A 57,671-nucleotide genomic window follows, 5' to 3' on the forward strand; every position below is an offset into this window, starting at 1 on the left:
TCCCTCCTCCTCCTGGTGCCCCCCCCCCCCCCCACATTCCCCCCCCCCCCCCCCCCCCCCCCCCCCCCCCCCCCCCCCCCCCCCGCCCCCGTCAGCCGAGGCGGCGCAGGGCGGCGTCGGTGATCGCACCGATCCGCCCGGCCGCCTCCCTGTTCAGCATCTCCTCGTGGTCGCAGGGCACCCGGTGCACCGTCAGCGGCCCGCCGAGGTGCGGCTGCCAGCGCTCGACCGCCGGACCGTCCCCGGTGCCGTCCCCGGCACTGTCCCCGGTGCCGTCCCCGGAGCCGTCCGCGACGAAGAGCAGCAACTCCCCGTCGAACCGCCCGGGGGTGAACTCCCGCGCGATGTCGGTGTGGTGACGCATCACGGTCATCAGGCGGGACAGCTCCGCCTCGTCCACACCCGCCCCGGCGGCGTGGTGGTCCAGGAACGCGGACCGGATCTGCTGGTCGGTGGGGTCCGGGTCGCCCGGGTGCACCGGCTGGACGTCCAGCGCCGCCAGGAAGGCCACCGGCTCGCCGGCCGACCGGAGTTGGACGGCCATCTCGTGGGCGACCAGCCCGCCGAAGGACCAGCCCAGCAGGTGGTACGGGCCGTGCGGCTGCACCCGTCGGATCCGGGCCAGGTACTCGGTGGCCAGCTCCCGCACCCCGACCGGCTTGCGCCACTGCCCCGCCGGCGCCGCGATGCCGTCGGACTGGAGGGCGTACACCGGCCGGTCCGGGTCCAGGTGCGCGGCCAGTTCGGCGTACGGCAGGCCGAAGCCGACGCCGCCGTGCACGCAGAACAGCGGCTCGGCGCCGCCGCCGGGCCGGATCGCCAGCAGCGGCTCCAGCAGCGCCGACGGGAGCGGCCCCCGCTCGGTGGGCCGGGCGGCCGCGGCCAGGGCCGCCACCGTCTTGTGGGTGAACACGTCGGCCAGCGAGAGGGTGAGCCCGGCCTTGGCCGCCCGGCCGACGATCTGCACCGAGCGCAGGCTGTCGCCGCCGAGCGCGAAGAAGTCCCCGTCGGCGTCGACCCGGTCCAGCCCGAGGACCTCCGCGAAGACCGCCGCGATCGCCTCCTCGGCCGGGGTGCGCGGCGGGCGCACCCGGTCCGCGGCCCGTTCCGGCGCCGCCGGCTCGGCCCCCGGCTCCGGCAGCGCCCGGACGTCCAGCTTGCCGTTGGCGGTCAGCGGCAGCGCGGGCAGCGTCACCAGGGCGGCCGGCACCATGTGCGCGGGCAGCGACTCGCCGAGGAAGGCCCGCAGCACCGGGACGTCGACGGCGGCCACCCCGGGCAGCGGAACCACGTACCCGACCAGTCGCTGACCCCCGGTCGGCGTGCTGCGCACCCGTACCGCGGCCTGGACCACCACCGGGTGCCTGGTCAGCGCCGCCTCGATCTCGCCGGGCTCGATCCGGAAGCCGCGCAGCTTGATCTGGTGGTCCGCCCGGCCGACGTGCTCCAGGGTGCCGTCGGCCCGCCAGCGGACCAGGTCCCCGGTGCGGTACATCCGGGTGCCGGGCTCGCCGTACGGGTCGGCGACGAAGCGCTCGGCGGTGGTCACCGGACGGCCCGGGTAGCCCCGGGCGAGCCCGGCCCCGGCGAGGTACAGCTCGCCGGTGACGCCGACCGGCACCGGGGCCAGCGCCGCGTCCAGCACGTACGCCCGGTGGCCGCCCAGCGGACGGCCGATCGGCGGGCGGCCGGTGGGCAGCGGGCCGGTGCCCGGGAGCAGCCGGTCGCTCCAGGTGGCGCAGACCGAGGCCTCGGTCGGGCCGTAGGCGTTGCGCAGGTCGAGCCGCCCGGCGAGGCGGTCCACCAGGGCGGGCGGGCAGGCCTCGCCGCCGACGGCGAGCAGCAGTCCGTCCGGCAGCGGCGCGTCCTCCGGCAGCCCGGCCGCGACGGGGGGCGGCAGGATGGCGTGGTCGACCCGGTGCTCGGCCAGCAGCGCGGCCAACCGGTCCCCGTCGAACCGGCTCTCCTCGGTGGCGAACACCAGGGTGCCGCCCACGCACAGCGAGGCGCCCAGCTCCCAGACGCTGGCGTCGAAGCTGAAGGACGCGAACTGCAGCACCCGCCGGCCCGGGCCCAGCAGCCCGTGCAGGCCGGCCACCAGGTTGACCGCTCCGGCGTGCGGCACGGCGACGCCCTTGGGCAGGCCGGTGGAGCCGGAGGTGTAGATGACGTACGCGGTGTCCTGCGGGGTGAGCGGCCGGGTGCGGTCGGCGTCGCCGGGGTCGGTGTCCGGCTGCCCGGCCAGTTCGGCGAGCGTACCGGGGGCGTCCAGCAGCAGCGGGACGGCGGCCGTCGGGGGCAGCTCCACCCCGTCGACGGCCAGTACCTGGACGGGCGCCGCGTCGCCGAGCAGGTGGGCGATCCGCTCGGCCGGGTAGCGCGGGTCCACCGGCAGGTAGGCGGCGCCGGTCTTGAGCACCGCCAGCAGGGCGACCACCAGCTGCGGGGAGCGCGGCAGGGCCAGCGCCACGACGTCCCCGGGGCCGGCCCCTCGGGCCAGCAGCAGGTGGGCGAGCCGGTTGGCGCGGGCGTTCAGCTCGCGGTGGTCCAGGCGTACGGTGCCGGGCCCGGCCGGGACGGTGTCGGGGGCGATCAGCGCCGGGCGGTCCGGGTGCTCGGACGCGGCCCGCTCCAGCAGCGCGGGCAGGGTGGCGGCGCCGGACCACCCGGCGGCCGGCGGCGGGGCCGGCGGGCCGCTCCACTCGGTCAGCAGGACGCGCCGCTCCTCGGCGGTGAGCAGCTCCAGGGCGCTGAGCGGGGCGTCGGGGGTGCGGGCGGCGGAGTCCAGCAGGGTGGCCAGCGAGCGGGCCAGCCGGGTGGCGGTGGCGGCGGTGAAGAGGTCCTCGCGGTACTCCAGCAGGATCTCCAGCCCGGCCGGACCGCCGTCCGCCGCGGTGCGCTCGCGGACCTGGAAGGACAGGTCGAACTTGGCCGCGGTGGTGTCGACGGGCAGCACCTCGGCGGTCAGGCCCGGCATCGACGGCAGCGCCGCGTTCCCGGCGGCGGCGTTCCCCGAGTCGGCGTTCCCGAAGGTGGCGTTCCCGAAGGTGGCGTTCCCGAAGGTGGCGTTCTCGAAGGCCAGCACCACCTGGAAGAGCGGCTGGCGGCCGGTCGAGCGGACCGGGTTGAGCCCCTCGACCAGCTGCTCGAAGGGCAGTTCGGCGTGGGCGTAGGCGGTCAGGTCGGTCTCCCGGACGCGGCCGAGGAGTTCGCGGAAGGCCGGGTCGCCGGAGGTGTCGGTGCGCAGCACCAGGGTGTTGACGAAGAAGCCGACCAGCTCCCGGACGGCCTCCTCGGTGCGCCCGGCCACCGGGCTGCCGAGCGGGATGTCGGTGCCGGCTCCGAGCCGGGTGAGCAGGGCGGCCAGCCCGGCCTGGACGGCCATGAACAGACTGGCGCCGCCGTCCCGGGCGAGGGCGGCGAGCCGGGCGTGCGCCTCGGCGGGCAGTGCGCAGCGGACCTCCGCGCCGCGCTGCCCGGCCCGGGCCGGGCGCGGGAAGTCGGCGGGCAGCTCCAGCTCCTCCGGGATGCCGGCCAACACCTCGCGCCAGTGGGCGAGTTCGGCGGCGGCCAGGCTGTCCGGGTCGTCCTTGGCGCCGAGCAGGGCGCGCTGCCAGAGCGCGTGGTCGGCGTACTGCACCGGCAGCGGCAGCCAGTCGGGCGCCCGGCCCTCGGCCCGGCACCGGTAGGCGGTGGCGAGGTCGCGCACCAGCGGGCCGAGCGACCAGCCGTCGGCGGCGATGTGGTGCACCGTGATCACCAGTGCGTGGTCGGTCGGACCGAGGACGAACAGCCTTGCGCGCAGGGGCACTTGGGCGGACAGCGCGAAGGGGTGGGCGGCCTCGGCGGCCAGCGTGCCGGGCAGTTCGGCCGCCCGCAGCTCCACCGACTCCAGTGCGCCGCCCGCGAGTTCGGCCTCGGCGACGGTGAGCACCAGCTGCGAGGGCAGGCCGTCCGCCTCGGCGAAGACGGTGCGCAGGCTCTCGTGCCGCTCCAGCACGTCCCGGACGGCGGCGGTCAGCGCGGCCCGGTCCAGCGGACCGGTCAGCCGGACGGCCAGCGGGATGTTGTAGGCCCCGGTCGGGCCGTCCATCCGGTCCAGGAACCAGAGCCGCTCCTGGGCGTGCGACAGCGGCACGGTCGCGGGCCGCTCGACGGCGCCCAGCACCGGCCGGGCGCGCCCCCCGGCCGCGGTGGGCACCGGCGCCCGGTCGGCCCGCCCGTCGCCGGGCCGCCCCTCGCCCGCCGGTCCGTGATCGGCCGGTCCGCCGCCGGCCGGTCCGCCGCCGGACAGCGTCCGGGCCAGCCCCTCGGCCGTCCGGGCGTCGAACAGCGCCCGCAGCGGGACGTCCCCGCCCAGCTCGGAGCGCAGCCGGTTGACCACCCGGGTCGCCGAGAGCGAGTGGCCGCCCAGCGCGAAGAAGTCGTCGTCCGCACCGACCCGCTCCAGCCCGAGGGCCTCGGCGAACACCGCGCAGAGCAGTTCCTCGCGCTCCCCCACCGGCGCCCGCCCGGTGCCCGCGCGCTCCTCCGCCGGGGCGGGCAGCGCCTTGCGGTCGACCTTGCCGTTGGGGGTCAGCGGCAGTTCGTCCAGCGGCACGTACACCGCCGGCCGCATCGACCCGGGCAGCACCGCCGCCGCCCGCTCCCGCAGTCGGTCGAGGTCGAGGCCGGCCGGCACCACGTGGGCGACCAGCCGGACGTCCCCGGCCCGGTCGGCGCCGGCCGTGACGACGGCCTGCCGGACGCCGGGCTGCGCGGCCAGCACCGACTCGATCTCGCCCAGCTCGATCCGGTGGCCGCGGATCTTCACCTGGAAGTCACTGCGCCCGGCGTACTCCAGCACCCGGCCGCCGGTGTCCCAGCGGGCGATGTCGCCGGTGCGGTACATCCGGCTGCCGGGCGGGCCGTACGGGTCGGCGGTGAAGCGCTCGGCGGTCAGGCCGGGTCGGCCCAGGTAGCCCCGGGCGAGGCCGGCGCCGGCCAGGTAGAGGTCCCCGTAGGTGCCGTCCGGGACCGGCCGCAGCGCGCCGTCCAGCACGTAGGCCCGGGTGTTGGCGATCGGGGCGCCGATCGGCGGCGGACCGGACCGCTCCCCGTCCAGGACGGCGGCCGTGGACCAGACGGTGGTCTCGGTCGGGCCGTAGACGTTGGTCACCGAGGCGCAGTGCGCGGTGAGGGTGCGGGCCAGCGGCTCGGGCAGCGCCTCGCCGCCGACCAGGGCGCGCAGACCGGCCAGCCGAGGGGCGTGGTCGGCCGCGAGCGACTGCCACAGGCTGGGGGTGGCCTGCAGCACCGTCGCGCCGAGACCGGTGACGGCCCCGGCCAGCGCGGCCGGGTCGCGGACGGTCTCCCGGTCGGCGAGCAGCAGTTCGGCGCCGGTGACCAGCGGGACGAACAGCTCCAGGTTGGCGATGTCGAAGCCGAAGGTGGTGACGGCGAGCAGCCGGTCGGCCGGGGTGACGGCGAAGCGCTCGGCCATGTCCCGGACCAGGTTGACCAGGGCGGCGTGCGGCACCACCACGCCCTTGGGGCGCCCGGTGGAGCCCGAGGTGTGGATGACGTACGCCGGGTGGTCGCCGGACGGCTCGCGCGGGGTGCCGGGCGCGGCCGCCGGCGGCAGGCCGTCCGGATCGTCGAGGATCCACGACTCACCGGCGAACGGGAGCAGTTCGCGCACCCGGCGGTGGGTGAGGGTGACCACCGGGGCGGCGTCCTCGATCATGAGCCGCAGCCGCTCCACCGGGTGGTCCGGGTCCAGCGGCAGGTAGGCGGCGCCGGACTTGAGAACGGCCAGCGCGGCCACCACGAGGTCCGTCGAGCGGTCGAGGGCGATCGCCACCACCCGCTCCGGGCCGGCCCCGGCGGCGACCAGTCGATCGGCCAACTCGTCGGCGCGGCGGTGCAGTTCGCGGTAGCTCAGGCGCTGTCCGGCACACCGCACGGCGGGCGCGTCCGGGGTGCGGGCGGCCTGGGCGGCCAGCAGCGGGGCGAGCCAGGGGCCCGGCGGCGGGGTCGCGGTGGCGTTGCGGTCCTCGAGGATCCGGGCCCGTTCGGTCGCGTCCAGGACGTCGAGGCGGCCGCAGGGCCGGTCGGGCGCGACCACGGCGGCGGCCAGCAGCCGGGCGAAGCGCCGTCCGATCAGCTCCGCCTCGGCGGCGTCGACCAGGGTGGGCAGGTGGTTCACCGCGAGGCCGAAGGGCGTGCCGGGGAAGACGGTGAGGGTGACCGGGAAGTCGGTGGCCGAACGGATGTCGACGCCGGTCACCCTGGAGTCGCCGGCGACCCCCAGACTGCCCATCGGGTAGTTCTGGAACATCAGTGCGGTGTCGAAGAGTTCGCCGCGCACGGGGGTGAGCTGCTGCACCTCGGCCAGGGTGAGGTGCTCGTGCGCCAGCAGCCCGGTCTGGGCCCGCTGGACGGCGGCGAACAGCTCGGCGGGGGTGCGCTCCGGGTCGACGTCCACCCGGACCGGCAGGGTGTTGGCGAACAGCCCGACCATCCGCTCGACGTCCGCGAGCCCGGCCGGGCGGCCGGAGCTGACCGCGCCGAACACCACGGTGGACTGGCCGGTCAGCCGGGACAGCAGCAGCGCCCAGCAGCCCTGCACCACCGCGTTGACGGTCAGACCGCGCGCCCGGGCGAAGGCGGTCAGCCGCTCCGCCACCGCCGGGTCGAGGTCCAGCGGGACGGAGCGCGGCAGGGCGTCCGCGGCCTCGCCCCGGCTGCGGCCGGCCGGCACCAGCCGGGTCGGCTCGGTCACCCCGGCCAGCGCCGCGCCCCACGCGGTCCGGGCGGCCGCACGGTCCTGGGCGCCGAGCCAGGCGAGGTGGGACTGGTAGCGGGTCGGCGGCTCGGACGCCCCGGATCCGCCGGCCAGTTCGGCGAGTTCACCGAGCAGGGTGACCATGGACCAGCCGTCCAGCAGGATGTGGTGGACGGTCCACAGCAGTCGGCAGCGCCCGTCCCCGGCGCGGGCCAGGGTGAGCCGGTGCAGCGGCGGGCGGGCCAGGTCGAATCGGCGCAGCCGGTCCTCCTCGGCCAGACGCTCGAACCCGGCGTCGGCCTCCGCCCCGGCGCCCGGCACCCCGACCTCCCGCCAGGGCAGCGCGACCGCGGTCGGCACCACCTGCACCACCTCGCCGTTGCGGCGCGGCCGGAAGCAGGCCTTGAGGTTGGGGTGCCGCTCCAGCAGCTCGCCAGCGGCGGTGCGCAGGGCGGCGGCCCCCGCTTCGGTCAGCTCCTCGAAGTCGAGCACCAGCTGAATGGTGTAGACGTCCGTTCCGGCGCGGTCGTACTCCGAGAGAAAGAGCAGTCCCTGTTGCAGCGGCGAGAGTGGAAGGACTTCACTGATGGCGGACGGCCGATTCAAACCGGGCTCCTCACGTAAGGCCCGCACGAGTGCGGTGAAGGTGCGGTGCACGTACGGATTAACAAACGTTTTCCGATGGCGCTGACGGGCAACTGACCGGCAACTGACGGACGGCTGACGCACGACCTCCACCTGCGTGGTCGAACGCCGCACGGGGCCCGTCAGCAATCCGTCAGCCCTCCGTCAGCTCCTCGTCAGCGATCGGCGGGAGGCTTGCCGTCGAGGCTAATTCCTTACCGAAGGCCAGGAGTTCTCCGTGCCGGTCATTTCCGCGTCACACGAATTCGAGGTCAGTGACCTCTTCGTGAATCTTCAGCCGATCTTCGGGCACCGCCTCTTCCTGAAAGTGGAGGGATTCAACTTCGCCGGGTCCATCAAGCTGAAGGCGGCCCGGGAAATGGTCGCCCGGGCCGAGGAGTCCGGCGCGCTGCGGCCCGGTTCGACACTGGTGGAGTCCTCCTCCGGGAACATGGGCGTGGCGCTGAGCGTGCTCGCCGCGGCGCGCGGCTACCGGTTCGTCTGCGTCACCGACTCCCGCTGCAACGAGGCCACCCGGCGGATCATGGAGTCCTACGGCACCGAGGTGCACGTGATCACCGAGCCGCACCCGGAGGAGGGCTTCCTCGGGGCGCGGATCCGGCACGTCCGGGCGCTGCTGGCCGAGGACGAGCGGCGGGTCTGGCTCAACCAGTACCTCAGTCCGGGCAACTGGATGGCCCACTACCGCACCACCGCGCCCGCCATCGCCCGCCAGTTCCCGGACCTCAGCGTGCTGTTCGTCGGCGCCGGCACCACCGGCACCCTGATGGGCTGCGCCCGGTACTTCCGGGAGCGGCGCCCCTCGGTGCGGGTCGTCCCGGTGGACAGCGTCGGCTCGGTCACCTTCGGCACCCCGCCGGCCCCCCGGCACATCCCGGGCCTGGGCACCAGCGTCCGCCCGCCGCTGCTGGACGACTCGCTGGTGGATCCCGCGATCCACGTCGAGGAGCGCGACACCGTGCGCACCTGCCGGGAACTGATGCGCGAGGGCTTCCTGTTCGGCGGCTCCACCGGCACCGCGGTGAGCGGGGCGGTGCGCTGGCTGGACGAGCACCACGGCGACGGCGTGGGCGGCGTGCGGACGCGGGTGACGGCCGTGACCATCGCACCGGACCTCGGCGAGCGCTACCTGGACACCGTCTACCACGACGAATGGGTGGCCCGCTCGATCGGTCCGGAGGGCCTGCTGCCGGGCGTCGCCCGCGGCGGCCTCGGCCTCGGGGCCGGGCTGCACGCCGTGACGGGCTGAGCCGGGCGGACCGGGTCCGGAGGGTCACCACGGATCCGGTGGAGCGAGAGTTGCCAGATTCTTCGAAGCGGGCTGGGGCAGGGATGACGGAGCACGAAGCAACGACGACGAACCGGGGCGCGGTCCTGCCGCTCACCGCGGCGCAGGCCGAGATCTGGTTCGACGAACAGTTCGCCGCCGGGCCGCTGGCCTACAACATGGCGGACTACATCGACCTGCGCGGGCCGCTCGACCCCGAGCTGCTCGGCCGGGCCCTGGGGCAGCTGGGTCACGAGGCCGAGGCGCTGCGGGTGCAGTTCGTCGAGGAGGACGGCGGGCCCGGCCAGATCATCCGCCCGCTCGCCCAACTCCCGCTGAAGCGGATGGACTTCACCGGCGAGCCGGAACCGCTGGCGGCCGCCGAACGGTGGATGCGGGCGGACCACGCCGACCCGATCAAGATCAACGACTTCCCGCTGTTCCGCGGCGCGCTGATCCGGCTCGGCCCCGAACACCACCTGCTCTACCTGTGCATGCACCACATCCTCGCGGACGGCTTCAGCCGCGGGCTGCTCTACCCCAAGCTCGCCCGGCTCTACTCCCGACTGGGCGCCGGGGCCGGGGTGACGGAGCCGGCGGACGGGGTGACGGAGCCGGAGGACGGGGCGGCGCGGGAGCCGGAGGACGGGGCGATACCGCCCTTCCACCAGCTGCTGGAGGCCGAACGCCGCTACCTCGACTCCAAGATGGTCGGCAAGGACCGCGACCACTGGACCGACCGGCTCACCTCCGAGCGGTACGGCCCCCGGCCCGAGCTGGTCTCGCTCTCCGAGCAGGAGCCGGCCCCCGCCCGGGTCGCGCTGCGGGAGAGCGTCCGGCTCTCCCCGGAGACCACCACCGCGCTGCACGCCCTGGCCCAGGACGGCAAGGTCACCCTGCCGGTGCTGATGGTCGCCGCGATGGCCGCCTACACCCAGCGGGTCACCGGCGTCGCCGCGCCGCTGCTCACCCTGCCGGTCACCGGCCGGGTCGGCGCGGTCAGCCGGGCGATCCCCGGGATGCTCGCCAACTACCTGCCGCTGGCCGTCCGGATCCGGCCGGAGCTGACCCGCACCGAACTGCTGCGCGCGGCCTGGCGGGAGGTCGCCGGGGCGCTCCAGCACCAGCGCTACCGCGGTGACCGGATCCGCCGCGACATCGGCCTGCGGATCGACGACCAGCGCTCCTTCGGGCCGTTCATCAACGTGCTCGCCCAGGACCCGGAACTGGCCTTCGGCCCGGACTGCCGGGGCCTGGTGGTCAACCTCTCCACCGGCATCGTCAAGGACCTCATCCTGACCGTCCTCAACGCCGACGACGGCACGGTGGAACTGCACCTCGACGGCAACCCCGCCCTCTACACCGCCGCCGAACTCGCCACCCACCTGGCCCGGTTCGCGGCCTTCCTGGGCGCCCTCGCCACGATGCCCGGAGACCTCCCGCTCGGCCGGATCGGCCTGGGCGCGGACGGCGAGCCGCTCGGACTGCTCGGCGACTGGGACCGCACGGCCGCCCCCGACCAGGACCTGGTGGAGCGGGTGCGCGCGGTCGCGGCCGAGCGGCCCGACGCGCCGGCCGTACGGGACGGACGTGAACAGGTCTCCTACCGCCGACTGCTGGCCCGTGCCGCCGGATCGGCCGCCCGGCTGACCGCGGCGGGCGCCGGCCGGGGATCGGTGGTCGCGCTGCTCGCCGAGCCCGGCGTGCCCTTCGTCACCGGGGTGCTGGCCGTCCAGGCGGTCGGTGCCGCCTACCTCCCGCTGGACCCGGCCGCCCCCGCCGCCCGCAACGCCGCCCTGCTGGCCGACAGCGGCGCCTCCCACCTGCTGCTCGGCGCCGGCTGCACCGCGCCGGACGGCGCCTCGGCCGCCGTCCTGCCGCTGACCGAGCCCTCGGACGCCGACTGCACGGCCGAACTCCCCTCGCTGGGCTGTGGATCCGACCTCGCGTACGTGATGTTCACCTCCGGTTCGACCGGCCGCCCCAAGGGTGCGATGGTCCAGCGCTCCGGGATGATGAACCACCTCTGGGCCAAGGTCCACGACCTGGAGCTGGTCGCCGGCGAGGCGGTCGTCCAGAACGCTCCGCTGACCTTCGACGTCTCGGTCTGGCAGATGCTGGCGCCGCTGGTCGTCGGCGGCAGCGTCCGGGTCACCGGCACGGAGACCGCTGCCGACCCGCACGCCCTGTTCGCGCTGGTCCAGGACGAGGCCATCGCCGTCCTGGAGGTCGTCCCCTCGCTGCTGCGGGCCGCCCTCGACTCCTGGGACCTCGACGGCGACGCGCCCGAACTCCCGGAACTGCAATGGCTGGTGGTCACCGGCGAGGCGCTGCCCGCCGACCTCTGCCGCCGCTGGCACGACCGCTACCCGGACGTGCCGATGATGAACGCCTACGGCCCGACCGAGTGCTCCGACGACGTCACCCACGCCGTCATCGCCGTCGACGACGAACTCGACGCCCGGGTGCCGATCGGCGGCGCGGTCCGCAACACCCGGCTGTACGTGCTCAGCGACGAGCTCCAGCCGGTACCCGTCGGCGTGCCCGGCGAACTCTACGTCGGCGGCGCCGGCGTCGGTCGCGGCTACCTCCACGACCCGGCCCGCACCGCCGCCACCTTCATCGCCGACCCGTTCGCCGGCCAGGGCGGCCGGATGTACCGCACCGGCGACCGTGTCGTCCAACGCCCCGACGGACAGCTGGAGTTCATCGAGCGCCGGGACCACCAGGTCAAGATCCGCGGCCGCCGGGTGGAGACCGGAGAGATCGAGGCCGTGCTCCGCGGCCTGGACACCGTCACCGACGCCGCCGTCGCCGTCCTGCCCGACGTCTCCGGCAACCCCCGGCTGGTCGGCTACCTCACCGGTCCGGGCGTCCGGCCCGACCAGGTGCGGGCCGAACTCGCCCAGCTGCTGCCCGCGTACATGATCCCGGCCTCCTGGCTGGTCCTGGACGCCCTGCCGCTCACCCCGAACGGCAAGCTCGACCGCAAGGCCCTGCCCCAGCCCGACCCCACCCAGCAGGCCGAGCACCGCGGCCCGCGCACCGAGCGCGAGCGGATCCTCTGCGAAGTCCTCGCCGAGGTGCTCGGCACCACCACCGTCGGCATCGACGAGGACTTCTTCGCCCTCGGCGGGGACAGCATCCGCTCCATCCAGGTGGTCAGCCGCGCCCGCAAGGCCGGCCTCGCCCTCACCACCCGGGACATGTTCACCCACAAGACGGCTGCCGCCCTGGCCCGGATCGCGGGCGGCGGCACCGCCGACGAGCCCGCCGCGGAGGACCGCGAGGACGGCACCGGCCCGTACGACCTCACCCCGATCAGCGCCCAGTTGAACCAGGACACCGGCAGCTTGGACGGGCCGGTGTCCTCGTACGGCCAGTACGTGGTGGTCAAGGTCCCCGTCGATCTGGACGTCGAGCGGCTGGACGCCGCCCTGCACGCCCTGGTCGACCACCACGACGCGCTGCGCACCCGGGCCACCGAGCCCTCCCCCGGACTCTGGCAGCTGGAGGTGCTGCCGACCGGAGCCCTGGCCGGCACCCGGCTGGCGACCACCGCGGAGCCCGCCGTACAGCCCGACCGGCCGGAGCAGTCCGACCGGCCGGAGCAGTCCGACCCCGGCCAGCCCGACCAGCCCGACCAGTCCGGCCCCGACCGGCCCGGCCGGCCCGATGTGCTCGCCTTCGCCGAGCGGCAGGCCACCGCCGCCCTCGCCCGGCTCTCGCCCGCCGACGCGGTGATGCTCCAGGCCGTCCTGATCCCCGCCGCGCCCGGCGCCGACAGCGCCCACCTGGTGCTCGGCGCCCACCACCTGGTCGTCGACGGCGTCTCCTGGCGGATCCTGCTGCCCGACCTGGCCGACGCCTGCACCGCGCTCGCCGAAGGCCGCGCTCCGGCCCCGGACCCGGTCGGGACCTCCTACCGGGCCTGGTCCCGGCTGCTCGCCGAGCAGGCCCGCACCCAGGTCCGCGGCGCCGAACTCGCCCTCTGGCAGGGCATCCTGGACGGGCCGGACCCGCTGATCGGCAGCCGCCGGCTCGACCCGGCCACCGATGTGTACGGCACCCGGCGCACCCTGCGCCTGGAACTCGGCCCCGAGATCACCGGCCCGCTGCTCACCGATGTCCCGGCGGCCTTCCACGCCGAGGTCAACGACGTGCTGCTGACCGGCCTCGCGATCGCCGTCGCCGACTGGCGCCGCCGCCACGGCCACTCCGACCGCACCGGCACCCTGATCGAGCTGGAGGGCCACGGCCGCGAGCAGCTCAGCGACCGCCTGGACCTCTCCCGCACCGTCGGCTGGTTCACCGCCGCCTTCCCCGTCCGGCTCGACCCCGGCGCGCCCGACTGGGACGAACTGTGGTCCGGCGGGCCGGCGTTGGCCACCGCCCTGAAGCGGATCAAGGAACAGCTGCGCGCCCTGCCCGACCGGGGCGTCGGCTACGGCCTGCTGCGCCACCTCAACCCGCACTCCGCCCGGCTGCTGGCCGACCGGCCCGGGCCGCAGCTCGGCTTCAACTACATGGGCCGCTTCGACGCCCGGCGCAGCGGCCACTGGGAGCCGGCCGGCGGGGACGGCGTGGTCGGCACCGGCGCCCACCCGGACCTGCCGCTCCCGCACCTGCTGGACGTCACCCCGGCCACCGAGGACCGGCCGGACGGCCCGCACCTGGTCGCCAACTGGTCCTGGGCCGGCCGCACCGTCAGCGAGGAGACCGCCCGGGACATCGCCCGGACCTGGTTCCGCGCCCTGGAGCTGCTCGCCCGCCACCCCGGCCCCGGCGGCCACACCCCCTCCGACCTGCCGCTGGTCCGGCTCGACCAGTCCGAGATCGACGAGTACGAGGCCGAACTCGGCGCCGCCGGGAACGCGTTGGCCGATGTCCTGCCGCTCACCCCGCTCCAGCAGGGCATGCTCTTCCACGCCGACCACGACGCCACGACCGAGCAGGACGTCGACGTCTACACCCTGCAGATCGTCGCCGACCTCGAGGGCGAACTCGACCCGGCCGCCCTGCGCGCCGCCGGCCAGGCCCTGCTCGACCGCCACCCCAACCTGCGCGCCGCCTTCCGTGCCCGGGCCGCCGGCGAACCCGTCCAGGTCATCCCCCGGCACGCCCGGCTGCCCTGGCTGGCCACCGACCTGACCGAACTCCCGGAGCCCGTCCGGGCCGCCGAGCTGGCCCGGCTCACCGAGGCCGAACGCACCCGCCGCTTCGACCTCGCCGACCCGCCGCTGCTGCGCTTCGCCCTGCTCACCCACGGCGAGAACCGGCACCGCTTCGTCTGGACCAGCCACCACATCCTGGTCGACGGATGGTCGATGCCGCTGCTGGTCCGCGAACTGTTCGCGCTCAGCGCTCCCGTCTCCCCGGCCGCGCCCGGCCCGGACGGCGCGCCCGTCGCCCCGGTCCCCGCCGCGCTGCCCGACCCGGCCCCCTACCGCGACTACCTCGCCTGGCTCACCGCCCAGGACCGCGAGGCCGCCCGTACGGCCTGGCGCGGGGCACTGGCCGAGCTCGACGGCCCGACCCTGGTGGTCCCCGCGGACCCGTCCCGGGTCCCCGCGCTGCCGGAGTCGGTCCGCACCGAGCTGCCGCCCGAGCACACCGCCGCGCTGGCCGCCTGGGCCCGCGGCCGGGGCCTGACCCTGAACACCGTGGTCCAGGGCTGCTGGGCGCTGCTGCTCGGCCGGCTCACCGGCCGCCAGGACGTGCTGTTCGGTGCCGTCACCTCCGGCCGCCCGGCCGAGGTGCCGGAGGTCGAGTCGATGATCGGCATGTTCCTCACCACCGTGCCGGTCCGGGCCCGGCTGGACCCCGGCACCACCCTCGCCGAGCTGCTGCACGCCCTCCAGGAGCAGCAGAGCGCGCTGCTGCCGCACGAGCACCTCGGACTCGCCGCCATCCACCAGGCCGCCGGGCTCACCGGCGAGGCCTTCGACACCGTGGTGCTGTTCGAGAACTTCCCGCTGGACGAACGCCACCTGGCCGCCGGCGACGGGGGCCCCCGGGTGGTCCGCGCCGAGGCCCTGGACGCCCGGCACCACCCGCTCAGCCTGGTGGTGCACCCCGGCGAGGCGCTCAGCCTGCGACTGGACCACCACCCGGAGCTGTTCGACCGGGCCGGGGTCGAGCGGATCGCGACCGTGCTGCTGCACCTGCTGCGCACCGTCGCCGAACGGCCGGACCTGCCGCTGGCCCGGATCGACGTCACCGCCCCGACCGACCTCACCGGCACCGCCACCCCCGGCGAGCTCGGCGGACTGCTCGGCGACTGGGACCCTTCGCTCCCCGAGGAGAGCCTCGGCGTGGTCGAGCGGGTCCGGGCGGTGGCCGGGCGCATCCCGGAGGCCGTCGCGGTCACGGACGACAGCGGCGCGCTGAGCTACCGGGAGCTGGTCGAGGCAGCCGGCGGCCTCTCCGCGGCCCTGACCGGGGCCGGGGCCGGCACCGGCTCGGTGGTCGCGATGCTCGCCGAACCCGGCGCGCCGTTCATCACCGGGGTGCTCGGCGTCCTCGGCGCCGGTGCCGCCTACCTCCCGCTGGACCCGGCCGCCCCCGCCGCCCGCAACGCCGCCCTGCTGGCCGACAGCGGCGCCTCCCACCTGCTGCTCGGCGCCGGCTGCACCGCGCCGGACGGCAGCTCGGCGACCGTCCTCGGCCTGGAGGGGGCCCTGCCCGCCCCGGCCCTGCCCGAGCCGGTCGGCACCGGGGCGGACCTCGCGTACGTGATGTTCACCTCCGGCTCGACCGGCCGCCCCAAGGGTGCGATGGTCCAGCGCTCCGGAATGATGAACCACCTCTGGGCCAAGGTCGGGGACCTCGACCTGGCCGCCGGCGAGGCGGTCGTCCAGAACGCCCCGCTGACCTTCGACGTCTCGGTCTGGCAGATGCTGGCGCCACTGGTCGTCGGCGGCAGCGTGCGGGTCGCCGGGACGGGTGCGGCCGCCGACCCGAACGCGCTGTTCGCCCTGGTCCAGGACGAGGGCGTGGCCGTCCTGGAGGTCGTCCCCTCACTGCTGCGGGCCGCCCTGGACGCCTGGGACCTCGACGGCGACGCGCCCCGGCTGCCCTCGCTGCGCTGGCTGATGGTCACCGGCGAGGCGCTGCCCGCCGACCTCTGCCGCCGCTGGCACGACCGCTACCCGGACGTCCCGCTGATGAACGCCTACGGCCCGACCGAGTGCTCCGACGACGTCACCCACGCCGTGCTGCGCGCGGGCGACCGGCCCGGCACCCGGGTCCCGATCGGCGGCGCGGTCCGCAACACCCGGCTGTACGTGCTCGGCGACGAGCTCCAGCCGGTACCCGTCGGCGTGCCCGGCGAGCTGTACGTCGGCGGCGCCGGCGTCGGTCGCGGCTACCTCCACGACCCGGTCCGCACCGCCGCCACCTTCATCGCCGACCCGTTCGCGGGCCCGGGCTGCCGGATGTACCGCACCGGCGACCTGGTCGTCCAACGCCCGGACGGACAGCTGGAGTTCATCGAGCGCCGGGACCACCAGGTCAAGATCCGCGGCCGCCGGGTGGAGACCGGCGAGATCGAGGCCGTGCTGCGCACCCTCGACCCGGTCACCGACGCCGCCGTCACCGTCCTGCCCGACGCCTCCGGCAACCCCCGGCTGGTCGGCTACCTCACCGGCCCGGGCGTCGACCCCGAGCGGATCCGCGACCGGCTGGCCGAACTGCTGCCCGGCTACATGGTCCCGGCCTCCTGGCTGGTCCTGGACGCCCTGCCGCTCACCCCGAACGGCAAGCTCGACCGCAAGGCCCTGCCCCTGCCCGACGCGACCGCCGACCAGACCGCCGGCCGGGGCCCGCGCACCGAACCGGAGCGGATCCTCTGCGCCATCCTCGCCGAGGTGCTGGGAACGGCCACCGTCGGCATCGACGAGGACTTCTTCACCCTCGGCGGGGACAGCATCCGCTCCATCCAGGTGGTCAGCCGCGCCCGCAAGGCCGGCCTCGCCCTCACCACCCGGGACGTCTTCACCCACAAGACCGCCGCCGCCCTGGCCCGGATCGCCGAAGAGGCCGGAGCGGAGGCCGCCGAGTCCGTCCCGGCGGAGCCGGCGGGCAGCCTGATCGAGCTCTCGGACGACGAACTGGCCGATCTGGAAATCGAGTTGAACGAGGAGCTGTCGTGACGACCGGCCTGAGAACGAGCCCATCCGGCACCCCCGCCCCGGCCGCCCCCGACACCAAGGGGAAGATCAGCGAGGTCCTGCCCCTCTCCCCGCTCCAGCAGGGCCTGCTGTTCCTCTCCTCCTACGACCGGACCGCGCCCGACCTGTACACCCTCCAGCTGGTCGCCGAACTGGACGGCCCGGGCGCGGCCGACGGCGAGCGGCTCGCCGCCCGGCTGCGCACCGCCTCCGCCGCCCTGCTGCACCGCCACCCCAACCTGCGGGCCTGCTTCCGCCACCGCAAGAACGGCGAACCGGTGCAGGTCGTGCTCAAGGACACCGAGCCGCAGTGGGAGCTGCGGGACCTCACCCACCTGCCCGAGGCCGAGCGGGAGGCCGAGGCCCGGCGAATGACCGAGGAGGACCGGCTGCGCCGGTTCGACCTGGCCCGGCCACCGCTGATGCGGTTCACCCTGATCCGGCTCGGCGAGGGGCGCCACCGCTTCCTCTGGTCGGTGCACCACATCGTCCTGGACGGCTGGTCCTTCCCGCTCGCCGTGCGGGAGCTGGGCCTGCTGGGCGATCCGGCCGGCGCCGCCGCGCTGCCCGCGCCCGCGCCGTACCGGTCCTTCCTGACCTGGCTCAACGGCCGCGACCACACCGCCGCCAGGGCCGCCTGGGCGGAGCTGCTGGGCGACCTGGACGGGCCGGTCCGGGTGCTGCCGCCGAGCGGACCGTCGGCCGAACTCCCCGCCACCGCCAGGCGGTTGCTGAGCGAGCGGCACACCGCCGCGCTGGCCGGCTGGGCCCGCGGCCAGGGACTCACCCTGAACACCGTGGTCCAGGGCTGCTGGGCGCTGCTCCTCGGCGGGCTCACCGGCCGCCAGGACGTGGTGTTCGGCTCGGTGACCTCCGGCCGCCCGGCCGAGGTGCCGGAGGTCGAGTCGATGATCGGACTGTTCGCCAACACCCTGCCGGTGCGCGCCGAACTGCGCCCGGACCGCCGGGCCAGCGAGCTGTTCGCGGCGCTGGCCGCGCAGCAGCTGGCGATGATGCCGCACGAGCACCTGCCGCTGGCCGAGGTGCAGGCCGCCTCCGGGGTGCGCGGCGAGCTGTTCGACACCGTGCTCGCCTTCCAGAGCTTCCCGATGGACGAGGCGGCGCTGTACCGGGAGTCCGGCGGCACCGTCAGTGCGGCCCGCATCCTCTCCGCCACCCACTACCCGCTGAGCCTCACGGTCTTCCCGGGCGACCGGCTGGACCTCCAACTCGGCCACCGGGTATCGGTCTTCGGAGCGGACGAGGCCGAGCGGCTGCTCGACCGGCTGGTGGACGTCCTGGCGACGGTCGCCGAGGACCCGGACACCCTGCTCGCCCACCTCGGCGCACCCGAAGGCGCACCCGAAGGCGCACCCGACGGCGCCCCCGACGCGGCCGCCCCGCAGGGCACCCCCGCCGAGCGCACCCCGCCGGTCCGCCACACCACCGTCCCCGCGCTGTTCGCCGAGCAGGCCGCCCGCACTCCGGAGGCCGTCGCGGTCACCGCGCCGGACGGCGAACTCAGCTACCGCGACCTGGACGAGCGCGCCAACCGGCTGGCCCACCTGCTGATCGCGCACGGCGCCGGCCCGGAGTCCTTCGTCGCCGTCGCCCTGCCGCGCGGCACCGACCTGGTCGTCGCCGTCCTCGCCGTGCTCAAGGCGGGCGCCGGCTACCTGCCGCTGGAGCCTGCCCACCCGGCCGAACGGACCGGCCACGCCCTGGCCGACGCCCGCCCCGCCCTGCTGCTCACCGCCACCGGCCTGCTGCCCGACACCCCCGGCCTCCCCAGGATCGACCTCGACGCCCCGCGGACCGCCGCGGCCCTCGCCGTCGCCCCGACCGGCGCCCCCGCCACCTCCGTCGGCCCCGACCACCCGGCGTACGTGATCTTCACCTCCGGCTCCACCGGGCGCCCCAAGGGCGTGGTCGTCCCGCACCGCAACGTGGTCCGGCTGCTCGACGCCACCGAGCGGCGCTTCGGCTTCGGCCCGCGGGACGTCTGGACGCTGTTCCACTCGATCGCCTTCGACTTCACGGTCTGGGAGCTGTGGGGCGCCCTGCTGTACGGCGGCCGGCTGGTCGTGGTCCCGTACGACGTCTCGCGCTCCCCCGAGGCCTTCCTGGAGCTGCTCGCCGCCGAGCGGGTGACCGTCCTCAACCAGACCCCGTCCGCCTTCTACCAGCTGATCCGCGCCGACGCCGAACGCCCGCGCGAACTCGCCCTGCGCACCGTGGTGTTCGGCGGCGAGGCACTGGACCACGACAAGCTGGCCGACTGGTACGCCCGGCACCCCGAGGACGCGCCGCGGCTGGTCAACATGTACGGCATCACCGAGACCACCGTGCACGTCACCGCGCACGAGCTGACCGCCGCGCCCACCGGGAGCGGCAGCGCGATCGGCCGCGCCGTCCCCGACCTGCGGACGTACCTGCTGGACGGCGCCCTGCGACCGGTCCCGGCCGGGGTGCCCGGCGAGCTGTACGTGGCCGGGCCGGGCCTGGCCCGAGGCTACCTCGACCGGCCCGCACTGACCGCCGAGCGCTTCGTCGCCTGCCCGTTCGAAGGCGGCGGCGCCCGGATGTACCGCACCGGCGACCTCGGCCGGTGGCGGCCGGACGGCACCCTGGAGTACCTGGGCCGGATCGACGATCAGGTCCAACTGCGCGGCTTCCGCATCGAGTTGGGTGAGATCGCGAGCGTCCTCGGTCGGCACCCGCTGGTCGCCGAGGCCACCGTCCTGGCCCGGGAGGACCGTCCGGGGGACCAGCGACTGGTCGCCTATGTCGTGCCGGCCGCCGCCGACCACGCCGAACCGCCCGCCGGCCACGCCGAACTGTCCGCCGAGCTGCGGGCGTTCGCCGCCGAACGACTGCCCGAGCACATGGTGCCCGCCGCCGTGGTCACCCTCCCCGCGCTGCCGCTGACCGGCAACGGCAAGCTCGACCGGCGCGCCCTGCCCGCCCCCGTCTACGCCACCTCCGCCCGGGCCCCGCACGGCCCCGGGGAACGGCTGCTCTGCGCGGTCTTCGCCGAGGTGCTCGGGCTGCCCGAGGTCGGTGCCGACGACGAGTTCTTCGCCCTCGGCGGCCACTCGCTGCTCGCCGCCCGGATCGTCAACCGGGTCCGGGCCGAACTCGGCGCCGAACTCCAGGTCCGGGACCTCTTCGAGGCCCCCACCCCGGCCCGGCTCGCCCGGCGGCTGCCCGGCGCCGCCGGCCCGCGCCGCACCCCGCTCACCGCCGGCCCCCGCCCGGCCGTCCTCCCGCTCTCCCCCGCGCAGCAGCGGCTCTGGTTCGTCGAGCAACTGGGCGCCCCCGCCGGGCTGTACCACATCCCGCTGGCCGTCCGGCTCTCCGGCCGCCTCGATACCCCCGCCCTGACCGCCGCCCTCCAGGACGTGGTGGCCCGGCACGAGGCGCTGCGCACCGTCTTCCCGCGCCGGAGCGCCGAACCCACCGCCGAACAGCGGGTGCTCACGCCCGCCGAGGCCACCGTCGCCCTTCCGGTCAGCCGCAGCACCGAGGCCGACCTGCCCGCCGCGCTCGCCGACGAGGCCGCCCGGAGCTTCCGGCTGGACCGCGAACTTCCGCTGCGCGCCCGGCTCTTCACCCTCGGCCCGGATCAGCACGTGCTCTCCCTGGTGCTGCACCACATCGCCGCCGACGGCTGGTCGCTCGCCCCGCTCACCCGGGACCTCACCGCCTGCTACCTGGCCCGCCGCGACGGCCGGCCCGCCGAACTCCCCCCGCTGCCCGTCCAGTACGCCGACCACACCCTCTGGCAGCAGGCACTGCTCGGCACCGAGGACGACCCGGAGAGCCGCACCTCCCGCCAACTCCACTACTGGACGGAGCGGCTGCGCGACCTCCCGGCGGAGCTGGCCCTGCCCTTCGATCACCCGCGCGGCCCCCGGACCGACCACCGCGGCGCGGCCCACCGCGCCGTCGTCCCCCCGGAGCTGGCCGAACGGCTGCGCCGCACCGCCGCCGACTGGTCGCTCAGCCCCTTCATGCTGCTGCGCACCGCCCTCGCCGCGCTGCTCACCCGGCTCGGCGCGGGCACCGACATCCCGCTCGGCAGCCCGATCGCCGGCCGTACCGACGAGCAGCTCGACGACCTGGTCGGCATGTTCGTCAACACCCTGGTGCTGCGCACCGACACCTCCGGCGACCCGGCCTTCCGCGAACTCGCCGAGCGGGTGCGGGAGTCCGACCTGGCCGCGCACCAGCACCAGGAGCTGCCGTTCGAGAAACTGGTCGAGGTGCTCAACCCGGAGCGCTCCACGGCCCGGCACCCCCTGTTCCAGGTGATGATCGGCCACCACCGCCCCGGCCCGGCCCCCGCCCCGGATCCGGAACTCACCGTCAGCGCGGAACCCGTCCCGACCGGCACCGCCAAGTGGGACCTCTTCCTCCAGGTCACCGAGGAGCCGGACGACCCGGGTTTCGGGCTCACCCTGGAGTACCGCACCGACCTCTTCGAGGCCGCCACCGCCCGGCGGATCACCGAGTGCTACCTGCGGCTGCTCGCCGCCGCCCTCGCCGCCCCCGCCACCCCGCTCTCCCGGCTGCCCCTGATCGCCCCCGAGGAGCGGGCCGAACTGCTCGCCCTCGGCACCGGCCGGCTCGGCGAGACCGGGCCTCCCGGCACCGTCACCGCCCTGGTCGACCGCCGGATCGCCGCCGCCCCGCAGGCCGTCGCACTGGTCCACGCCGGGCCGGACGGGCTCCGGCACACCAGCTACGCCGAACTGGACGCCCAGGCCAACCGCCTCGCCCGGCTGCTCACCGCCCACGGCGCCGGCCGCGGCGAGCTGATCGCCCTGCGCCTGGAGCGCGGCCCGGCCGTGGTGCGCACCCTGCTGGCGATCGCCCGCACCGGTGCGGCCTACCTGCCGATCGACCCCTCGTACCCCGCCGAGCGGGTCCACCACATGCTCGCCGACAGCGGCGCCCGGCTGCTGCTCACCGAGCGCTCCCTGACCGGCCTCGACCTGCCCCCGCAGGTGCGCCCGCTGGTCCTGGACGACCCGGCGACAGTGGCCGACCTGGCCGCCGGGCCGGCCACCGCCCCCGAGGTCACCGTCCACCCCGACGACCTGCTGTACGTCATCCACACCTCGGGCTCCACCGGCCGCCCCAAGGGCGTCGCGGTCACCCACCGCGCCGCCGTCCGCCTGGTGCTGGGTCTGCCGGAACTCGCCCCCACCGCCGAGGACACCTTCCTGTACTTCGCGCCGGTGGCCTTCGACGCCTCCACCTTCGAGATCTGGGGCCCGCTCGCCCACGGCGCCCGGCTGGCCGTCCAGCCGCCCGGCCCCGCCGACCCCGGGGCCCTGGAGGACTTCCTGGCCCGGGCCGGGGTGACGGTCGCCTTCCTCACCACCCAGCTGGTCAACACCCTGGCCGACACCCGCCCGCGCGCCCTGGCCCCGCTCCGCGCCCTGCTCACCGGCGGCGAGGCCCACTCCCGGGACCACCTGGACCGGCTGCGCGCCGCCCTGCCCGGCACCACCGTCCTCCACGTCTACGGCCCCACCGAGACCACCACCTTCGCCACCGGCCAGGACCTCGGCCGCGCCGACGGCACCGTCCCGATCGGCCTGCCGATCGGCGACACCGGCGCGTACGTCCTGGACGAGGCGCTCGAACCGGTGCCGCGCGGCGTGGTCGGTGAGCTGTACCTGTCCGGCCCGGGCCTGGCCCGCGGCTACCTCAACCGGCCGGGGGCCACCGCCGAACGCTTCACCGCCGACCCGTACGGCCCGCCCGGCACCCGGATGTACCGCACCGGGGACCTGGTCCGCTGGGACCGGCACGGCCGGATCGAGTACGTCGGCCGGGCCGACCAGCAGGTCAAGATCCGCGGCCACCGGGTCGAACTCGGCGAGGTGGAACGCCTGCTGGCCGCCCACCCGGCCGTCGCCCGGGCCGCCGTGCTGGCCCCCGCCGACGCCGCCGGCCAGCGCCGGCTGGTCGCCTACCTGGTGCCCGCCGCGGGCCGCCCGGCGCCCGGGCCGGCCGAACTGCGGCGCCACCTGGCCCGCTCGCTGCCCGCCCACCTCGTCCCGGAGGCCTACGCCGCGCTGCCCGAGCTGCCGCTGAACGCCAACGGCAAGCTGGACGTCCGCGCCCTGCCCGCGCCGGCCGCCGCCCCCGCCTCGTCCCGCCCGCCCCGGACGGTCGCCGAACGCCTGCTCTGCGCGGCCGTCCAGGAGGTGCTGGGGCTGCCGGCCGCCGGACCGGACGACTCCTTCTTCGCCCTCGGCGGGGACAGCCTCAAGGCCATCCGACTGGTCAACGCGACCACCCGGGCCGGCCTGCCGCTCACCCTCGGCGCGGTCTTCGAACACCGCACCCTGGAGGCCCTCGCCGCCACCGCCGAACCCGCCTCCGGCTCCGCGACCGGCCTGGACCCGCTCGCCCCCGTCCTGCCGATTCGTCCCACCGGCGACCGCCCCCCGCTGTTCTGCGTGCACGGCGGCCTCGGCTTCGCCCTGCCCTTCGCCGCCCTCGCCGAGCACCTCGACCCCGCCCGCCCGGTGTACGGCCTCCAGGCCGACGGGCTGTCCGGCGACGGCCCGCTACCCACCGACCTCGGCGGGGTCGCCGAGGAGTACCTGGCCCGGATCCGGGCGATCCAGCCGCACGGCCCCTACCACCTGCTCGGCTGGTCCTACGGCGGGGTGGTCGCCCACGAGATGGCCGTCCGGCTGCGCGCCGCCGGCGAACCGGTGGCCCTGCTGGCCAACCTGGACGCCTACCCCGACGACGCCCGGGGCGTCCGCCCCAGCGACGCCGAGTTCCTCGCCGACTTCCTGGCCGAAGCCGGCGCCGAGCCCGTCGACACCGGTGACTCCGCCCCGCTCACCCCCCGGAGCGTGGCCGCCCACCTCGCCCGCACCCCCGGCCCGCTGGCCGGCCTCCGGCCCGACCTGCTGGAACGCCTGCTGGCCGTCATGCGCAACAACCTCGAACTCTTCCAGCGGTTCACCCCGAACCGCCTCGACGACTGCCCGATGACCCTCTTCGTGGCCACCGGCGGCCCCCGCCGACCCACCCCGGAGGAGCGTGCCCTCAAACTCAAGAGCTGGGCGCCGTACGTCGGTTCGGCCGTCCACGCGCACGACGTGGACGCCGGCCACCAGCAGCTGCTGCGACCCGGACCGGCCGCCGCGATCGGCGCCGTCCTCGAAGCGGCCCTCTCCGCCACCGACCACCAGTGACCCGCCGAACCACCGACCCACCGACCCACCGACAGGAGCGCACCAGCATGGCGAACCCCTTCGACCGCGAAGACGGCACCTTCCTCGTCCTCGTCAACGAGGAGGGCCAGCACTCCCTCTGGCCGTCCTTCGCCGCCATCCCCTCCGGCTGGTCGGTGACGCTGGACGCCACCGACCGGGCCACCGCCGTCGCCCACATCGAGGCCAACTGGACCGATCTGCGCCCGCTCAGCCTGCAACGGCAGGGCTGAACCCGTCGGCCGCGCCGGGGAATTCGCATTCCCCGGCGGCCGGCCCCGCCGACGCCGCCCGCCGCACCCGTGGAGCCCCCGTCCACGCGGTGCGGCGGGCGGCCGCGTTCCGCCCCCGACCGCCCTCCCCACCTGGGCTTTCGGCAGCGGCCAACCTCCGTCAGTGAAGAGTCAGTTGGACGTCATCGACCCGTCATCGGCGCTGATTAGTTTTCTGGCCGGAAGCTCATTCCGGGCGTCTGGAAAACGGAGGAAACGAGAATGACGACGGTTGCGCCGGAGCGCCTCACCCGTATCCGGGAAATCATCGCCGAGAACATCGACGTTCACACCGAGTTCTCCGACTCTGCCCTGTTCGTCGATGAGTTGGGCGCCGACTCGCTCAAGCTGATCGACGTGCTGAGCGCGCTGGAGATGGAGTACTCCATCGTCATCGACATGAACGAGCTGCCGAAGATGGTGAACGTGGAGACCACTTACCAGGTGACGGCGGCCGCGGCCGGCTGGTAGCCCACCCGCACCTCCCTCCCGTCACCCAACGCTCAAGGAGAGGTCCCATGGACTCCACCGCACAGTCACCAGCGGCCCCCCGGTCCGGCACCCCGGCCGGGCGCCGCCGGGTCGTCCTCACCGGCCTCGGGGCGATCTCCAGCATCGGCACGGGCGTCGCGGAGTACACCGAGGGGCTGCGGACCGGCCGCTCCGGCGCACGGCCGATCACCCGCTTCGACACCGAGGGCTTCGGCCAGAACACCGCCTGCGAGGTGCCGGACTTCGAGCCGGAGCGCTGGATCCGCCGGGTCCCGCTCGAGGAGATGGGCCGGGCCGGGCAGTTCGCCGTCGCCGCGGCCCGGATGGCGGTGGACGACGCCGGGCTGACCGAGGCGGACCTCGGCGAGCGCCAGGCCGTGATCAGCGTCGGCACCACCGACGGCGAGTCCCACGACATCGGCCTGCTGGTCGAGCAGGAGCTGGCCGCCGGCCACCCGAAGGCGATCGACCCGGTGCTGTCCCGCCGGATCAACGCCGGCCGGCTGACCACGGTGATCGCCCGCGAGCTGCGGATGCCGAACGTGGAGCCGACCACCATCACCACCGCCTGCGCGGCCGGCAACTACTCGATCGGCTACGGCCTGGACGCGATCCGCTCCGGCGAGGTGGACATCGCGCTGTGCGGCGGCGCCGACGCCGTCTGCCGCAAGGCCTTCGCCCTGTTCAAGCGGTTCGGCGCGCTCACCCCGGACGTGGTCCGGCCGTTCGACCGCGACCGGCAGGGCATCCTGACCGGCGAGGGCGCCGGCATCCTGGTCCTGGAGAGCCTGGAGTCCGCGCTCGCCCGCGGCGCCCGGATCTACGCCGAGGTGCTCGGCTACGGCCTCAGCTGCGACGCCGCCCACGCCACCGCCCCCAACCGGGACGGCATCGCCCGCGGCATCCGGCTCGCCCTGGACGACGCCGGCGTCGAGCGCGACGAGATCGACTTCATCTCCGCCCACGGCACCGGCACCAAGGCCAACGACCGCACGGAGTCGGCCGCGATCCTGGACGTGTACGGCGACACCCCGCCCCGCACCGTCGCCGTGAAGTCGATGCTCGGCCACTCGATGGGCGCCGCCAGCGCGCTCGGCGCGATCGCCTGCAGCCTCGCCATCGAGCACCAGTTCATCCCGCCGACCATCAACCACCGGGAGACCGACCCGGAGTGCCCGCTGGACGTCGTCCCCAACCGGGCGGTCGACGCCGAGGTCCGGATCGTGGAGAACAACTCCAGCGCCTTCGCCGGCAACAACGCCATCCTGATCCTGGGCACGTACGGAGAGCGAGTCCGCTGATGACCACCACCACCCGCGCCCCCGAGGCCACCGAGGCCACCGAGGCCCGCCTGGCCCCCGAGACCCCGGTGATCACCGGCTGGTCCGCCGTCTCGCCGTACGGCCTGACCCGCCGGGCCTTCACGGAGGGCCTGCTCTCCGGCGCCCGGACCGCCGTCGAACCGGCCGAAGCCTACGGCCCGCTGCCCTCGCCCGAGGTCTGCCTGGTGCCCGGCTTCGACATCAAGGGCCTGCTCGGCCCGACCGGCACCGCCAAGATGGACCGGCTCACCGCCCTCACCCTGGTCGCCTCCGACGGCCTGCTGAACGACGCCGACGGCAACCGGGTGGTGGCGACCGACGAGCGCACCGGCGTGGTCCTCGGCATCTCGATGGGCAGCCTGGAGAACGTCACCAACTTCCTGAAGCAGTCGTACACCAACGCGCTGCCCTTCCACGTGGACGCCGGCCGGATCCCCTTCGGCAGCCTCAACCACGCCGCCGGCGCCACCGCGATCCGGCACGGGCTCACCGGCCCCAACACCACCGTCGCGGGCGGCCGGGTCAGCGGACTGCTGGCGCTCAACTACGCCCGCCGGCTGCTCGGTCAGGGCCGGGCGACCAAGTACCTGGTGGGCTCGGCCGAGGAGTTCTCCGCCGCGCACGCCTGGATCGAGCACGCCGCCGTCGCCCCCGGCGACCCCTCCCCGCTCCTCGGCGAGGGCTGCGGCCTGCTGGTGGTCGAGCCGGCCGGCACCGCCCAGCACCCGCCGCTGGCCGCCGTGCTGGCGGTCGAGACCAGGGTCGACATCGACGACGACCCGGGCGCGGCGGTCACCGCCTGCGTGCGGCGCGCCCTCGCCCGGGCCGGCGCCGCCCCCGAGGAGGTGTGGGCCGCCGTGCCCAGCGCCGCGCCCACCGCGGCCGGCCGGGCCGAACGGGCGGCGCTGGAAGCGCTGTTGCCGGCCGAGGCGCTCACCGCCGTCCCGTCCATGGCCCTGCTCGGTGACACCAGCGCGGCCGCCGCCACCTTCCAGATCCAGGCGCTGCTCGGCGTCGCCGAGGCCGAGCCGGCCGCGGCGGGCCGGATCGCCCTGGTCACCGCCGTCGACCGGGACGGCGCGGTGGGCTGCGCGGTGCTGCGGCTGCTGAACCCCGCCACCGCCACCACCACGAACGGAGTCCCGGCATGATCGCCCTGGTCAGCGGCGGTTCCCGGGGCATCGGCCGGGCCGTCGTGCTGCGCCTCGCCCGGGACGGCTACGACGTAGCCTTCTGCTACCACTCCAACGCCGACGCCGCGGAGCGCCTGGTCAAGGAGGCCGGGGAGGCCGGCACCCGGATCACCGCCACCCGGTGCGACGTCGCCGACTCCGCCGAGGTCCGCGACTGGTTCGCCCGCACCGAGCGCGAACTCGGCCCGGTGGACGCCGCGGTCACCTCGGCCGGGATCACCAGGGACCGTCCGGTGATCCTGATGCCCGAGACCGACTGGGACCAGGTGCTGCGCACCAACCTCGACGGGGTCTACCACGTGTGCCGTGCGGCGGCCTTCGCGATGAGCAAGCGCCGCAGCGGAGCGATCGTCAACCTGTCGTCCGTGTCAGGGATTTACGGTAACGTCGGCCAGGCCAACTACGCCGCCTCGAAGGCGGGGATCATCGGCTTCACCAAGTCCCTGGCCAAGGAGTGCGGCCCGCGCGGTGTGCGCGCCAACGTGGTCGCCCCGGGTCTGATCGCCACCGACATGGTCGGCGACATGTCCGAGGCCGCGCTGGCGCGGATGCTGGGGAGCGTCGCGCTCGGCCGGGTCGGCAAGCCGGAGGAGGTGGCCGACCTGGTCTCCTTCCTGCTGTCCGACCGGGCGGCGTACATCAGCGGGTCGGTCTTCGAGATCCACGGCGGCGGCACGTTCTGATGGTCCGACGAGTGGGGGCGGGAATGCCGCAAGTGCAGGGTCCGACGGCCGGGGGCGGCAGGGACCGCTACGACGCGATCGTGGTCGGCAGCGGCCTCGGCGGCCTGTCCGCCGCGGCCTACCTGGCCGCCGACGGGCGCAGCGTGCTGGTGCTCGAACAGCACGACGTGGCCGGCGGCAACGCCCACGTCTTCCGCCGCCGGCGCAAGTACGAGTTCGACGTCGGCACCCACTACGTCGGCGACTGCGGCCCGGACGGGATGCTCCCGGCGATCCTGTCCGGACTCGGCGTCCGCGACCGGGTGGCGTTCCGCCCGATGGACAACGAGCAGGGCTTCGACCGGATCATCACCCCCACCGCCACCCTGGACGTACCGGCCGGCTGGTCGGCCTACCGCGACCGGCTGCGCGCCGCGCTGCCCGAGGAGGCCGAGGGGATCGACCGCTTCGTCCACCTCTCCGAGACGGTGGCCGCGGCCACCCGGGAGGCCCTGCTCGGCCGGTCCCTGGTCGACCTGTTCCGCGAGTCCCCGGACACCATGCGCTGGGCCCGCCGGACCCGCACCCTCGCCGACGCCCTGGACCACTGCCGCCTCTCCCCCAAGGGCCGTACGCTGCTCGCCGCCCAGGCCGGCAACTACGGCACCATGCCGGACGGCATCACCTTCGCCGACCACGCCGCCATGCTCGACCACTACATGCGCGGGGCGTACTACCCGGAGGGCGGCGGACAGGTCCTGGTGGCGGCCTTCGTCGAGGCCCTGGAAGCCCACGGCGGCGAGCTGCGCACCCGCTGCGAGGTGCGCCGGATCCTGATCGACCAGGGCCGCGCCACCGGCGTGGAACTCGCCGACGGCACCCGGATATCCGCCCCCCTGGTGATCTCCAACGCCGACTACCGCCGCACCGTGCTCGACCTGTGCGGCGGCGAACGGGCCTTCCCCGCCGACCTGGTCGAGCGCACCCGCGAGGCCACCATGCGCGGCTCCATGGTCGCGGTGTACGTCGCCCTCGACACCGAGCTGTCCGGCCTGCCCAACGCCAACATCTGGTGGCACGGCAGCGACGACATGGAGGCCGCGCACGCCGCGACGCTCGAGGAGTGGGAGCGCCGCGGCACGGTGGACGAACTGCCCCAGCTGATGTTCTCCTTCGCCTCCCAGAAGGACCCGGGCGCGACCGCCGTCTGCCCGCCCGGCCACACCAACTTCCAGGTGCTCACCCTCAGCCCGCCCGGCTACGACTTCTGGGGCGTCCGGGGCGGCCCGGCGGACGGCGCCCGCTACCGCCGCGAAGCCGCCTACCAGGCCCGCAAGCAGCAGCTCACCGAGCTGATGGTGGCCGGCGCCGAGAAGGTGATCGGCCCCTTCCGGGACCGCGTCACCCACCTGGAGACCGCGACCCCGCTCAGCCACGAGCGCTACGTCCTCAGCTCCGGCGGCACCCCGTACGGCCTGGCCGACTGGGGCAACGGCAACCAGCGGCCCGACGTGCGCACCGACGTCGAGGGCCTCTTCGTGGTCGGCCAGAGCACCCGCTACGGCAGCGGCCTGGCCGCCGTCGCCGGCGGCGGCACGGTCGCCGCCGGGCAGATCCTCGGCCGCCCGCTGCTGAACGAGGTGCTCGCCGGGACGGTGCTCGGCGACCCCGCCCGGCTGCCCGACCGAGGTCCGGGCTGGGACCCTCTGCTGGTCTCCCGCGGCCTCGCCCGCCGGCGCGCCAAGGGCCTCGCCCGGATCGGCTGAACCTCCCCTCCCACCCTCGCCCGACCAGGAGCAGTGTTCCCATGACCAGTGCCACCACGGCAGACACCGCCGCCCCAGCTGTTCCGACCGCCGCCGCGCCGACCTTCTCCGTGGTCTCCGGCGCCCAGGTGCACGAGGCCCTCCACGGCCACGAGCAGGACGTCATCGCCACCGTCGAGGCCGCCTACCGGCTGCACGGCGAGGGGCGGACGGTCAACCCGGACTCGTACTTCCTGCGCTTCCCGGACCGTCCCGCCGACCGGATCATCGCCCTGCCCGCCTCGGTCCAGGGCGAGGTCGGGGTGCACGGCGTCAAGTGGATCTCCAGCTTCCCGGAGAACGTCGCGGCCGGCCTGCCCCGCGCCTCGGCCGTCCTGATCCTCAACGACGAGCGGACCGGCTACCCCTTCGCCTGCCTGGAGAGCTCGATCATCAGCGCGGCCCGCACCGCCGCCTCCGCCGCCCTGGCCGCCGCCCGGCTGGCCGACGCCCGCGGCGAACGCCCGCGCCGGGTCGGCTTCTTCGGCGTCGGGCTGATCGCCCGCTACATCCACACCTACCTCGCCGCCAACGGCTTCGACTTCACCGAGGCCGGCATCCACGACCTCTCCGCCGAGCACGCCCACGGCTTCGCCGACTACCTGCGCCGGGCCGAGGGCGAGGAACTCGCGGTCACCGTCCACGAGAAGCCCGAGGACCTGGTCCGCTCCGCCGACCTGATCGTCTTCGCCACCGTGGCCGGCGAACCGCACGTGACCGACCCGGCCTGGTTCGACCACCACCCGCTCGTGCTGCACGTCTCGCTGCGCGACCTCTCCCCGGAGATCGTCCTCGACGCCTGGAACGTGGTCGACGACATCGACCACTGCCTGAAGGCCGGCACCTCGCCGCACCTGGCCGAACAGCGCGTCGGCAACCGGGAGTTCGTGGCCGGCACGCTGTACGACGTGCTCGCCGGGGCGATCACCCCGCCCGCCGACCGCCCGGTGGTCTTCTCCCCGTTCGGCCTCGGCGTGCTCGACCTGGCCGTCGCCAAGCACGTCTACGACCACGTCCGGGCCGCCGAGGGGCTGCACACCGTCCCGGACTTCTTCCACGAGCTCAAGCGCTACGGCTGACCCGCGCCACCGGACGTCCCTCGGCGGACGCCCGGCGACCCGACGCCCGCCCCGGACGCCCGCCCCGCGCCCGGGGCGGGCGTCCGTCGTCCGTCCCCGTCCCCGTCCTCGTCCCCGTCCCCGCCCCCGCCCCCGTCAGCAGCGCGTCAGTTGAGCGTCAGCAGCCGGGGCGGAGAATCACCCCATGAGATCCTTTGCCACCCTGGCCGAGTTCACCGAGGCGACCGGCGAGCACCTCGGCTACAGCGACTGGCTCGAAGTCACCCAGGAGAACGTGGACCGGTTCGCCGGCGCCACCGGCGACCTCCAGTGGATCCACGTGGACCCCGAACGCGCGGCCGGCGGACCGTTCGGCGCCACCATCGTCCACGGCTACATGACGCTCGGCCTGCTGCCCGCGATGATGCGCGCGATCTTCGAGATCGAGGACGTCACGATGGGCGTCAACTTCGGCCTGGACAAGGTCCGCTTCCCGCACCCGGTCAAGGTCGGCGCCCGGGTCCGCGGCGGCGCCCGGGTGACCAGCGTCCGGGAGACCCCGGTCGGCCACCTGGCCGCGGTGCGGATGACCGTGGAGATCGAGGGCGAGTCCCGCGCGGCCTGCGTGGCCGACACCCTCTCGCTCTTCCTCGCCGACCCAACCCCCGTGGACGAAGAGGGGAGTTAGTACTACCGATTTCCACCCCCCGCCGCCGCCAGAATGGTCCCCACGGCCACCACGGCCGGGCAACGCGAAGGCACCAGAGAGGAGCGTGTCCATGGACCGCACGATGCAGCTCGGGGCGGACCCGGCACCGGTCGAGAGCAGGGGCTTCTCCGCCTCCGCCGGATTCATCGGGCTGGGGCGCGCGTTGACGCTCTGCTGGCTCTCGGCCGCCGCTTTCGGCCGCTCCCTGGGGCTCTCCACCGCGATCTCCCTGGTCGGCCGGGGCCTCGGCCTGGTGCCCCGGTCGATGGAGCGGGTGCGCGCCCTGGCGGCCCGCCAGCGCGCGCTGGCCGAGGACTGGTCGGGTGTCCGCATCCCGGGCCCGCCCGGACCGCTGCCGCCCGCCCCCGAGGGCGCCTCCGGGGCCGTCGCCCGCTACCGCTGGATCCTGAGCGACCCGCAGACCAAGCGGGAGTTCACCTGGGTCCTCACCGACCCGATCGTCGGCGGCCTGCTCGCCTTCGGCCCGATCGCCCTGGTGCTCAGCGGCTTCTGGGGCATCTTCCTGGCCTTCTTCGGCGTCCCGCTGTCGCTCGAGTGGGACGGCCTCTGGTACCAGTTCATCCCGATCGACGGCCAGGCCACCGCGGTACTGGCCGGCGTGCTCGGCCTGCTCCAACTCCCGCTCGCCCTCTGGGTCGCGCCCCGGGCCGTGCGCAAGCACGCCCTCTACACCCGCTCGATGCTCGCCCCGAGCGAGCAGGAGCTGATGGCCAGTCGGATCGAGCACCTCACCACCACCCGCAGCACCGCGGTGGACACCCAGATGGCCGAGATCCGCCGGATCGAACGCGACCTCCACGACGGCGCCCAGGCCCGCCTGGTCGCGATGGGCATGACCCTGGACGCCGCCGAGCACCTCCTGGAGACCAACCCGGACGCGGTCCGCGCCCTGCTGATCGAGGCCCGGGAGTCCTCCTCCAAGGCCCTGGAGGAGATCCGCAACCTGGTCCGCGGCATCCACCCGCCGGTCCTCGCCGACCGCGGACTCGCCGACGCGGTCCGGGCGCTGGCGATGGTCTGCCCGGTCCCCACCGAGGTCGCGGTGGACCTCCCCGGCCGCCCGGAGATGCCCGTCGAGTCCGCCGCCTACTTCGCCATCTCGGAGATCCTCACCAACGTCTCCAAGCACTCCCACGCCGACCGCGCCTGGATCGACATTCGGTACGATCACGGCATGCTGCGCATCACCGTCACGGACACCGGACGCGGCGGCGCGGACGCCACCCGCGGCACCGGTCTGCGCGGCATCGAGCGACGGCTGGCCACCTTCGACGGCGTCCTCGCCGTCAGCAGCCCCGTCAACGGCCCCACCATGGTCACCATGGAGCTCCCTTGCGCATTGTCCTCGCCGAAGACCACTTCCTCCTGAGGGACGGCCTGATCCGTCTCCTCCAGGCCTACGGCCACGAGGTCGCCGCCGCCGTCGACAACGGCGCCGACCTCCTCCGCGCCCTCACCGACCACCAGCCGGACGTCGCCGTCGTCGACGTCCGGCTCCCCCCCAACTTCACCGACGAGGGCCTACGCGCCGTCCTCACCGCCCGCCGCACCACCCCCGACCTCCCCGTCCTCCTCCTCTCCCAGTACGTCGAACCCCTCTACGCCCGCGAACTCCTCGCCAGCGGCGGCCGCGGCGTCGGCTACATGCTCAAGGACCGCGTCACCAACGGATCCCAGTTCCTCGACTCCATCCGCCGCGTCGCCGACGGCGGCACCGCCATGGACCCCGAGGTCATCTCCCAACTCCTCATCCGCAAGGAACGCGACGAATCCGTCGCCGCCCTCTCCACCCGCGAACGCGAAGTCCTCGAATGGGTCGCCCAGGGCCGTTCCAACGCCGGCATCGCCCAAGGCCTCTTCATCACCGAGAAGGCCGTCGCCAAACACATCAGCAACATCTTCACCAAGCTCAACCTCCTCCCCACCGACGGAGACAACCGCCGCGTCCTGGCCGTCCTCGCCTACCTCGACCAGTGACCACCCCACCCCGCCCCAACACAAAAGGCCCGGTCAGAGAACCTGACCGGGCCTTCCACTCTCTGAGCCGCCTGCGGGATTCGAACCCGCGACCTACGCATTACGAGTTTGCCCGACCATAGTCCACGACTGTCCACAACCATCCGAACCGCTGATCACTGGACTACGCACGGCCGTCGTGGATCGCTATGGACGCGATGGACTGAGACCAGAATTGAGACTCCCCGTCCAGGCTCGCGCCACGGCCGGATCGATTCCGGCGCCCGCTCCCCAGGCGTTCTGTCACCCCCGCCGAATAGGTGCCGTGCCCCTATCGAGCCATCGATCGACGACAGAGATCGCCAAAGCCTCCTGGAGCCAAGGCGTGGTCTTCACGATCTGGATGAGGAGCGCTCGGGCCTCGGCTTCTGGAAGGATCTCCGAGACGATATGGCGGCCGTCGCCCAGCTGCGTCCCACTTGCGCAGTCGATATAGACCTCGACGCGCCCCCGGCTCAACGGCGCCACTCCGACCACCGCAGAACCATCAGCCAGCGATGACCGACCTACCGTAATTTCTGACCCCACCAGGCTCGCAGGACTCGCTTCGGGCGCGGCTCCGCCGTCAGCACGACGTTGACCTTGGTGCGGCAACGGGGAGCCCCATGCTCGGTCGGTGAGTTCCCCCCACGCGCGGGGCGCGATCGTTCGTGGATCAACCCCTTCGGCCGGCGCCTCCGTCTTGTAAGGGCCTTCGGGCTGCTCGGACCGATCATGCCCCTTGACCCAGAAGATGCGCCGCGCGAAGCGGAGCGGCGCTTCCCCCGAGGGTGCGTCCGCTTTCAGCACGGAGTAGCCCACGCGTCGGCCTGGCCCGGGGCACCGCAGTGGCCCGCGCCGGGTCCTGGCAAACGGGTCTAGAGTCTCGCGGACGTAGTCGAAGTGGCTGACGTCCTCATCCCAGACAATCTTGTCCTCATGCTGGATGGCTTCCGGATCCCTGTTCATAACCCCTCCTGAGCAGACATTGCCGGGTTCGTTCCCGCAAGCGCCTTGGTGAACCGCGGCGACGGTCGCCATTTCGAACCCAGGTCGACCAGTGGGATAGGGCGGAGTCACACTGGCGACCTTCCACTGTTCAGGCCGCATGGGGGACATCAAGGCCACTTGACCACCCTGGGGGGAGCCCCGGGCCGTGGCGCCGCGTCCGGTGCTGCACTCCGCTGTGCGTACGGCTGGTACGCGCCAACCCTGCTCTGGCTAGGCAGTCACGCGAACGGTTCGGTCGGTGAAGCCGTGCTTTGCCGGGCCCGCGGCGCGCTGGGCAAGCCATCCCGATACGCGTGGACCGCCGTTCACGGCGCCACCCTCCCGTTCAGTTCGTACGTGGGTGAACCCGTGGTCCAGGTAGTACTGCTGCAGCCGTTCATTCGTGGTCCAGGCATCCAGCCGGAGCCAAAGGGCGCCCTCGGTGGCGGCGCGCTCGCCGGCCCAGTTCAGCAGGCGTCCGCCGATGTCGTGGCCCGCGTAGGCGCGCGACACGGTCAGCTTGTTGACGAACCGGGACGGCTCGGCGAGTTCGGCGGCAGTCCAGAGCCCCGGTTCGGCCTCCGGGGTGACCGTTATCGTTCCGGCCGTCTCCATGCCGTCACGCAGCATGAAGACGGTGCCGGCGTCGATCGTGGCCAGCAGCTTGTCGGCGGGGTAGCCGCGGCTCCATTGGTCACTTCCGAGAGTCTGGAGCCAGGATCCCGCTTCGCGCCGAAAGGCCAGCAGGTGCTCAAGGTCGGCGGGCTTGGCGGTTTCGATGATCACTTCTCGCCGTCCAGAGCAGCCAGATTGCCGATTTCGTAGTTCATGTGGTTCAGGTCCCCGCGAAGCGTCGTGATCGTGCAGCGGATCGGCTGGTCTGTGGAGTAGCCGGTGCGGCGCCAGACGAGGACTGGAACGCCGGAGCCTGTCTGGAGCAGCCGGCTCTCCTCGGGTGTGGGCATCCGGGCCGAGATGTCATCAAAGTAGCCCGCCTGCTCGACCCCGATGCCGGCCAGATACCGGGTCGTCCCCTCGTCGATGTCCCCCGGCTCGGCCAGACGCGGAGCCCTCTCGACCAACCACATCGGGTAGCTCGTGGCCTGAGTCGACCACGGCACCCCATCGACGTAGCGGTGGCAAAAGCGCAGCACCGTCGTCGCACCCTCCGAGATGCGGAGCTGCCCTGCCACCTCAGCGGTTGCTGGCTGCATCTCGACGCGGAAAGTCTGGTGCGGCCGTCGACCGGCCTGGGTCACGTCGGTGCTGTAGGCATCCCCGTTCTGGGGGAAGGTGAGGTTCTCGAAGCGTGAGGCGTTCAGGTTGAAGACCTCATGCGACCGGACCTCGTAGCCGAGTCCCTGACTGGGAGCGATGAGGCCTTCGGAGACGAGCACGTTCAGGCCTGAGCGGACAGTGTTCCGGGAGGCATCGAAGCGCTCGCAGAGGTCACGCTCGGACGGCAGGCGGGCGCCGGGCGCGAAGGCTCCAGAGCTGATCTCGTTCCGGAGAATGTCGGCCACGCGACGGTACAGCGGCTGGGTGCTCATACCTCAATCATGACGCATCCAGTCAACTGGTCCCTACATGTTGGACCAGGGGGCTTGACGATTGCGCTCCGTGAGGGCAGCATCATGTTCTGCAGCTTGTACCTACCAGTTGAGCCAGAGGTTCAATGGGTACAAGATGCATGTGCTGGGTCGCGTCTGAAAACGGGAGTGACCTGCGCAAATGAGCCCGGAGGGGTGGGGTGACAGCCCCCCAAAGGCGGCTCTTGACCTTTGAGAACTCAACAGAGTGCTTCACGACGGGGCATGCCCCCGTCCCCGCGCGGACCGGGTGACGTCCGCAGTGTTTCGAGTGTCTTTGGTCCCCGATCCGCCCGCTCGTCGGCCGGGTCGGGGGTCATGGCTGCTCGTGATGTGACGAGTGGCTGGGCCCGCATAAGGCGGGCCGCCGCGCTGTCCTTGGCCGGTTGCGCGGCGGCCCTGCGGGCTCACCCCCCGATTGGATGAGGTGAACCCATGAAACTGATTGTTGCAGGCCACGAGGCCGCGACCCCCGAGGAGTTCGCGGAACTCGCGTTCGGCACCGGTACCGACTTCGGTTTCGGTGTCGACACCGAGCTGTTCGACGGCACCGCCGACGAGTCCGCCGAGGACCGGCTAGCCCGGCTCGACGCCGCGCGGGAGATCCTGCGGGACCTGGACGGCCCCGCGGCACGGTTCGCGTCCGCGCTGATGCGCACCGCCGAGCGCCGCTGGGTGCTGACCTGGAAGGCGGCTGCCTGATGATCCGCCGCCTGTACCTCACTGGCACCCGCGCCCCGCACCGCACGGCCCTCCCGCTGGCCACCCGGCTCGCCGAGTACCGACCGGACCCGGACGGCAACCTGCCCGGGGCCGCCTGCACCGGCGCCGACCCCGACCTGTTCTACCCGGAGCCCGACGAGGACACCGAGGTCACCGAGGACGTTGCCGCGGCGGCCTGGTGGGCCGAGCGGCGCGCCAAGATGATCTGCGCCGGCTGCCCGATCCGACTGGCGTGCCTGGAGCTGGCGCTGGAACGCCACGAGAAGCACGGCATCCTCGGCGGGCTGACCGCCGCCGAGCGGGACGCGCTGCACCAGCGTCGGCTCCGGGCCGCCGCCCGTGCGCGCCGCATCGCAAGGGGTGCTGCGTGACGACGGTGACCGCCCCGACGGGCGTTTCAACCCCGGCCGCCACCGCTTCAACGGCGCGACCGGCCGCTTCAACCGCGCCGGGCGGCGGCGTGGGCTACCTGATGCTGGGGCTCACGATCCTGGCCGCGGTCGGCGGCGCGGCCTTGGCCGGTATCGGGTTCAGCGGCTCCTACAACGCCCTCAAGGAACTGGGTTTCAGGCACAGCTTCGGGGACTTCAGCTACGCGTTCCCGGTCGGTGTCGACGCCGGGATCGTGGCCCTGTACGCGATGGACCTGCACCTGATCCGCAAGGGCGCCCCGGCGCCGTGGCTGCGGTTGCTGGCCCACGGTTTCACCGCCGCCACGATCTATTTCAACGCCGCCTCCGCCGGGCCGCTGCTGAAGGATCCGACCGGCACCCTCATGCACGCGGCCATCCCGATCATGTTCGTCGCCTCGGTCGAGGCCGGGCGGCGCCTGGTCATCCGGATCACCCGGATCGAGGCCGGCCACCAGAACGACAGCGTGCCGCTGCACCGCTGGGTCCTCGCCCCGTGGCCGTCCTTCCGGATGTACCGGCGGATGCGCCTGAACGGCATCGACTCCTACGACCGGGCCGTCGAGCTGGAACGCGAACGGCTCGTCTACCGGGTGATGCTGGAGCGCGACCACGACGGGGACTGGCGCAAGGCCCCCGCCGACCAGCGCCTTCCCCTCACCATGGAGCGCTTCGGGCTGTCCGTGGACGAGGCGCTGGCCCTGCCGCAGAAGGCCGAGGAGGACGCCCGGCTGCGGGCCGAGCGCACGGCCGCGTTCGAGGCCGAGGCCGCCGTCCGGGCCGAGGCCCGGGCCGCCGAGGTCGAGATCTCCAAGCTCCGCACGGCCGGCCGAGTGGAAGCCGTCGGGTACGAGGTCGGCGCCGAGACGGCCACCGCCAAGGCCCACGCCCGCGCCCGGACCTTGGCCGCCGGCCGGGAGGCCGACGCCGCCGAGCGCCTCGACCAGGCGACGGAGGAACTGGCCGCCGCCGCGGCTGAGCAGGAGGCCGCCGACGCCCGCCTGCGTGCCGCTGAAACCGACCAGGCCGCCGCTGAAAAGGAGAGCGCCGCCGCAGAAACGCGACTTCGCGTCGCTGAAACGGAGAGCCTGGCCGCCGCCAAGGAGAACGCCGCGGCGACCGACCAGGAGGCCGCCCAGACCGCCCGCCTGCGCGCCGCTGAAACGGCCAGGCGCGCGGCTGAAATCGAGGAGGCCGCCGCTGAAACGGCCAAGCGCAAGGCTGAAGCCGAGCGCGACACGGCCGCCGCCAAGCGCGCCCAGGCCGAGCACGACGAGGCCGCGGACACGGCCCGCCAGCATGCCGCTGAAGCCCGCGCCCGTGCCGCTGAAACGGAGCTGCGCGCGGTTGAAGCTGAGGACGCGGCGAAGCTGACCCCCGCCGCCCGCGCCACCCGCCGCGTCGCCCGGATGATCCTCGCCGCCGGCGGCAACCCCGAAGCCGTCAGCCTCCAGTCCATCGCCGAGGCCCTCGACGTCTCCCTCGCCACCGCCTCCGGGCGCCGCGCCGAGGCCGCCGAACTGATCGCCTCCGGCCACACCCCCCACGCCCTCACCGCGTAGAACCGGGAGAACCGCCATGAGCACCGACCACATCCCCACCCCGGACCCGGAGTTCGCGCAGGTCCGCGTCCTGGACATCTTCCCGCTCCACGGCTTCACCTGCGCCCAGACCAGCAACGAGGACGGCTCCGTCCGCTGGTGGCACCTCTTCACCTCCACCGGGCACCTGCTCGGCTCGACCAACCGCCCCGAGCTGATCGGCTCCCTGACCCAGCACACCCGCTGATCTGGAGGTTCTTCGATGGAGTGCTACTTCTGCGGCGAGGACAAGCCGGACGTCGAGGTCTGCGCGGACCCGTTCGTGTGGGAGATCAACGACGAGGAGTGGATCATCCCGATCTGCTCCGACTGCTACCAGATCCGCTGCGACGACATCTGACCCTCACCCTCCCCGGTTCCACCCACCGATGCCCCGCAAGGAGAGCACTGTCATGCCCCTGCCCGAAACGCCCGCCGAGCCCACCCACTCCTGGCTGATCACCCTCCAGTACCCGCTCCGCGCCGGCTTCACCGTCGCGACCCGCCACGGCAGCTCCATCCTGCCGCCCGGCAGCTCCCGCGAGAGCGCCTACCTCGGCATCCGGGACTACCTGGCGCGGCGCGAGCCCGAGCTGCGCGACGCCGACGTCCTGTTCTTCTCCCTGGAGTCCTACCGGCTCTGACCTCCAACTCCCAACGTTCCCCGCCTGGTTCACGAAGAGGAGCACGACCGTGGCCGACCGTGACTCGGTCTACAACGACCCCGCCTACGACATCACCAGCGTGCCGTCCTGGAAGACGCCGCCGCTGCACGGCGCCTACGCCCCGAATGCCCGCCTGTCCGCCCGCGCCAAGGTCGGTATCGGCGCCGGCGCGGTCGTGCTGGCCGCCGCGGGGATGGTGGCCTATTCGAACTACGCGTCGGCCCAGGCCGACGCGGACGTCCGCAAGGCCCAGATCGCCCTGGACAGCTCGAAGTTGGAGCTGGAGAAGCAGAAGCAGGCCGCTGATCTCGCGAAGGCCAGCGAACAGGAGACCGCGGCCCAGAAGGCCCGCCGGGAGGCGGTGCAGGCGTGCGTCGCCAAGGCCGGAGGCGGCTACGGCGCGATCGCCGACTGCGGCAAGGTCTTCCCCGCCGTGGACGCGCCGGGGATGGTCAACACCTCCCGCACCGTCGGCTCCGACGGGGGCGACGGCGGTTCGACCCCGGGCGTCGGGCTGGTCGTCCTCGGCGTCGCCGGGACGGCCGTGGCCGCCGGCTGGATGAAGCGGAAGTTCTCCCGTCCGTAACCGATTGTGACCTCCCCCCACCCACCCCCCATCCGGAGAAGCGTCTTCCCCCACCCGCTCAGAGGGGTGGGAGGGCGCTTTCTCGCCGGGTGGGGGGTGGGTGGGAGGTCGCAGAGAGTGAGGAATCGCGATGACCACGCCCGCCACTCCCGGCGCCCCGCTTCCCCCGCCGCGCCCGGCCGACCCGCCCACCGTCGGGCCCGCCGGGGCTTCTCCGGCAGGGGCCGTGCCGGGGCCGGACACCGCCGCCGGCGCCCCGCCGAGCACCCTGGCGCAGATCCTCGCCCCCGTCCGCCCGGCCCGCCAGGGCGAGCCGCTGGGCACCACCACGGCCCTGGCCCAGACCCCCGACACCCCCGCCGACCCGGCCGGCAGGAACCCCTCCGACGGCAAGAGCGGGAACGGCGGGCCCGGTGCCGACGCCGGCCGCGAGGGGGCGCTGTCCGCGCTGGTGCGGGCGCTGGCCGAGCGGTGGCGCCGCACCGGCACCACGACCAGCATCAAGCGCCAGCACGAGGTCAAGGAGACCCGGGTCTCCGGCACCTCGGCGACCACCACCAACACCAACAAGTCCGACCGCCTCGCCAAGAACGAGCACGCCGCCCAGCACCGCTCCCAGCGCGACGCCAAGACCGCCGACCTGAACAACAAGACCAGCCAGCAGCAGCACCAGGGCCGCGACCAGCGCGACGTCAAGAAGAACGACACCACCGACGCGAAGAACCACGCCAACCGCGACCACCGCACCAAGGCCGACACCGACGCCAAGACCGCCGACACCAAGGCCGCCAAGACCGACACCTCCACCGCGTCCAAGGCCAACCGCGACACCAAGGCCTCCGACACCAAGTCCGACGCCAAGGCCGCCAAGAACGACACCTCGGCCAAGACCAGCGGCGACGACAAGAACCACCGCGACACCCCGTCCACGAAGACCAGCAGCCCGAAAGACACCACCCCGGCCAAGGCCGCCGACACCAGCGGCCCGAAGCCCGAGCCCCCGGCCGGCGGCACGGGCAAGGGCGGGAAGGCCCCGAAGGACCCCGACAGCCCGAAGGGCGGCGAGAAGCCGGACAAGCCCGCGCCGAAGCCGGCCGACCCGACGAAGCCCTCCACCGCCAAGGGCTCGGACAAGGGACTGGACACCAAGTTCGACGGCGCGAAGGCCATCGAGGACAAGGCCCGCAGCGGCAAGCCCGAGAAGTCGGGCAAGGACGCGAAGCCCACCGAGCCCGACAAGACCCCGCCTCCGGTGGCCGCGGCCACCGAGCAGGAGCCTGACGCGCCGCCGGTGACACCCGCCAAGGCCCCGGCGGCCCCGGGCACCATGACCGAGCCCGAAAGGAAGACGCCCATGCCCGCCCCGAAGACCCCTGGACCCTGCATCCCGCAGGCCCCCGGAATGGAGCCGGTCCACGGCTCCACCGCCGACCTCGCCAAGAAGCCCTCAGCGCCCGACGCCAGCCCGGCCTCGGTTCCCGAGCCGCGCCGCTCGAAGGGCCAGCAGGCCCCGCGCGCGGGGGAGAAGCCGAAGGCTGTCCCGGTGCGGGACATCGCCGTCGGGGCGGACGCCGTGGCGTTCACCGCGGGCCCCGGGGAGGGCACCCGGCACAGCATGAGCCGCGGCGAGGTGCGCACGCTGCGCCAGTTCGAACTCGGCCTGATGGTGAAGCAGCAGACGCTGACCCGGATCGCCGAGGACAGCAAGACCGCCCGCGAGCACGCCGCCGAGTACGCCAAGCGCGCCCAGCAGCTCGCCGAGGACGCCAAGGACGTCAAGGGCGGTATCGCCCTGATCAACAAGCTGCGCCGGCTCGCCGAACGCACCGCCCTGCTGGACAGCAGCGCCCGGGAGACCGAGCAGCAGGCCACCCGCGGCGTCGAGGCCGTCACCGTGCTGGCCGCCAACGCCCATACCCGCCACGGCCGCATCTACCAGGCCGTGGTCGACAGCCCGCTCACCACCCCCGCCGAGAGCCTGTTCTACCGGGCCCACCAGGGAGGCTGACATGGCAACCGACCTCACCTACCGCGAACTCGTCCGCCAGGTCCGGGCGCTGGCCCGAGAGGTACGGCGGGACACCGCCGCGTTCCAGGCCCTGGCCACCGCCCAGAAGGAGGAGGCCCAGCAGACGGGCCGGATCGCCGAGCAGATCGCCGCCCTCAAGGTCGACGCCGCCACGGTCGCCGAGACCCGCGAGGTCGCCCGGATCATGGAGGGCCTGTCCGAGGCCGCGATCGCGTACGCGTACTCGGCCGAGACGGCCGGGCGTGACGCCGCAGCCGCCGAGCAGCAGGCCAACACCGACCACGACGGCATCCAGCAGGCCGTCGACTCCTCCCGCGTCCCCATGGCCGACCGCACGTGGTACACCCAGGAGTAGCCGAGATGACCACCCCTCACACCGCCCACGCCACCGAAGCCCCCAACCCCGCCGTCGAGAAGCGCTTCGCCGTCGCCCAGGTCGCCGCCCCGCTGCTGGCCGCCGGCGTGACGCCGTTCCTCGACCCGCAGGCCGCCGGATGCGTCGCCACGTTCCTCGCCGCCCCGGTGCTGGTCGCCGGCGCGAACGCCGCCGGGCTGTTGTCGGAGCGGCTGCTGGACGACGTCCCCGGCGGCGACGTCCTGCGCGCCCACCGCCGCCCGTTCGCCCTGTCCGCCGTCGCCACCGCGACCGCCGCGGCGACCGCCACCGTGCAGGGCCTGCCCGGCATCGACGCCCTGCTCGCCGGCTGGATGACCATGCCCTCCCTCGCCGGCCTGGTCTCCACCGCCTGGTGGGGCACCGTCGGCCTGGTCGCGTTCTCCCTGCGCCGCGTCCTGGCCTCCAGCAAGCCCAAGACCCGGGCCGCCGCCCCGGCCACACCGGGCGAACCCGAGCTGCCGCCCGCAGTCAAGAAGGTGCTCCAGCTCTGGCTCGCCCACATCTCCGGCGAGTACGGCGCCCACCCGGGACAGCACCTCACCCTCACCGGCCACGGCCCCCAGGAGTGGGAGGGCGTCATCGAGGCCGACCCCGGCCGCCCGGTCACCGTCACCCCCGGCGCCGTCTCCGGTGTCTACCGCCTCCCCGCCGCCTGGATCGCCATCACCGACGGCCCCCACGACAGCGCCCGCCGCATCCACGTGCGCCTGGTCGAACCCGCCGAGCAGGACGGCCCCCAGTACTCCGCCCTGGAAGCCCTCTGGCTCCAGCGGGTCGCCCGCAAGGGCGGCTGCATGCCCGGCACTCACCTCGAAGGCATCACCCCCGACCCCGCCACCGGCGGCGTCGCGGCGTGGATCATGGCCGACGAGGACACCGACGCCCTCACCGTCCCCGACCTCTACACGATCGCCGGGGCCCTGCGCACCACCCCGCTGCTGGTCTCCGTCGAGCGCACCGGTAACCCCCGCAAGGCGATCTTCCGCATGATGGACCGCTCCCCGCTGGAAGAGGGCCGCCCGCTGCCCGCCGCCGAGACCCTCGCCGCGAACAAGAACGGGTTCGTGCAGCTCGGCACCGGGGTGAGCGGCAAGCCCGCCCGGGTCCAGCTCTACGACCCCGAAGGCGGCGCCCGCCACGTCCTGGTAGCCGGCGTCACCGGCTCCGGCAAGGGCGGTGTCCTCCAGCTCCTGAGCCTGAGCTACCACGTCAACGGGGCCGCGATCATCTACGCCGACCCCAAGGGCTCCTCCAACCCCGACGTCGAGGACATGGCCGCCTACGCCGGCTGCGGGCTGGACGGGGCGATCGGCGCCCTGCGCGTGGCCTACGCCCTCCTGTGCCACCGGATCGCCGAGAGCCGGGATCTGCGGGCCAAGAACTTCGAGCCCACCCCGGAGCGGCCCTACGTCGTGACCATCCTCGACGAGATGTCCCAGGCGCTCGGCGACAAGAGCCCGCACCGTGCGGAGGCCGCGTTCATCGTCCTGGCTCTTGCCTCGCTGGGCCGCTCCATGGGCATGCCCCTGGTGCTGTGCGGGCAGATCATGAACCTCGACCAGATGGGCTCCAGCACCGCCATCAGGGACAACGTCTTCTACGGCGGAGCCCTGATCCTCCTGCGCTCCGACAGCGCCCAGGCCGGCCGCGTCGACCTGCCCCGCGCGTTCGACGGCATCGACCCCTCCCAGATCCCCGCCTACTGGAAGGGCGACGACGAGAACCTCATCTACGACCCGTCGGTCCCCGAGGACGACCCCCGCCGCACCTTCGGCGTCGGCTACGTCGTCGGCCCCGACGAGCGCGCCGAGATGATGCGCGCCTGGATCCTCGAATCCGCCGCTGGCCACTGGAACCCGGCCAACGTCGCTACCCCGGCCGACTTCCCCGACTGGGCCGACCGCGACGCGATCGCCGCCACCCCCGTCGGCCCCGCCGCCGAGCAGGGCGGCGACGGCGGCGAGCAGGGGTGGATGCCCGCCTCCGCCGCGCCGTCCCTGGTCAAGGAGCCCACCGCCGAGGAGAAGATCCGCGCCGTCCTCGGCGAGCGCCGCGACCCCATGAACCTCGAAGTCGGCTACCTCCACCTCGACCAGATCACCGACATGACCGGCGTCGCCCGCAAGACCGTCGAGAACACCCTCAGCCGACTCACCAAGAAGGGCGACGTCGTCCGCAAGCCCGGCTCCTCCGGCGAGTACGGCCTCCCCATCCCCGACTCTGAGCAGCCCGACCAGGCAGCCTGACGCCCTGTCCGACCGGCCGTGCCATCCGGGCCCCGCCGCACCACGCGGCGGCGGCTCCGGATGGCGCGGGGGACGGGCAGACCGCTCCCGAACAGCACGAAGCCCCACGACAACCGTCATTTCTTGGCAGAGAACCGGTTGCCGCGGGGCCGTGCATCCCCTTCATAGAGATGGGACCAAGCATGCCCGAGTTCGACCTCTTCACGCTCGCCGTCGTGTACGACGACTACGACGAGCGGTACGCCTCCAACGGCTACTCCCGCTACGGCACCTACCTCGACTCCCACGTCGTCAAGGCCCACTCCGACGGCCTCCTGGAGACGGCGGCGGAGTTCGCCGCCTTCGCCTGGACCATCGCCACCGCCCCGACGATGGCGCCCGGCTACGTGCGCGTCCACCCCGACCTGCACCGCATCACCGTCGTCTTCGCCACCGGCGACACCGACAACGTGGCCCTGCGCATCGAAGTGCCCCTGCGGCACGCTGCCCTCGCCCACCGGCCGGACCGGCGCCTGGGCGACTGGCAGCCCGACCCGTGGGGCGCCGACCGCGGCCCGTTCCGGCGCCTCATCGAGCCCGACGCCGACACGGCCCTGTTCCTGACCACCGCCACCCTGCTCCTGCCCGTCCCGGACCACCTGCTGATCGAGCCCGGCTCCGCCGAACCCGGCCCGGTCATGACGATCGAGGCCAAGGCCGTGGTCAAGGAACTCACCGTCTGGGCCAACGCCCAGGCCCACCTGGTCAACGACCTGATCGGAACGGCGTCGTGAGCGGGCCGCGCATCGGGTCTCTGTGCAGCGGCTACGGCGGTCTCGACATGGCCGTCCAAGCGGTGCTGGGCGGGGAGTTGGCGTGGGTGGCCGACCCCGACCCCGGCGCGTCCGCGATCCTCACCCACCACCACCCGCTCACGTCGAACCTCGGCGACATCACGGCCGTGGACTGGGCGGCGGTGGAGCCGGTGGACGTGCTGACCGCCGGTTTCCCCTGCCAGTCCGTCAGCCTGGCCGGCAAGGGTGCCGGGATCGTTCCCGGCGCCGCCTCCGGCCTGTGGGTCGAGGTCGCCCGCGCCGTCCGTGAACTCCGGCCCTCCCTGGTGGTGATCGAGAATGTCCAAGGCCTCCTCTCGCGGAAAGCCGACCGCGGTAACGCTGGAGTGGGATCCGGATCGCAGGATCTGGACCCGGCTACCGGACGGCCCCTCGCTCTTCGCGCTCTCGGCGCCGTTCTGGGAGACCTGGCCGGCCTCGGGTTCGATGCGGAATGGACGAGCGTGCGAGCGTCCGACGTCGGCGCCGCCCACCAGCGCACCCGCGTCTTCCTCCTCGCCTGGCCCGGCGAGCGAGGTGGAGTTGCTGCCGACCCCGACCGTGTCGGAGGCCACCGGGACCGGGCACACCGGCCGGGGCGGGATGAACCTGCGGCACACGATCTCCCTGCTGCCGACCCCGACCGCCGCCGACGGCGACCGCACCAGCGCCACGTTCACCCGGGGCAACCCGACCCTGACCGGCGCCGTGGCACCGACGACCGGAACGACAGCACGGACTGGGGCCCGTACGGCCCGGCCGTCCACCGGTGGGAGGCGGTCCTCGGCCGCCCCGCACCCCGGCCAACAGACGATTCCGGGCGCCTGAACCCGGTCTTCGTCGAGTGGCTGATGGGCGTGCCGACCGGGCACGTCACCGCCGTCCCCGGCCTGTCCCGCACCGCCCAACTCCGGGCACTCGGAAACGGCGTCCTGCCCGACCAGGCCGCCGCCGCCCTCCGCGTCCTGCTGGAGCGTGCCGTCGCCGGCGGGGCCGGGGCCGGGTTGGGGGTGGCCGCATGACCCCCCGGGTCCCGCCGCTCGGCGACCGGCAGGGCCTGTGGGCGGCCGTCATCGCCGCCGCCGCAGGTCGCTGCCAGTGCCGCGGCACCTGCGGCACCAACCACGCCAAGGACGGCGGACGCTGCAAGACCGTCCACGGCGGCTACGGCCCCCGACACGGCACCGGCGCCGTCCGCCTGCTCGCCGCCCCCGCCGAACCCGCCGACCTGCTGCTGCCCGCGCACAAGGCCGCCGCCCTGCCCAAGCGGGCGCTGGCCGCGTGGTGCCCGGCCTGCCACGACGCCACCCGCAAGCGTGCCGCCAACGCCCGCCAGGCGAGCGCCCCGGCCGCCGAGCCGGACTCCCTCTTCGACCTCTGACCTTCGGGAGGCTCCCGTGCCCATCAAGCCCGTGACCTGCCACGTCGCCGAGTGCGACGTCTGCGGCACCGCCTACGGCTCCGACAGTGCGGACGAGTGCGTCGTCCACTCCACCACCCGCCAGGCCGCCGTCGAACTCGTCCACGCCGACCCCGCGTGGCTGGTCACCACCGACGGCCACGTGATCTGCCTGCTCGGCGACCCCGCCCACCAGGCCGCCCTCGACGCGCTGATGCCGCCCGCCCCGGCCGCCGTCTGCGACGGCCAGATCTCCCTCGACCTCTGACCCCTCGCGGGCCAGGGCCCGCGCTCTCGGGTCCTGGCCCGCCCTGCCCGAGAGGACCACCTCATGACCGATCGGCTCGCCGCCGCCCTGGCCGCCGCCCGTCGTGGCTGGCACGTCTTCCCGCTCGCCCCGAACGCCAAGCACCCCGCCCTGCACAGCGAGGAGCGTTGCCCGCGCACGGGCCCGTGCACCCCCGGCCACCTCGGCTGGGAGCGCCGGGCCACCACCGACCCCGACGTCATCCGCCGGGCCTGGACCCACGGCCCCTACAACGTCGGCGTGGCCTGCGGCCCCTCCAACCTGGTCGTGGTCGACCTCGACACCCCCAAGCACCCCGGTGACCTCCCGCCCGCACGGTGGGCCGGACAGGGCATCACCGACGGGCACGACACCTTCGCCGCGCTGTGCGAGAAGTACGACGCCTACGGCCACTACGACACGTTCACCGTGCGCACCGGCCGCGGCGGCACCCACATCTACTTCACCGCCCCGCCCGGGACCGTCCTGCGAAACACCTGCGGGGAGAAGGGCCAGGGCCTGGGCTGGAAGGTCGACACCCGCGCCCACGGCGGCTACGTCGTCGCCGCCGGCAGCACCGTCGCCGGACACCCCTACACGCTCGCCCTCGACGTGCCGCCGATGCCCCTGCCCGCCTGGCTCGCCACCCTGCTGACCCCCAAGGCGCCGCCCGTCGCCAAGCTGGACACCGCCGCGGTGCGGGCGCGGATCGGTCGTCTTCAGGCCTACGTGCAGGCCGCCGTACGCGGCGAGACCGAGAAGGTCGCGGGCGCCGGAGAGGGCGTCAGGAACCACACCCTGTTCGCCTCCAGTGCCGCGCTCGGCCGCCTGGTCGCCGCCGGAACCCTCCCGGAGCACGACGCCACGGACGCCCTGCTCTCGGCCGGACAGAGCGCCGGGCTGGGCGAGGCGGAGTGCCGCCGCACCATCGCCAAGGGCCTGGCCCGGGGCGCCGGCGGCGTCGGGCGGGCCGCGTGAGCAACCGTCACCCCTCGCCCCCCAAGGAGAAGCGCTTCTCCGGCGGGGACCGGAACAGGCAGGAGGCCGAGTGACCGCCCCCGACCTCCTGCCCGCCGAACCCCGCCAGGCGACGGCCAAGAACCCGTTCTACGACGACGTTCAGGGCCTGGAGCGCCCCACCCGCCCCGGGCCGGTCCCGGACATGGCCGTCTTCCAGGGCCTGGCCGGGCACACCGTTCGGGAACTGGACCCGACCACGGAAGCCGACCCGGTCGGCGTGCTGGTCAACCTGCTCTCCGGCGCCGGGGCCCTGCTCGGCCCCAGCGGCGCGGGCAGAGCCGACTCCTGCCCGCACCTGCGCATCGGCAACGACCGCCACCCCGCCCTGATCTGGGGCCTGACGATCGGCGCGACCGCCGCCGGCCGCAAAGGCGCCGCCACCAACACCGCCCGCCTCATCCTGTCCGCCGCCGCCCCCGGCTTCGCCAAGGACAACTGCCTCTCCGGCCTGTCCTCCGGCGAAGGCCTGATCGAAGCCGTGCGCGACGGCGACCCGACCAAGAAGGACGACCCCGGCCACATCGACAAGCGCCGCTGGATCGTGGAGTCCGAGTACGGCATCACCATGGCCCGCGCCCGCCGCGAGGGCTCCTCCCTCGGCGGCGTCCTGCGCCAGGCCTGGAACGGCGAAGACCTCGGCGTCATGAACCGCGAAGCGCTCAAGGCCACCGGCCCGCACATCGCGATCATCGGCCACATCAGCCCCCGCGAACTGCGCGCCAAGATGCAGGACTCCGAGATGGCCGGCGGCACCTACAACCGCTACCTGCCGGTCTTCGTCCACCGCAACCGCATCCTCGCCGAGTCCCGCGGCGCCGACCCGGAGCTTGTGGACAGCCTCGCCGCCTCCTGGCGCGCCGCCCTCGCCGACGCCAGCCAGGCCGGAGAGGTCACCCTCGCCGAACCCGCCCGCAAGCTCTGGCGGGACGACATCTACCCGGCATTGTGCGGGGACGAGGACGGAGACGGACCCCTCGCCGAGTTCACCGCCCGCGCCGCCCCCTACACCCTGCGCCTGGCCATGGTCTACGCCCTCCTCGACCGCCGCCGCCAGATCGAGGAAGACCACCTGCGAGCCGCCCACGCCCTCGTCAACTACTCCCGGGCCTCCGCCGCCCACGTCCTCGGCCTGGCCGCGGACACCACCGGCGACCCCAAGCTCGACAAGCTCGCCGCCGCCGTCCGCGCCGTCGGCCCCCGCGGCCTGACCGGAGACGAGGTCTACCGCCTCTTCAAGAAGTCCAGCAAGGACGAACGAGACCGCCTGGTCGCCGCCCTCCTCCAGATCGACGGCTACGGCAGCGCCCAGGTCCCCGGATCCGGCCGCCACGCCACCGTCCTGCTCTACGCCCCACCCACCACCTGAGGGGTGGAAAGGGTGGAAAGGGGTGCTAAGCCCTCCCACCTGCGAAAACGCCAGGAGCGGAGGGGGTGGAAAGGGGGGTGGAAAGGGGGTGGAAAGGTCCCGCCCCCGACCCACCCTCCCGGGACGCCCGACCCTTTCCACCCCCCTTTCCACCCCCTTCCCACCCCCACCCCTCACCGCAAAAGCCCAGGTCACCGGGCTTAGCACCCCTTTCCACCCTTTCCACCCCCGCGTCGGAGCTCGAACCGGAGGCCCGAACATGTCCATCGCCATGACCGCTCAGCCGCTCCTCCTGAAGCCGGAGGAGGCCGCCAAGGTGCTGAACATTGGACGCTCGAAGCTCTACCAGCTGCTCGCCGAAGGCGAGTTGGGATCACTCCGGATCGGACGGTCCCGTCGGATCCGGCCGATCGACATCGCAACGTACATCGAACGCAAGGCCACCGAGACCACCAACTGACCATCACCACCCATCCGTTCGAGGCGCCGGGCAGCACACCGTTCGGCGCCCGCGTCTATACGGGAGCAATACGTGAACGAGCGCAAGACCCGCCTGCCCAACATGGAGTCGACCATCTATCAGGGCGCGGACGGCCGTTGGCACGGCCGCGTGACCATGGGCGTGAAGGCGGACGGCAGTCCCGACCGGCGCCACCGCAGCGCCAAGACCGAACCCGAAGTGCGGCGCAAGGTCAAGAAGTTGGAGGCCGACCGCGACGCGGGCCAGGTGGCGGCGGCCGGCCGAGCGCCGACGGTCGAACAGTGGATGACCACCTACCTGACCACCATCGCGAACCAGCGGCTGAAGCCGCGCAGCCTGGACGACTACTGGTCCAAGACTCGGAACCACATCATCCCGGGCATCGGCAAGCACCGGCTGGACCGGTTGCTGCCGGAGCACCTGGACGAGCTGTACGGGCAGCTCCGTGCCGAGGGCCGGGCCGGATCACACATCCTCAAGGTGCACCGGATCATCTCCCGCGCGCTGAAGATCGCCCACCGCCGGGGGAAGGTAGCCCGCAACGTCGCCACACTGGTGGACTCCCCCACGGTGGAGGAGACGGACGCGAACCCGTTCACCCAGGAGGAGGCTCGGCGCTTCCTGCTCGCCGCGATGAAACGCCCGACCCGCGTCCGCTGGGTGATCGGCGTCGGCCAAGGTCTGCGTCAGGGTGAGGCGTTGGGCCTGCGCTGGAAGTACGTCGACGAGGCCGCCGGTCATATGGACACGTCCTGGCAGCTCCAGCGGCTGAAGTGGCGCCACGGGTGCGACGACCCGCACGCTTGCGGCGAACGGCTGCACCGGGACGCGTGCGAGCCCGGGTGCACCAAGCACCGCCGCTACACCCGCGGATGCCCTAAGCCCTGTCCGCCGAAGTGCGACCGGCACGCCAGCACCTGCCCGAAGCGGCACGGTGGCGGCCTCGCCTTCACCCGCCCGAAGACCAGGGGCAGCCGGCGCACGACCCCCTTGCTGCCGCCACTGATCCCGCTCCTCCGCGAGCAGCGCCAGCAGCAGGAGGAGTGGAAGGCGGCGGCCGGCGAGGAGTGGCAGGACTACGGACTCGTGACGTGCCGCCCCGACGGCCAGCCGGTCGACCCCCACGCCGACTGGGAGGAGTTCAAGGAGCTGCTGGCCGAGGCCGGTATCGAGGACCGGCGCCAGCACGACGGCAGCCGCCACTCCGCCGGGACGATCCTCAACGAGCTGGGGGTGGACCCGTTCACCATCATGGAGATCCTCGGCCACTCGCAGATCAGCATGACCCGCCGCTACGTCAAGACGACCACCCCGACGACCCGTGAGGCGGCCAGGCGAATGGGCAACGCGCTCTGGCCCCAACCGGCCGAAAGTGAGACCACAACTGAGACCACGAACACGAGGGCAGCCCGCGCGCGACGGCGACGACGGATGCAATAAAGGCAAAAGCCCCAGGTCACGGCGAGTGAGTCCTGGGGCTTCTACAGAGCCGCCTGCGGGATTCGAACCCGCGACCTACGCATTACGAGTGCGTTGCTCTGGCCAACTGAGCTAAGGCGGCACCGTTGCTATGTGTGGTGGCAACGCGGGCCAGTCTACACAGGTTCGCAGGTGATCCGTAGCCGGGACGGTCGGGTGGTGGGCCGGGGTGGGCGGGGGCGGATGGTTTCTGCTTCAACCGGTCGCCGGTGCGACGTTAGGATGATCGCCCCCCTGCTACCCCTCCCCACCCCCGGAGCGCACCGTGTTCGGTGTCAACGACCTGGCGACGTACGTCCTCGGCGCCCTCGTGATCATCCTGCTGCCCGGCCCCAACTCGCTGTACGTGCTGTCGGTCGCCGCCCGCAAGGGCGTCCGGACCGGGTACCGGGCGGCAGCGGGCGTGTTCGTCGGCGACCTCACGCTGATCAGCCTGACCTCGCTGGGGGCCGCCTCGCTGCTGAAGGCCAACCCGGCGGTGTTCGCGGTGGTCAAGTTCGGCGGCGCCGCCTACCTGCTGTGGATCGGGTTCGGGATGCTGCGGGCCGCCCGCGAGCTGTGGCGCGAGCGCCGGGCCGGGGCCGACCGGGCGGCCGGCGCGGAGGCGGCGCCGGAGGAGAGCGAGCGGCCGTTCCGGCGGGCGCTGGTGATCAGTCTGCTGAACCCGAAGGCGATCCTGTTCCTGCTGTCCTTCTTCACCCAGTTCGTCGACCCGTCCTACGGGCAGCCCGCGCTGTCCTTCGCGCTGCTCGGCGGGATCCTGCAGACCTTCAGCCTGCTCTACCTCTCCCTGCTGATATTCGCCGGCACCACGCTGGCCTCGGCCTTCCGCCGCCGCAAGCGCCTGTCCGCGACCCTGACCAGCGGCGTCGCCGTCCTGTTCGCGGGCTTCGCGGCGAAGCTGGCGGTCTCCTCCGTCTGACCCCGGGACAGATCCCCGGGACAGATCCCCGGGACAGATCCCCGGGACGGATCCCCGAGCCCGCTACCGGTCGCAGCGCTTGCCCTGCTCCGGGGCCTCCCCGGTGAGCAGGAAGCGGTTGACCGCGCCGTCCACGCAGGTGCTCCGCCGCCCGTACGCGGTGTGGCCGTCCCCGTCGTAGGTGAGCAGGCGGCCGGACTCCAGCTGGCCGGCCAGTGACCGGGCCCAGTCGTACGGCGTGGCCGGGTCGCGGGTGGTGCCGACGACGACGATCGGGGCGGCGCCGGCGGCCCGGATGGTGTGGGCCGCGCCGGTGGCCCTGACCGGCCAGTAGGCGCAGGTCAGCGCCATCCAGGCCATGTCGCGCCCGAAGTGCGGCGAGGCCTTCTCGAAGTCCGGCACCGCCTGCTGGACGTCCTCCGGCGAGGGGAACGGGGCGGGCAGGTCGAGGCAGTTCACCGCCGTGTTGGCGAACATCAGGTTGGGGTAGGAGCCGTCCGCCTCGCGCCCGTAGTAGGCGTCGGAGAGCTTCAGCAGCCCGGTGCCGTCGCCCGCCCTGGCGTCGGTGAGCGCGGTGCGCAGCTTGGGCCACAGGAACTCGGCGTACATGGCCTGGACGACGCCGGTGGTGGCCTGGGCCTCGGTGAGCCGGCGCCCGTGGTCGGTGGTCGGCAGCGGCTGGGTGTGGACGGTCGCGAACAGGGCGGTGAGCTGGTCGCCGACCTGCTGCTCGGTGCGGCCGAGAGGGCAGTCCTCGCGCTTGGCGCAGTCCCCGGCGAAGGCGGCCCAGGCGGTCTCGAAGCCGCCGGCCTGGGTGCGGTTGCCGGTGACCGAGTCGAGCGCCGGGTCCATCGCGCCGTCCAGCACCACCCGCCCGACCCGGCTCGGGAACAGCCCGGCGTAGGTGGCGCCGAGGAAGGTGCCGTAGGACTTGCCGACGAAGTTCAGCCGTTCGTCGCCGAGCAGGGCGCGCAGCACGTCCATGTCGCGGGCCGCCTCGACGGTGCTGAGGTGGCCGAGCGCGGGCCCGGCCTGCTTGCGACAGCCGTCGGCGAACTCCCGGTCGACAGCGACGAGCGCGTCGATCGCCCGCTGGTCACCGGGGGCGAGGTCGGCGGCGGTGAAGGCGTCCATCCGCTCGCCGTTCAGGCAGCTGACGGGGTTGCTGCGGCCCACCCCGCGCGGGTCGAGGCCGACCAGGTCGAAGTGGGTGCGCACGGTGCGGTCGTACGTCCCGGCGATGGCCTCCAGGTACTCGATCGCCGAGCCACCGGGGCCGCCCGGGTTGAGCAGCAGCGAGCCCGACCGGTTCGCGCCGCCGGGGTCACCGGGGAGGGCGGCGGCACGGGCGGCGGAGAGGGTGAGGTCGCCGTCGCCGGGGCGGTCGTAGTCCATCGGCACCCGGAAGGTGGTGCACTCGAAGCCGCCGTCGCACGGCTGCCAGGCCGGCCGCTGTCCGTAGTACGCGGCGAGCGCGGCCGGTACGGCGGCGGGCAGCGGCTCTAGCGGGGTGACGCCGGCGCCGGCTCCCGTCGAGTCGGAAGAGGCCTGCCCGGACGCCCCGGACCCGCCGCTCCCACCGGTCGGCCCCGCAGAGCCCCGGCTGCACCCGCCCGCCGAAGCCGCCAGCAGCCCGACCGCGATCACCACCGCAACCGCCCGCAACCCCACACGCACCCGCACCCGCACCCGCACCCGCACCCGCACCCGCCCGAGAACCCGCCCGAGAACCCGCCCTCGCACCCGCCCGAAGACCCGCACCCGCCCGAAGCCCCTCATCCGCTTCCTCTCCACCACTCCGAGAAAAGTACGAGAACGAAGAAACGCCGCTGCCCGGTACCCACCCCGGGTACCGGGCAGCGTAACCGCCGGCTCGGCCGACGCTCAGGACGCCTTCGCCAGCGCCTCCGCCAGGAACTGCGCCGCCTGCCGGACCAGCCGGGCCCGTTCCCGATCCGCCGAGTAGTCCTGCACGTTGTCCGAGATCCGCACCTCGGCCTTGGCCGCCGGGCCGGGCCCGGCCTTGAGCGCGGCCTGCAGCTTGCGGGCCGCGTCCAGCCCGGCGGCGTCGCCCTTGGCGGCGGCCAGCAGCAGCTTGGCCGAGCTGCCCGCGGGGGCCTCGGCGCCGGTCTGGGTGAGCGCGCCGGCGTCGTAGCGGCCGGAGACCGCGGCGGCCGCGCCGTAGAGGTCCGGCCGGGCCAGCCCGGCGGCGGCCGCGCACGGCGCACCGCCCTCGACCCCGAGGGTGCCCCAGGAGGCCGGGCCGGGCGGGAGGGTGCGGAAGGAGGCCGCGATGGTGGTGCGCAGGGTCGCGTCGTCGGCGACGGCGGCCGGGGCCGCGGCGACCAGCTCGCAGGGGTGCGCGGTGCCGTTCGGCGCCTCGGGGGCGACCAGGATGAACGGGCGGGCGCGGCCGGTCTGCAGGGCCGCGCCGACGCCGTCGAAGACGTCCGGCACCTCGGCGTCGGCGGTCTTGCCCGGGGTGGCGGAGTGCATCACGACGACGGGGAAGCGCGCGTTCGACTCCTTGGCGTACTGCGCCGGCAGCCAGACCCGGACGTTGCGCGGCTTCCCGTCCGGACCGAGCACGGCGGACTGCAGCAGTTCGCCGCCGCCCGGGTGCCCGACGCTGTCGAAGTGGCTGGCCACGACGGGCGCAGTGGCGGGGGTGGCGGCCGCCGGATCGGGGGCGGCCGGCGGTGCCGCCTGCTGCCGTACGGCCGCACCGGGCCCCCCGGGCCCGCCGGGCCCCCCAGAGCCACCGGACCCACCGGACCCACCGGGCCCACCGGCCGCACCCGCCGCCGAGCCCGCCCAGGCCCCGGCGGCGGCCGCGTCCACGGCGGGCTCCGCCCGGTCAGTGCCCGCCCCGCCGCGCCCCAGGCCGCCGAACGCCCCGAGCGCGGTGAGCACCGTCAACGCGGTGACGCACACCCCGCAGACCATCGCACCGCCCGCCCGCAGCAGCATCGGCCACCGGTCGCCCGTCAGTTCGTAGGTCGCGGCGGCCCGCAGGTCGCGCCAGCGCTGGAGCGCACCGCGCGCCAGCCAGATCCCGCCGAGGGCGGCGGCCAGCAGGGGAATGACGAGGAGTGGACGGACCACGGAACGCACCACCTCGGGAGGAGGGCCGGCGCCGGACCGGATCCGGTGCCGTACGGGAGGCGACCGCTCCGGCGGCGGCAGGCCCTCCGGAGCGGAGGGCCCGGGGTGCGGCCGGGCACAGTCGGCCCCCAGCGTGCACAACGGGTGCGCCGTCACACGCGGGTGTGCCCGGCGAGTGTCGCCCGTTCACTCGAAGGTGGGACGCCGAGTCGACCCCGGGCGACTCCGGGCGGCGTACGGCCCCCGGGATCCCACCCCACGCGGCGCGCCCCTTGCGGCCCCGAGGACCAGTTCACGGGACCGGACCTCAGCCCGCCCGCAGCGCCATCGTCATCGCCTCGACCGCGAGCAGCGGGTCCACGTTGCGGTCCACCGCCCCGCGGCAGGCGAGCACCGCCTCGATCCGGCGCAGCGTGCCCTCGGCCGTCCCGTCCTGGGCGACCCGGTTCAGCGCCTGCCGCTGGTCCTCGTTGGCGAGGGCGCCGGTGGAGCCGAGCTGGATCGCCAGCACGTCCCGGTAGAAGCCGAGGAGGTCGAGCAGCGCGACCCCGAGGGTCTCCCGGCGGGTACGGGTGGCGCGGCTCTTCTGCCGCTTCTCCAGCTCCTTGACCGCCCCGGCCATGCCGCGCGGCGCCTTGCTGCCCTCGGCGGCGCCGTAGGCGGCCTTCAGGTCGTCGGTCTCCTTGGCGTCCTGGGTCTCGGCGAGCGCCTCGGCATCGGCCTTGGCGGTGTCGACCAGGCGCTGGGCGGCGGTCAGGCAGCCGCCGATGTCGCCGACCTCCAGCGGGATCCGCAGCACCTCGGCCCGGCGGGTGCGGGCCTGCTCGTCCACGGCGAGGCGGCGGGTGCGCTCGATGTCGCCCTGCCCGGCGAGCGCGGCCAACCGGGCGGTCTCCGGGTCGACGCCGTCGCGGCGGACCAGCATGTCGGCGACCGCCTCGGCGGGGGGAGTGCGCAGCACCAGCAGGCGGCAGCGCGAGCGGATGGTCGGCAGCACGTCCTGGACGGAGGGGGCGCAGAGCAGCCAGACGGTGCGCGGGGAGGGCTCCTCCACGCCCTTGAGCAGCGCGTTGGCGGCGGCCTCGGTGAGCCGGTGGGCGGCGTCCACCAGGATCACCGACCAGCGGCCGCCGGTCGGGTAGCTGGCGGCGCGCAGGACGAGGTCGCGCATGTCGCCGACGCCGATGGACAGTCCGTCGGTCCGCACGTACTTGACGTCGGCGTGGCTGCCGGCCAGCACGGTGTGGCAGCCGTCGCAGAACCCGCAGCCGGGCGTGCCGCCGAGCGCGAGGTCAGGGCTGGTGCACTGGAGGGCCGCGGCGAACGCCCGCGCGGCGGTGACCTGCCCGGCACCTGGCGGACCGGTGAACAGCCAGGCATGGGTCATCAGCGAGGCGTTCCCGCCCTGCCCCGGAGCGCCGCCGCGACCGACCTCGACCGTCGCCCCGGCCGCCCGGGCCGCGGCGGTCAGCTGCTCGACCACCCGATCCTGACCCACCAGGTCGTCCCAGACGGCCACTGCTGCTCCCAAGCTCCGTACGGCAGCGCTCCCGGCGCCGATTCCCCGCCGTCGAGCATACGTCTCCGCTCCGACAGCCACTGCTCCGTCCGGGGCACGCCGGACCTCGGACGACGGCCAGGGCAGCACATCGGGCCTCCGGACGACAGCCCCGCGCCCCGGTACGACGACGGGCGGCGCCGGCCCGAGAACCCTCCCCGGGACGACACCGCCCATCCTTCCGTCAACCGCCAGACGCCAACCACCGGACATCGACCATCAGCCGTCTGCCGCCCGCCGTCAGCCGTCAGCCGTCAGCCGTCAGACACCAAACGCCAGACGCCAGACGCCAGCCGTCCCAGCCCCGGGCTCAGCCCCGGGCTCAGCCGCGCTGACCCCAGCGCCGGCCCTTGCCCTTGCCCTTGCCACCGTCCTCGCCGGGGCGGTCGTCCCCGCCGGGGTG

41 protein-coding genes, 1 tRNA gene and 1 pseudogene (1 of these 43 only partly in view) are annotated in these 57,671 nt (G+C 74.1%); 34 read left to right on the forward strand and 9 right to left on the reverse strand.

All coding sequences use genetic code 11. From position 1 onward, the window contains the following. Window positions 1-91: 91 nt before the first annotated feature. On the reverse strand, window positions 92-7,372 hold the full coding sequence (locus ACZ47G_RS02535; protein WP_465739592.1) for an amino acid adenylation domain-containing protein: 7,281 nt from the start codon (window positions 7,370-7,372) through the stop codon (window positions 92-94). Between the two features lie 256 nt (window positions 7,373-7,628). Between ACZ47G_RS02535 and sbnA the strand changes: the two genes are divergently transcribed. The 13 genes from sbnA to ACZ47G_RS02600 all read left to right on the forward strand — a co-directional run bounded on the left by sbnA (window position 7,629) and on the right by ACZ47G_RS02600 (window position 33,607). Beyond that, on the forward strand, window positions 7,629-8,660 hold the full coding sequence (gene sbnA / locus ACZ47G_RS02540; protein WP_465739593.1) for a 2,3-diaminopropionate biosynthesis protein SbnA: 1,032 nt from the start codon (window positions 7,629-7,631) through the stop codon (window positions 8,658-8,660). A gap of 83 nt (window positions 8,661-8,743) precedes the next feature. Beyond that, a complete protein-coding gene (locus tag ACZ47G_RS02545) occupies window positions 8,744-16,831 on the forward strand; it encodes an amino acid adenylation domain-containing protein (RefSeq protein ID WP_465739594.1) in 8,088 nt (2,695 codons plus the stop codon). Continuing rightward, a complete protein-coding gene (locus tag ACZ47G_RS02550) occupies window positions 16,828-24,078 on the forward strand; it encodes an amino acid adenylation domain-containing protein (protein ID WP_465739595.1) in 7,251 nt (2,416 codons plus the stop codon). Before ACZ47G_RS02545 ends, ACZ47G_RS02550 begins: the two co-directional genes overlap by 4 nt. A 47-nt stretch (window positions 24,079-24,125) precedes the next feature. Further along, a complete protein-coding gene (locus ACZ47G_RS02555; protein ID WP_380462201.1) occupies window positions 24,126-24,329 on the forward strand; it encodes an MbtH family protein in 204 nt (67 codons plus the stop codon). Between the two features lie 261 nt (window positions 24,330-24,590). Next, window positions 24,591-24,839 (forward strand): acyl carrier protein, encoded by a 249-nt coding sequence (locus ACZ47G_RS02560; protein WP_380461887.1) that lies wholly within the window; start codon window positions 24,591-24,593, stop codon window positions 24,837-24,839. Between the two features lie 47 nt (window positions 24,840-24,886). After that, a complete protein-coding gene (locus ACZ47G_RS02565; protein ID WP_380461886.1) occupies window positions 24,887-26,161 on the forward strand; it encodes a beta-ketoacyl-[acyl-carrier-protein] synthase family protein in 1,275 nt (424 codons plus the stop codon). Continuing rightward, on the forward strand, window positions 26,161-27,333 hold the full coding sequence (locus tag ACZ47G_RS02570; protein WP_465739596.1) for a beta-ketoacyl synthase N-terminal-like domain-containing protein: 1,173 nt from the start codon (window positions 26,161-26,163) through the stop codon (window positions 27,331-27,333). The genes ACZ47G_RS02565 and ACZ47G_RS02570 overlap by 1 nt, the downstream gene beginning before the upstream one ends. Next, window positions 27,330-28,058 (forward strand): 3-oxoacyl-ACP reductase FabG, encoded by a 729-nt coding sequence (gene fabG, locus ACZ47G_RS02575; protein WP_465739597.1) that lies wholly within the window; start codon window positions 27,330-27,332, stop codon window positions 28,056-28,058. Before ACZ47G_RS02570 ends, fabG begins: the two co-directional genes overlap by 4 nt. Before the next feature lie 23 nt (window positions 28,059-28,081). Further along, a complete protein-coding gene (locus ACZ47G_RS02580) occupies window positions 28,082-29,803 on the forward strand; it encodes a phytoene desaturase family protein (RefSeq protein WP_465739598.1) in 1,722 nt (573 codons plus the stop codon). Between the two features lie 41 nt (window positions 29,804-29,844). Then, complete coding sequence (gene sbnB / locus ACZ47G_RS02585) at window positions 29,845-30,921, forward strand: 2,3-diaminopropionate biosynthesis protein SbnB (RefSeq protein ID WP_465739599.1); 1,077 nt, start codon at window positions 29,845-29,847, stop codon at window positions 30,919-30,921. Window positions 30,922-31,105: 184 nt separating this feature from the next. Beyond that, on the forward strand, window positions 31,106-31,588 hold the full coding sequence (locus tag ACZ47G_RS02590; protein WP_465739600.1) for a MaoC family dehydratase: 483 nt from the start codon (window positions 31,106-31,108) through the stop codon (window positions 31,586-31,588). Window positions 31,589-31,679: 91 nt separating this feature from the next. Continuing rightward, the gene (locus tag ACZ47G_RS02595; protein ID WP_465739601.1) at window positions 31,680-32,999 is read left to right on the forward strand and encodes a sensor histidine kinase; all 1,320 of its coding nucleotides are present in this window, start codon (window positions 31,680-31,682) and stop codon (window positions 32,997-32,999) included. Further along, window positions 32,963-33,607: a LuxR C-terminal-related transcriptional regulator gene (locus ACZ47G_RS02600; protein WP_465739602.1), complete on the forward strand. Its 645-nt coding sequence runs from the start codon at window positions 32,963-32,965 to the stop codon at window positions 33,605-33,607. Before ACZ47G_RS02595 ends, ACZ47G_RS02600 begins: the two co-directional genes overlap by 37 nt. 282 nt (window positions 33,608-33,889) lie before the next feature. On the opposite strand, the gene ACZ47G_RS02605 is transcribed toward ACZ47G_RS02600, so the two are convergent. From ACZ47G_RS02605 to ACZ47G_RS02615, 3 genes are all read right to left on the reverse strand, one after another. After that, window positions 33,890-34,594, reverse strand: coding sequence for a DUF6009 family protein (locus ACZ47G_RS02605; RefSeq protein ID WP_465739603.1), 705 nt, complete (start codon window positions 34,592-34,594; stop codon window positions 33,890-33,892). A gap of 252 nt (window positions 34,595-34,846) precedes the next feature. Next, window positions 34,847-35,401, reverse strand: coding sequence for a GNAT family N-acetyltransferase (locus ACZ47G_RS02610; protein WP_465739604.1), 555 nt, complete (start codon window positions 35,399-35,401; stop codon window positions 34,847-34,849). Further along, window positions 35,398-36,165: a GntR family transcriptional regulator gene (locus ACZ47G_RS02615; RefSeq protein ID WP_465739605.1), complete on the reverse strand. Its 768-nt coding sequence runs from the start codon at window positions 36,163-36,165 to the stop codon at window positions 35,398-35,400. Before ACZ47G_RS02615 ends, ACZ47G_RS02610 begins: the two co-directional genes overlap by 4 nt. A 474-nt stretch (window positions 36,166-36,639) precedes the next feature. Between ACZ47G_RS02615 and ACZ47G_RS02620 the strand changes: the two genes are divergently transcribed. The 20 genes and pseudogenes from ACZ47G_RS02620 (at window position 36,640) to ACZ47G_RS02715 (ending at window position 51,644) form a co-directional block, all read left to right on the forward strand. Further along, window positions 36,640-36,906: a hypothetical protein gene (locus ACZ47G_RS02620; protein WP_465739606.1), complete on the forward strand. Its 267-nt coding sequence runs from the start codon at window positions 36,640-36,642 to the stop codon at window positions 36,904-36,906. Continuing rightward, entirely contained in the window at window positions 36,906-37,298 is a 393-nt protein-coding gene (locus ACZ47G_RS02625; protein WP_465739607.1) for a WhiB family transcriptional regulator, read from the forward strand. The genes ACZ47G_RS02620 and ACZ47G_RS02625 overlap by 1 nt, the downstream gene beginning before the upstream one ends. Then, window positions 37,295-38,899, forward strand: a complete 1,605-nt coding sequence (locus tag ACZ47G_RS02630; protein ID WP_465739609.1) for a DUF2637 domain-containing protein — start codon at window positions 37,295-37,297, stop codon at window positions 38,897-38,899. Before ACZ47G_RS02625 ends, ACZ47G_RS02630 begins: the two co-directional genes overlap by 4 nt. A gap of 16 nt (window positions 38,900-38,915) precedes the next feature. Continuing rightward, window positions 38,916-39,125, forward strand: coding sequence for a hypothetical protein (locus ACZ47G_RS02635; RefSeq protein ID WP_465739610.1), 210 nt, complete (start codon window positions 38,916-38,918; stop codon window positions 39,123-39,125). Between the two features lie 15 nt (window positions 39,126-39,140). After that, complete coding sequence (locus ACZ47G_RS02640; RefSeq protein WP_465739611.1) at window positions 39,141-39,278, forward strand: hypothetical protein; 138 nt, start codon at window positions 39,141-39,143, stop codon at window positions 39,276-39,278. Between the two features lie 52 nt (window positions 39,279-39,330). Beyond that, complete coding sequence (locus tag ACZ47G_RS02645) at window positions 39,331-39,561, forward strand: hypothetical protein (protein ID WP_465739612.1); 231 nt, start codon at window positions 39,331-39,333, stop codon at window positions 39,559-39,561. A gap of 49 nt (window positions 39,562-39,610) precedes the next feature. Then, complete coding sequence (locus ACZ47G_RS02650; RefSeq protein ID WP_465739613.1) at window positions 39,611-40,168, forward strand: hypothetical protein; 558 nt, start codon at window positions 39,611-39,613, stop codon at window positions 40,166-40,168. A 130-nt stretch (window positions 40,169-40,298) separates the two neighbouring features. Continuing rightward, window positions 40,299-42,176 carry a hypothetical protein gene (locus tag ACZ47G_RS02655; protein WP_465739614.1) on the forward strand — a complete coding sequence of 626 codons (1,878 nt, stop codon included), beginning with the start codon at window positions 40,299-40,301 and terminating at the stop codon, window positions 42,174-42,176. Between the two features lies 1 nt (window position 42,177). Beyond that, on the forward strand, window positions 42,178-42,552 hold the full coding sequence (locus tag ACZ47G_RS02660) for a hypothetical protein (protein WP_465739615.1): 375 nt from the start codon (window positions 42,178-42,180) through the stop codon (window positions 42,550-42,552). A 5-nt stretch (window positions 42,553-42,557) separates the two neighbouring features. Then, window positions 42,558-44,840, forward strand: a complete 2,283-nt coding sequence (locus ACZ47G_RS02665) for a hypothetical protein (protein WP_465739616.1) — start codon at window positions 42,558-42,560, stop codon at window positions 44,838-44,840. Window positions 44,841-45,022: 182 nt separating this feature from the next. After that, window positions 45,023-45,613 carry a hypothetical protein gene (locus tag ACZ47G_RS02670; RefSeq protein WP_465739617.1) on the forward strand — a complete coding sequence of 197 codons (591 nt, stop codon included), beginning with the start codon at window positions 45,023-45,025 and terminating at the stop codon, window positions 45,611-45,613. Between the two features lie 47 nt (window positions 45,614-45,660). Then, window positions 45,661-46,113: pseudogene (locus tag ACZ47G_RS02675) on the forward strand (DNA cytosine methyltransferase); the annotation flags it as partial. A 76-nt stretch (window positions 46,114-46,189) separates the two neighbouring features. Continuing rightward, complete coding sequence (locus ACZ47G_RS02680; RefSeq protein ID WP_465740037.1) at window positions 46,190-46,480, forward strand: hypothetical protein; 291 nt, start codon at window positions 46,190-46,192, stop codon at window positions 46,478-46,480. A gap of 23 nt (window positions 46,481-46,503) precedes the next feature. Continuing rightward, window positions 46,504-46,674, forward strand: coding sequence for a hypothetical protein (locus tag ACZ47G_RS02685; RefSeq protein WP_465740038.1), 171 nt, complete (start codon window positions 46,504-46,506; stop codon window positions 46,672-46,674). Continuing rightward, window positions 46,671-47,033, forward strand: a complete 363-nt coding sequence (locus ACZ47G_RS02690; RefSeq protein ID WP_465739618.1) for a hypothetical protein — start codon at window positions 46,671-46,673, stop codon at window positions 47,031-47,033. The genes ACZ47G_RS02685 and ACZ47G_RS02690 overlap by 4 nt, the downstream gene beginning before the upstream one ends. 16 nt (window positions 47,034-47,049) lie before the next feature. Beyond that, complete coding sequence (locus tag ACZ47G_RS02695) at window positions 47,050-47,319, forward strand: hypothetical protein (protein ID WP_465739619.1); 270 nt, start codon at window positions 47,050-47,052, stop codon at window positions 47,317-47,319. A 63-nt stretch (window positions 47,320-47,382) separates the two neighbouring features. Further along, window positions 47,383-48,315 (forward strand): bifunctional DNA primase/polymerase, encoded by a 933-nt coding sequence (locus ACZ47G_RS02700; protein WP_465739620.1) that lies wholly within the window; start codon window positions 47,383-47,385, stop codon window positions 48,313-48,315. A 70-nt stretch (window positions 48,316-48,385) separates the two neighbouring features. Continuing rightward, entirely contained in the window at window positions 48,386-49,723 is a 1,338-nt protein-coding gene (locus tag ACZ47G_RS02705) for a DUF3987 domain-containing protein (protein ID WP_465739621.1), read from the forward strand. Window positions 49,724-49,982: 259 nt separating this feature from the next. Further along, window positions 49,983-50,183, forward strand: coding sequence for a helix-turn-helix domain-containing protein (locus ACZ47G_RS02710; protein WP_465739622.1), 201 nt, complete (start codon window positions 49,983-49,985; stop codon window positions 50,181-50,183). Between the two features lie 102 nt (window positions 50,184-50,285). Continuing rightward, window positions 50,286-51,644: a tyrosine-type recombinase/integrase gene (locus ACZ47G_RS02715; RefSeq protein ID WP_465740021.1), complete on the forward strand. Its 1,359-nt coding sequence runs from the start codon at window positions 50,286-50,288 to the stop codon at window positions 51,642-51,644. Window positions 51,645-51,691: 47 nt separating this feature from the next. Here ACZ47G_RS02715 and ACZ47G_RS02720 read toward each other — a convergent pair. Continuing rightward, window positions 51,692-51,765 (reverse strand) — tRNA-Thr (locus tag ACZ47G_RS02720). Between the two features lie 183 nt (window positions 51,766-51,948). Between ACZ47G_RS02720 and leuE the strand changes: the two genes are divergently transcribed. Beyond that, window positions 51,949-52,605, forward strand: coding sequence for a leucine efflux protein LeuE (leuE, locus tag ACZ47G_RS02725; protein ID WP_465739623.1), 657 nt, complete (start codon window positions 51,949-51,951; stop codon window positions 52,603-52,605). 63 nt (window positions 52,606-52,668) lie between these two features. Here leuE and ACZ47G_RS02730 read toward each other — a convergent pair whose 3' ends face one another. The 4 genes from ACZ47G_RS02730 to tmk all read right to left on the reverse strand — a co-directional run. Next, window positions 52,669-54,384: an alpha/beta hydrolase gene (locus tag ACZ47G_RS02730; RefSeq protein ID WP_465739624.1), complete on the reverse strand. Its 1,716-nt coding sequence runs from the start codon at window positions 54,382-54,384 to the stop codon at window positions 52,669-52,671. A 105-nt stretch (window positions 54,385-54,489) separates the two neighbouring features. Continuing rightward, window positions 54,490-55,710 (reverse strand): alpha/beta hydrolase, encoded by a 1,221-nt coding sequence (locus ACZ47G_RS02735; protein WP_465739625.1) that lies wholly within the window; start codon window positions 55,708-55,710, stop codon window positions 54,490-54,492. Window positions 55,711-56,017: 307 nt separating this feature from the next. Continuing rightward, the gene (locus ACZ47G_RS02740) at window positions 56,018-57,229 is read right to left on the reverse strand and encodes a DNA polymerase III subunit delta' (RefSeq protein WP_465740022.1); all 1,212 of its coding nucleotides are present in this window, start codon (window positions 57,227-57,229) and stop codon (window positions 56,018-56,020) included. 361 nt (window positions 57,230-57,590) lie between these two features. Continuing rightward, window positions 57,591-57,671, reverse strand: the final stretch of a protein-coding gene (gene tmk, locus ACZ47G_RS02745) for a dTMP kinase (RefSeq protein ID WP_465739626.1). 3,297 nt of this gene lie beyond the right edge of the window; only the last 81 of its 3,378 coding nucleotides appear in the window; its start codon lies beyond the right edge, outside the window; its stop codon occupies window positions 57,591-57,593.

The organism is Kitasatospora sp. NPDC030952 (assembly GCF_055571335.1).

Coding starts and splice junctions, on each gene's coding strand:
- sbnB (WP_465739599.1), top strand. CDS start 29,845: ATGACCAGTGCCACCACGGCAGACACCGCCGCCCCAGCTGTTCCGACC.
- ACZ47G_RS02660 (WP_465739615.1), top strand. CDS start 42,178: ATGGCAACCGACCTCACCTACCGCGAACTCGTCCGCCAGGTCCGGGCG.
- ACZ47G_RS02715 (WP_465740021.1), top strand. CDS start 50,286: ATGGAGTCGACCATCTATCAGGGCGCGGACGGCCGTTGGCACGGCCGC.
- ACZ47G_RS02595 (WP_465739601.1), top strand. CDS start 31,680: ATGGACCGCACGATGCAGCTCGGGGCGGACCCGGCACCGGTCGAGAGC.
- ACZ47G_RS02635 (WP_465739610.1), top strand. CDS start 38,916: ATGAGCACCGACCACATCCCCACCCCGGACCCGGAGTTCGCGCAGGTC.
- ACZ47G_RS02560 (WP_380461887.1), top strand. CDS start 24,591: ATGACGACGGTTGCGCCGGAGCGCCTCACCCGTATCCGGGAAATCATC.
- ACZ47G_RS02710 (WP_465739622.1), top strand. CDS start 49,983: ATGTCCATCGCCATGACCGCTCAGCCGCTCCTCCTGAAGCCGGAGGAG.
- ACZ47G_RS02690 (WP_465739618.1), top strand. CDS start 46,671: ATGACCCCCCGGGTCCCGCCGCTCGGCGACCGGCAGGGCCTGTGGGCG.
- ACZ47G_RS02730 (WP_465739624.1), bottom strand. CDS start 54,384: ATGAGGGGCTTCGGGCGGGTGCGGGTCTTCGGGCGGGTGCGAGGGCGG.
- ACZ47G_RS02645 (WP_465739612.1), top strand. CDS start 39,331: ATGCCCCTGCCCGAAACGCCCGCCGAGCCCACCCACTCCTGGCTGATC.
- fabG (WP_465739597.1), top strand. CDS start 27,330: ATGATCGCCCTGGTCAGCGGCGGTTCCCGGGGCATCGGCCGGGCCGTC.
- ACZ47G_RS02620 (WP_465739606.1), top strand. CDS start 36,640: ATGAAACTGATTGTTGCAGGCCACGAGGCCGCGACCCCCGAGGAGTTC.
- ACZ47G_RS02685 (WP_465740038.1), top strand. CDS start 46,504: ATGGGCGTGCCGACCGGGCACGTCACCGCCGTCCCCGGCCTGTCCCGC.
- ACZ47G_RS02590 (WP_465739600.1), top strand. CDS start 31,106: ATGAGATCCTTTGCCACCCTGGCCGAGTTCACCGAGGCGACCGGCGAG.
- ACZ47G_RS02625 (WP_465739607.1), top strand. CDS start 36,906: ATGATCCGCCGCCTGTACCTCACTGGCACCCGCGCCCCGCACCGCACG.
- ACZ47G_RS02545 (WP_465739594.1), top strand. CDS start 8,744: ATGACGGAGCACGAAGCAACGACGACGAACCGGGGCGCGGTCCTGCCG.
- ACZ47G_RS02580 (WP_465739598.1), top strand. CDS start 28,082: ATGCCGCAAGTGCAGGGTCCGACGGCCGGGGGCGGCAGGGACCGCTAC.
- ACZ47G_RS02615 (WP_465739605.1), bottom strand. CDS start 36,165: ATGAGCACCCAGCCGCTGTACCGTCGCGTGGCCGACATTCTCCGGAAC.
- ACZ47G_RS02605 (WP_465739603.1), bottom strand. CDS start 34,594: ATGAACAGGGATCCGGAAGCCATCCAGCATGAGGACAAGATTGTCTGG.
- ACZ47G_RS02565 (WP_380461886.1), top strand. CDS start 24,887: ATGGACTCCACCGCACAGTCACCAGCGGCCCCCCGGTCCGGCACCCCG.
- ACZ47G_RS02655 (WP_465739614.1), top strand. CDS start 40,299: ATGACCACGCCCGCCACTCCCGGCGCCCCGCTTCCCCCGCCGCGCCCG.
- ACZ47G_RS02640 (WP_465739611.1), top strand. CDS start 39,141: ATGGAGTGCTACTTCTGCGGCGAGGACAAGCCGGACGTCGAGGTCTGC.
- ACZ47G_RS02700 (WP_465739620.1), top strand. CDS start 47,383: ATGACCGATCGGCTCGCCGCCGCCCTGGCCGCCGCCCGTCGTGGCTGG.
- ACZ47G_RS02665 (WP_465739616.1), top strand. CDS start 42,558: ATGACCACCCCTCACACCGCCCACGCCACCGAAGCCCCCAACCCCGCC.
- ACZ47G_RS02570 (WP_465739596.1), top strand. CDS start 26,161: ATGACCACCACCACCCGCGCCCCCGAGGCCACCGAGGCCACCGAGGCC.
- ACZ47G_RS02555 (WP_380462201.1), top strand. CDS start 24,126: ATGGCGAACCCCTTCGACCGCGAAGACGGCACCTTCCTCGTCCTCGTC.
- ACZ47G_RS02670 (WP_465739617.1), top strand. CDS start 45,023: ATGCCCGAGTTCGACCTCTTCACGCTCGCCGTCGTGTACGACGACTAC.